The 57671-nt window shown below is 46.5% G+C and carries 57 protein-coding genes and 3 pseudogenes (1 of these 60 running past the window's edge); 7 read left to right on the top strand and 53 right to left on the bottom strand.

Annotated features, from left to right (window positions below; all coding sequences use genetic code 11):
- Window positions 1-200: 200 nt before the first annotated feature.
- Window positions 201-905: a GntR family transcriptional regulator gene (locus DXA13_RS13015; protein ID WP_118244952.1), complete on the top strand. Its 705-nt coding sequence runs from the start codon at window positions 201-203 to the stop codon at window positions 903-905.
- 150 nt (window positions 906-1055) lie between these two features.
- Here DXA13_RS13015 and DXA13_RS13020 read toward each other — a convergent pair whose 3' ends face one another.
- From DXA13_RS13020 to ruvA, 20 genes and pseudogenes are all read right to left on the bottom strand, one after another.
- The gene (locus tag DXA13_RS13020; RefSeq protein WP_118244953.1) at window positions 1056-2441 is read right to left on the bottom strand and encodes a cytosine permease; all 1386 of its coding nucleotides are present in this window, start codon (window positions 2439-2441) and stop codon (window positions 1056-1058) included.
- A 210-nt stretch (window positions 2442-2651) separates the two neighbouring features.
- The gene (locus DXA13_RS13025) at window positions 2652-3140 is read right to left on the bottom strand and encodes a hypothetical protein (RefSeq protein WP_147348031.1); all 489 of its coding nucleotides are present in this window, start codon (window positions 3138-3140) and stop codon (window positions 2652-2654) included.
- Window positions 3140-3694, bottom strand: a complete 555-nt coding sequence (locus DXA13_RS13030; protein WP_118244955.1) for a LacI family DNA-binding transcriptional regulator — start codon at window positions 3692-3694, stop codon at window positions 3140-3142. Before DXA13_RS13030 ends, DXA13_RS13025 begins: the two co-directional genes overlap by 1 nt.
- 200 nt (window positions 3695-3894) lie before the next feature.
- Window positions 3895-4884 (bottom strand): beta-methylgalactoside transporter, encoded by a 990-nt coding sequence (locus DXA13_RS13035; protein ID WP_118244956.1) that lies wholly within the window; start codon window positions 4882-4884, stop codon window positions 3895-3897.
- An 18-nt stretch (window positions 4885-4902) separates the two neighbouring features.
- A complete protein-coding gene (locus tag DXA13_RS13040) occupies window positions 4903-6411 on the bottom strand; it encodes a sugar ABC transporter ATP-binding protein (RefSeq protein ID WP_118244957.1) in 1509 nt (502 codons plus the stop codon).
- Between the two features lie 80 nt (window positions 6412-6491).
- Window positions 6492-7631, bottom strand: coding sequence for a substrate-binding domain-containing protein (locus DXA13_RS13045; RefSeq protein ID WP_118244958.1), 1140 nt, complete (start codon window positions 7629-7631; stop codon window positions 6492-6494).
- A gap of 204 nt (window positions 7632-7835) precedes the next feature.
- Complete coding sequence (gene cysK / locus DXA13_RS13050; RefSeq protein WP_118244959.1) at window positions 7836-8765, bottom strand: cysteine synthase A; 930 nt, start codon at window positions 8763-8765, stop codon at window positions 7836-7838.
- 99 nt (window positions 8766-8864) lie between these two features.
- A complete protein-coding gene (locus DXA13_RS13055) occupies window positions 8865-10370 on the bottom strand; it encodes a carboxypeptidase M32 (RefSeq protein WP_118244960.1) in 1506 nt (501 codons plus the stop codon).
- A gap of 216 nt (window positions 10371-10586) precedes the next feature.
- A complete protein-coding gene (locus DXA13_RS13060; RefSeq protein WP_118244961.1) occupies window positions 10587-10808 on the bottom strand; it encodes a hypothetical protein in 222 nt (73 codons plus the stop codon).
- 195 nt (window positions 10809-11003) lie between these two features.
- The gene (locus tag DXA13_RS13065) at window positions 11004-11519 is read right to left on the bottom strand and encodes a hypothetical protein (protein WP_118244962.1); all 516 of its coding nucleotides are present in this window, start codon (window positions 11517-11519) and stop codon (window positions 11004-11006) included.
- Between the two features lie 33 nt (window positions 11520-11552).
- Window positions 11553-12005 carry an NUDIX domain-containing protein gene (locus DXA13_RS13070; protein WP_118244963.1) on the bottom strand — a complete coding sequence of 151 codons (453 nt, stop codon included), beginning with the start codon at window positions 12003-12005 and terminating at the stop codon, window positions 11553-11555.
- Between the two features lie 173 nt (window positions 12006-12178).
- Window positions 12179-14478 (bottom strand): annotated as a pseudogene (locus DXA13_RS13075) (molybdopterin cofactor-binding domain-containing protein).
- A 1-nt stretch (window position 14479) separates the two neighbouring features.
- Window positions 14480-14938, bottom strand: coding sequence for a 2Fe-2S iron-sulfur cluster-binding protein (locus DXA13_RS13080; RefSeq protein WP_118244964.1), 459 nt, complete (start codon window positions 14936-14938; stop codon window positions 14480-14482).
- 1 nt (window position 14939) lies between these two features.
- Entirely contained in the window at window positions 14940-15698 is a 759-nt protein-coding gene (locus tag DXA13_RS13085) for an FAD binding domain-containing protein (RefSeq protein WP_118244965.1), read from the bottom strand.
- An 83-nt stretch (window positions 15699-15781) separates the two neighbouring features.
- Window positions 15782-17218: a penicillin-binding transpeptidase domain-containing protein gene (locus DXA13_RS13090; RefSeq protein ID WP_118244966.1), complete on the bottom strand. Its 1437-nt coding sequence runs from the start codon at window positions 17216-17218 to the stop codon at window positions 15782-15784.
- Complete coding sequence (locus DXA13_RS13095; RefSeq protein WP_118244967.1) at window positions 17215-18528, bottom strand: FtsW/RodA/SpoVE family cell cycle protein; 1314 nt, start codon at window positions 18526-18528, stop codon at window positions 17215-17217. The genes DXA13_RS13090 and DXA13_RS13095 overlap by 4 nt, the downstream gene beginning before the upstream one ends.
- A gap of 11 nt (window positions 18529-18539) precedes the next feature.
- Window positions 18540-20732, bottom strand: a complete 2193-nt coding sequence (locus tag DXA13_RS13100; RefSeq protein WP_181995669.1) for a DUF3656 domain-containing protein — start codon at window positions 20730-20732, stop codon at window positions 18540-18542.
- Window positions 20733-20840: 108 nt separating this feature from the next.
- Complete coding sequence (locus DXA13_RS13105) at window positions 20841-21128, bottom strand: cell division protein ZapA (protein ID WP_347559854.1); 288 nt, start codon at window positions 21126-21128, stop codon at window positions 20841-20843.
- 157 nt (window positions 21129-21285) lie between these two features.
- On the bottom strand, window positions 21286-22281 hold the full coding sequence (gene ruvB, locus DXA13_RS13110) for a Holliday junction branch migration DNA helicase RuvB (RefSeq protein WP_118244968.1): 996 nt from the start codon (window positions 22279-22281) through the stop codon (window positions 21286-21288).
- A 95-nt stretch (window positions 22282-22376) separates the two neighbouring features.
- Window positions 22377-22988 (bottom strand): Holliday junction branch migration protein RuvA, encoded by a 612-nt coding sequence (ruvA, locus tag DXA13_RS13115; protein WP_118244969.1) that lies wholly within the window; start codon window positions 22986-22988, stop codon window positions 22377-22379.
- Between the two features lie 336 nt (window positions 22989-23324).
- On the opposite strand from ruvA, the gene DXA13_RS13120 reads away from it, so the two are divergent.
- The gene (locus DXA13_RS13120; RefSeq protein WP_118244970.1) at window positions 23325-24434 is read left to right on the top strand and encodes a ribonuclease H-like domain-containing protein; all 1110 of its coding nucleotides are present in this window, start codon (window positions 23325-23327) and stop codon (window positions 24432-24434) included.
- Between the two features lie 39 nt (window positions 24435-24473).
- Here DXA13_RS13120 and DXA13_RS13125 read toward each other — a convergent pair whose 3' ends face one another.
- On the bottom strand, window positions 24474-25019 hold the full coding sequence (locus DXA13_RS13125; RefSeq protein WP_118244971.1) for a DUF5662 family protein: 546 nt from the start codon (window positions 25017-25019) through the stop codon (window positions 24474-24476).
- A gap of 86 nt (window positions 25020-25105) precedes the next feature.
- Window positions 25106-25240, bottom strand: a complete 135-nt coding sequence (locus DXA13_RS22490; protein WP_278287057.1) for a hypothetical protein — start codon at window positions 25238-25240, stop codon at window positions 25106-25108.
- Window positions 25241-25404: 164 nt separating this feature from the next.
- Here DXA13_RS22490 and DXA13_RS13130 point away from each other — a divergent pair.
- From DXA13_RS13130 to DXA13_RS13140, 3 genes and pseudogenes are all read left to right on the top strand, one after another.
- Window positions 25405-25603 (top strand): annotated as a pseudogene (locus tag DXA13_RS13130) (cold shock domain-containing protein).
- A 296-nt stretch (window positions 25604-25899) separates the two neighbouring features.
- The gene (locus DXA13_RS13135) at window positions 25900-26427 is read left to right on the top strand and encodes a hypothetical protein (protein ID WP_243009122.1); all 528 of its coding nucleotides are present in this window, start codon (window positions 25900-25902) and stop codon (window positions 26425-26427) included.
- Between the two features lie 4 nt (window positions 26428-26431).
- Window positions 26432-27172 carry a M15 family metallopeptidase gene (locus tag DXA13_RS13140; RefSeq protein WP_118244972.1) on the top strand — a complete coding sequence of 247 codons (741 nt, stop codon included), beginning with the start codon at window positions 26432-26434 and terminating at the stop codon, window positions 27170-27172.
- A gap of 140 nt (window positions 27173-27312) precedes the next feature.
- On the opposite strand, the pseudogene hslO reads toward DXA13_RS13140, so the two are convergent.
- The 16 genes and pseudogenes from hslO to DXA13_RS13200 form a co-directional block, all read right to left on the bottom strand.
- Window positions 27313-28192 (bottom strand): annotated as a pseudogene (gene hslO, locus DXA13_RS13145) (Hsp33 family molecular chaperone HslO).
- A gap of 53 nt (window positions 28193-28245) precedes the next feature.
- Window positions 28246-29058 carry a class I SAM-dependent methyltransferase gene (locus tag DXA13_RS13150; protein WP_118244973.1) on the bottom strand — a complete coding sequence of 271 codons (813 nt, stop codon included), beginning with the start codon at window positions 29056-29058 and terminating at the stop codon, window positions 28246-28248.
- A 60-nt stretch (window positions 29059-29118) separates the two neighbouring features.
- Window positions 29119-29772 carry an HAD family hydrolase gene (locus DXA13_RS13155; RefSeq protein ID WP_118244974.1) on the bottom strand — a complete coding sequence of 218 codons (654 nt, stop codon included), beginning with the start codon at window positions 29770-29772 and terminating at the stop codon, window positions 29119-29121.
- Between the two features lie 35 nt (window positions 29773-29807).
- Window positions 29808-29954 (bottom strand): hypothetical protein, encoded by a 147-nt coding sequence (locus tag DXA13_RS21045; protein WP_181995670.1) that lies wholly within the window; start codon window positions 29952-29954, stop codon window positions 29808-29810.
- Window positions 29955-30089: 135 nt separating this feature from the next.
- Window positions 30090-30242, bottom strand: coding sequence for a hypothetical protein (locus DXA13_RS23145; RefSeq protein WP_347559855.1), 153 nt, complete (start codon window positions 30240-30242; stop codon window positions 30090-30092).
- The gene (locus DXA13_RS13160; protein WP_347559856.1) at window positions 30239-31759 is read right to left on the bottom strand and encodes a phosphoenolpyruvate carboxykinase (ATP); all 1521 of its coding nucleotides are present in this window, start codon (window positions 31757-31759) and stop codon (window positions 30239-30241) included. The genes DXA13_RS23145 and DXA13_RS13160 overlap by 4 nt, the downstream gene beginning before the upstream one ends.
- A gap of 109 nt (window positions 31760-31868) precedes the next feature.
- Window positions 31869-33614, bottom strand: a complete 1746-nt coding sequence (locus tag DXA13_RS13165; RefSeq protein WP_147348032.1) for a sensor domain-containing diguanylate cyclase — start codon at window positions 33612-33614, stop codon at window positions 31869-31871.
- A gap of 403 nt (window positions 33615-34017) precedes the next feature.
- Window positions 34018-34878 carry a cell wall hydrolase gene (locus DXA13_RS13170; protein ID WP_347559857.1) on the bottom strand — a complete coding sequence of 287 codons (861 nt, stop codon included), beginning with the start codon at window positions 34876-34878 and terminating at the stop codon, window positions 34018-34020.
- A gap of 255 nt (window positions 34879-35133) precedes the next feature.
- Complete coding sequence (gene ybaK / locus DXA13_RS13175) at window positions 35134-35607, bottom strand: Cys-tRNA(Pro) deacylase (RefSeq protein ID WP_118244976.1); 474 nt, start codon at window positions 35605-35607, stop codon at window positions 35134-35136.
- Between the two features lie 12 nt (window positions 35608-35619).
- On the bottom strand, window positions 35620-36384 hold the full coding sequence (locus DXA13_RS13180; RefSeq protein ID WP_243009123.1) for an HAD hydrolase-like protein: 765 nt from the start codon (window positions 36382-36384) through the stop codon (window positions 35620-35622).
- Between the two features lie 107 nt (window positions 36385-36491).
- Window positions 36492-37634 carry a DHHW family protein gene (locus tag DXA13_RS13185; RefSeq protein ID WP_118244978.1) on the bottom strand — a complete coding sequence of 381 codons (1143 nt, stop codon included), beginning with the start codon at window positions 37632-37634 and terminating at the stop codon, window positions 36492-36494.
- Window positions 37635-37647: 13 nt separating this feature from the next.
- A complete protein-coding gene (locus tag DXA13_RS23150; RefSeq protein WP_347559858.1) occupies window positions 37648-38418 on the bottom strand; it encodes an MBOAT family O-acyltransferase in 771 nt (256 codons plus the stop codon).
- Window positions 38394-39062, bottom strand: a complete 669-nt coding sequence (locus DXA13_RS23155; RefSeq protein WP_347559859.1) for an MBOAT family O-acyltransferase — start codon at window positions 39060-39062, stop codon at window positions 38394-38396. Before DXA13_RS23155 ends, DXA13_RS23150 begins: the two co-directional genes overlap by 25 nt.
- Before the next feature lie 12 nt (window positions 39063-39074).
- Window positions 39075-39677, bottom strand: coding sequence for a DUF4358 domain-containing protein (locus DXA13_RS13195; protein WP_118244980.1), 603 nt, complete (start codon window positions 39675-39677; stop codon window positions 39075-39077).
- On the bottom strand, window positions 39601-39783 hold the full coding sequence (locus DXA13_RS20760) for a hypothetical protein (protein ID WP_147348033.1): 183 nt from the start codon (window positions 39781-39783) through the stop codon (window positions 39601-39603). Before DXA13_RS20760 ends, DXA13_RS13195 begins: the two co-directional genes overlap by 77 nt.
- A 134-nt stretch (window positions 39784-39917) precedes the next feature.
- Window positions 39918-40892 carry a GDSL-type esterase/lipase family protein gene (locus DXA13_RS13200; protein WP_181995671.1) on the bottom strand — a complete coding sequence of 325 codons (975 nt, stop codon included), beginning with the start codon at window positions 40890-40892 and terminating at the stop codon, window positions 39918-39920.
- A gap of 338 nt (window positions 40893-41230) precedes the next feature.
- Between DXA13_RS13200 and DXA13_RS13205 the strand changes: the two genes are divergently transcribed.
- Window positions 41231-42664 carry an alanine/glycine:cation symporter family protein gene (locus DXA13_RS13205; protein ID WP_118244984.1) on the top strand — a complete coding sequence of 478 codons (1434 nt, stop codon included), beginning with the start codon at window positions 41231-41233 and terminating at the stop codon, window positions 42662-42664.
- Window positions 42665-42732: 68 nt separating this feature from the next.
- Window positions 42733-43611: a hypothetical protein gene (locus tag DXA13_RS13210; protein WP_118244986.1), complete on the top strand. Its 879-nt coding sequence runs from the start codon at window positions 42733-42735 to the stop codon at window positions 43609-43611.
- Window positions 43612-43682: 71 nt separating this feature from the next.
- On the opposite strand, the gene DXA13_RS13215 is transcribed toward DXA13_RS13210, so the two are convergent.
- From DXA13_RS13215 to DXA13_RS13275, 15 genes are all read right to left on the bottom strand, one after another.
- On the bottom strand, window positions 43683-44171 hold the full coding sequence (locus tag DXA13_RS13215; protein WP_118244988.1) for a hypothetical protein: 489 nt from the start codon (window positions 44169-44171) through the stop codon (window positions 43683-43685).
- 2 nt (window positions 44172-44173) lie between these two features.
- A complete protein-coding gene (locus tag DXA13_RS13220; RefSeq protein WP_118244990.1) occupies window positions 44174-44374 on the bottom strand; it encodes a helix-turn-helix transcriptional regulator in 201 nt (66 codons plus the stop codon).
- A gap of 230 nt (window positions 44375-44604) precedes the next feature.
- Complete coding sequence (locus DXA13_RS13225) at window positions 44605-45006, bottom strand: ectoine synthase (RefSeq protein ID WP_118244992.1); 402 nt, start codon at window positions 45004-45006, stop codon at window positions 44605-44607.
- Window positions 45007-45024: 18 nt separating this feature from the next.
- Entirely contained in the window at window positions 45025-46422 is a 1398-nt protein-coding gene (locus tag DXA13_RS13230) for a tripartite tricarboxylate transporter permease (protein ID WP_243009124.1), read from the bottom strand.
- Window positions 46410-46538, bottom strand: a complete 129-nt coding sequence (locus tag DXA13_RS22495) for a hypothetical protein (RefSeq protein ID WP_278287058.1) — start codon at window positions 46536-46538, stop codon at window positions 46410-46412. Before DXA13_RS22495 ends, DXA13_RS13230 begins: the two co-directional genes overlap by 13 nt.
- Before the next feature lie 68 nt (window positions 46539-46606).
- The gene (locus DXA13_RS13235) at window positions 46607-47038 is read right to left on the bottom strand and encodes a tripartite tricarboxylate transporter TctB family protein (RefSeq protein ID WP_118244994.1); all 432 of its coding nucleotides are present in this window, start codon (window positions 47036-47038) and stop codon (window positions 46607-46609) included.
- An 11-nt stretch (window positions 47039-47049) separates the two neighbouring features.
- Window positions 47050-48153: a tripartite tricarboxylate transporter substrate binding protein gene (locus DXA13_RS13240; RefSeq protein ID WP_181995672.1), complete on the bottom strand. Its 1104-nt coding sequence runs from the start codon at window positions 48151-48153 to the stop codon at window positions 47050-47052.
- A gap of 68 nt (window positions 48154-48221) precedes the next feature.
- The gene (locus tag DXA13_RS13245) at window positions 48222-49628 is read right to left on the bottom strand and encodes a flagellar biosynthesis protein FlgA (protein ID WP_118244998.1); all 1407 of its coding nucleotides are present in this window, start codon (window positions 49626-49628) and stop codon (window positions 48222-48224) included.
- A 277-nt stretch (window positions 49629-49905) separates the two neighbouring features.
- Window positions 49906-51846: a sigma 54-interacting transcriptional regulator gene (locus tag DXA13_RS13250; RefSeq protein ID WP_118245000.1), complete on the bottom strand. Its 1941-nt coding sequence runs from the start codon at window positions 51844-51846 to the stop codon at window positions 49906-49908.
- 257 nt (window positions 51847-52103) lie between these two features.
- Window positions 52104-53339: a M20 family metallo-hydrolase gene (locus DXA13_RS13255; RefSeq protein WP_147348034.1), complete on the bottom strand. Its 1236-nt coding sequence runs from the start codon at window positions 53337-53339 to the stop codon at window positions 52104-52106.
- A 232-nt stretch (window positions 53340-53571) separates the two neighbouring features.
- The gene (locus DXA13_RS21050; RefSeq protein WP_181995673.1) at window positions 53572-53718 is read right to left on the bottom strand and encodes a hypothetical protein; all 147 of its coding nucleotides are present in this window, start codon (window positions 53716-53718) and stop codon (window positions 53572-53574) included.
- Between the two features lie 94 nt (window positions 53719-53812).
- Window positions 53813-54769: a hypothetical protein gene (locus DXA13_RS13260; RefSeq protein ID WP_118245004.1), complete on the bottom strand. Its 957-nt coding sequence runs from the start codon at window positions 54767-54769 to the stop codon at window positions 53813-53815.
- A gap of 290 nt (window positions 54770-55059) precedes the next feature.
- Complete coding sequence (locus tag DXA13_RS13265) at window positions 55060-55917, bottom strand: VanW family protein (protein WP_243009125.1); 858 nt, start codon at window positions 55915-55917, stop codon at window positions 55060-55062.
- A gap of 509 nt (window positions 55918-56426) precedes the next feature.
- Window positions 56427-56642 (bottom strand): doubled motif LPXTG anchor domain-containing protein, encoded by a 216-nt coding sequence (locus DXA13_RS13270; RefSeq protein WP_181995674.1) that lies wholly within the window; start codon window positions 56640-56642, stop codon window positions 56427-56429.
- Window positions 56643-56665: 23 nt separating this feature from the next.
- Window positions 56666-57671, bottom strand: the end of a protein-coding gene (locus tag DXA13_RS13275; RefSeq protein WP_147348035.1) for a Cna B-type domain-containing protein. 1766 nt of this gene lie beyond the right edge of the window; the window shows 1006 of its 2772 coding nt (coding positions 1767-2772); its start codon lies off the right edge, out of view — the gene reads right to left on this strand; its stop codon occupies window positions 56666-56668.

Below are 57671 nucleotides of genomic sequence, written 5' to 3' on the forward strand. Positions count from 1 at the left end.
ATTGTATATTTTTTTCTTTTTTTATTTTTAATTTTAGTTATTGTGACTTTTCCTCTTTTTCCACATCCCCATCACACATTTTTTTACTTATTACATCCTGATCTTCACATTTTTCTAATACGTTTTTATAAAATACATGGTATAATGTTATACATATAGCGAATGGTTACTAGATAAAATTACACCCCTGGAGATTGCGTATGCACGAAAAGAAGCCCTTAAATATGTATGCTTATGAAAAGCTGAAAGAAATGATACTGAACAATGAATTTAAAGCCGGAAGCCATCTGGAAGAAAAAGATCTGTGTGAATTACTGAGTATAAGCCGGACCCCGCTCCGAGAGGCAATCAACCGCCTCGCTTACGAAAATCTTGTACAGACAATTCCCAAAAAGGGGATTTTTGTAACGGAACTGTCGATTCAGTTCATCACCGAACTTTTTCAGGCCAGAAAGCTGATCGAACCGATTGTTGTCGTATTAAGCGCTAAAAATCTGAATAAAGACCGGCTTATGGATCTGAGAAGAAAAAATATCAGCCTCATCAATTCGGAAGATATTATGGGGCTTCATAAACTGGATTACGAGCTGCATGAATATTTAAACAGCCGTTGTGACAACCAGCATTTGCTGAAGTCGATCACTTATATCAGCGATCAGTTCCAGCGGGTCAGGACCCAGGATTTTTATCCAAGAGAACGTGCTTTAAAAGGTGCAAATGAACATATTACGATCATTGATTCTTTAGTAAATGAGGATTTTGATTCTCTCCCTCAGTTAATACAGACACATATTACCAGCACTGAGTCTTTTTATTTTAAAAATCTCTTACGGCCAAATCCTATAGAAGATCGTATTACCAATGCTCTGAACCATATGGACAGCGCGGGGGAAACGACCGCCTGATTCAGCCGCACAAAAAAGAGTGATGCAAAAATAAAATCATACATGCTCCTGATCTCAGATTCCGTTCCAAGGCAGCCGCCGAATTCCTTCATCTGAGATCGGGAGCAATGCTTTTTGCAGCACCCTCTGATCCCCTATCATATTTTCCGTTTATCCGATTTCCCGTTCTCTTTCCCGTTCTCTTTCCTGTTCTTCATATCTTCGTTCCAGTCCGCATTTTTTCAAAATAATGTAGAGGACGAATGCCAGCGGAAATCCTACCGCCCAGGCATAGCTGAGGAAGAAGAAGGATACGGCCGCGCTGATAATCAGAGCAATCATACCCGCACAGCTGAATCCGTTCCAATATGTATATACTCCCTTTACGTCGTACAGCAGTTCCAGATTCAATTTTCTTTTTCTCATCACATAATAATCGGCTACCATTACGCCCAGAGCCGGGCCTAAAAAGCTGGAATATACGTTTTGAAATACAAAAAAGTAATTGCTGGAATACAGAATCCACGGACAGACTGCAACGGACAAAATCCCTACCACGAATACTCCTTTTTTCCAGTCTATTTTGAAGATATCCTGGAAAGCCAGGGCCGGAGGAAGGATGTTCAGGGACAGATTGGACGTAACCTGTGCCAGAATAATAAATACCAGAAGAATAATTCCAAAAGCCGGATTCGGAGACAGTGTTACCAACCCGGCAATCGGATCGTCCGCTCCGGTAGCGATCGCAATAATTACCCCTGACAATACCATAAACATCCACGGTGGAATGATTCCGAAGGAATTCATGAATGCGTTAACTCTGCTGATTGCACCGCTTCCCCCGTTCACCTTTACATGTCTCGTCAGATCAGAGCTGTTCAGCATAACCGTTGTCCAGTTTGCCACTGCTCCGAAAATTCCCGCCACAAAAGGCCAGCTCCACGATCCTTCCGCTTTCATAGCCGAAGAAATATCTACCTTACCTGTGGAAAATACGATGTAGAAAAAGTAAAACAGCATGCAGAATATGACGACTGACATGATCGAATTAAAGCTTTTTATGGAATCCACACCTTTATAGGCCAGCCATGATTCAATAATCAGGATTGCAATAAAAGAAACCCAGATATTGCTTATGCCAAACAGCTGGTCGGTGACGACAACAATGGACTGTGCGCCGATCCATGTGCCGATCCCGTTCCAGCAGATAGCCGGTATGCTTCGGATCAGCGCCACAATTTTCGCTCCCTGAATGCCGAAGCCTGATCTGGCCTGTATGATGAATGGAATTCCGTACCTCATACCTGCATCACCGTTGATAGCAATACAGGAAGTGCAAATCAGCGCTGATATGATGCCGACCATGACAACCTGCTGAAAATTAAGTCCCCCGGACGGCGGCATTAAGTACAATCCAATAACCATGATTTGTATGATAATCCCTGATGACCAGAATGTCATGACATAATCCATGGGTTTCATCGTTTTCTGCTGTTCTGTTATCGGACTGAGGCCATCAATGTTCCCTGAACCGTTTTCTGTTCCTGTCTTTGCCATAAATCTACCTCCCCTTCTTATGATATCTTCTCTTACACTCTGAGCTCCTGCACCTAACGTTCCTGGTTATTCCGAATTCAGTGTAAACCCGTTTATATCCTCCTTTCTCGTATTGTTCTCGTGAACAATAGCATCCTAAATTCAAGGATATGATATACAGAAGTAAAAATATGTCTTTTTATTTTTACTTGTATCAAATATCCCTTTTACTCAAAAGATCTTGTCATATCTGTTGTAGTTTTCTTTTATGTAAATATCGCAGGCGACATCAATTGTTCCTCTGAGCATCTCCTTTTTACGGTAAAAATATTTAAAGAAATTGCTGGCAGCCACTGCTCCCAGAAAATAAGGACGCGCAGATACGATTCCGTCGATTGTACCGTCAAACAGATAATGTTCGATCTTCTCATTGATACCGTTGCTGATTATGATGACACTCTGGTCCAGCCCCCTCATTTTCAGGAAATCTCCGATATAATCCACATGATAGGGAGCATAGACAGCCACCGGAACTCTTCTGTCAAATTCCTGCTTCAGCACATCGTAATAGCTGCTTTTGGATATCCCGTCCAGTTTCACATCATGACATTCGATCTCTGGATATTCCTTCAGTTTATAATGAAATCCTTCCATCCTCATACTGCTGATTTCATATCCCTCATCATAACTCAGGGTCAGAATATATCCCTTTTTCATCATCAGCCGGCCATATAGGCGGCTGAATAAGTGCCGAGATTAAAATAATCCGGTCCGACGTGGCAGAGGGCATCTACTTTGTAAATCATGTCCAGGGTCATCAGAGGAATATGTTTCGTCCTACATACATCCTCTACCCAATCCATGTTATCTTTGGACAGAGCGCTGAAGATAACTCCGTCCACCTTTTCCCGGTTCATCACCTCGAAGAACTGCTCCATCTGTACTCTGCACTGGCCGCGTCCTGCCGTTATATCCGTAAATATTACATGGATCTCAAAATTATATCCCTTCCACATCCTGGCAGCTTCCATAATCCCCTCTTTCGTCTGCTGCCCATATCCCTCGTCAATCGTCGCAATAATAAATGCATAAATATTCTTTGTATTTTTAAGCGCCAGGCTCGTAGCAGCTCCGTTCGGCTCATAGCCGAGACGTTTTGCCTCTTCAAGCACTTTAATTCTCGTCTCCTCGCTGACCAGTTTTCCGCTGAAAGCTCTCGCAACCGTTGTTCTTGAAATTTTCAGGTTTTTTGCAATATCCTCCTGTGTAACCACCGTTTTCTTCCCCCAATCTATCTCTCTCAGGAACCTGTACAGTCCCTCTGCTTTTCTGCATATTTATTATCATATCACGAAGCCGCATTTCTTTCAATGTGTCTGTTTGAAGCAAAAGGAACCGCTATCTGCCGGCTGAACAAGCAGCCGATCGATAGCGGTTCCAAATATATGGGAGAAAAAGACTCTTCCGAACATTTTTATTTCTTGGCAATATATTTACGAATATCAAGTGCAATTGCAACGATAATTACAATACCCTGTGCGATGTACTGGTAGTTGGGGTCGATGCCAAGGAACTGAAGACATGTCTTCAAAAGCTCGAATACGAGAACGCCGATGACTACGCCTGACACGCGTCCGATACCACCGTTAACAGATACTCCACCGATAGTACATGCGGCGATTGCCTCCAGCTCGTATCCCTGGCCCATGTTAACTCCGGCGCCTCCTGATTTCGCTCCCAGAAGGAATCCTGCAATTGCATAAAGCGCTGTTGCTGCAACGTAAATGATGATTTTTGTCTTCTTAACGTTTACGCCTGCAACCTCTGCCGCTGCTTCGTTGCCGCCAATCGCATACATGTATTTGCCGTGGCGTGTATAGTTATAAATAAACCACATAATCAGGCCAATGATAATTGCGATAATAAACAGATAAGGTACTCCCAGGAATTTACCATTTGCGATGATGGTATAGTCCTGACGATAGCCGCCGATTGGGGTAGCCTTTGTGTAAACGAGGCAGATACCATATACGATCAGCTGCATGCCCAGTGTTCCGATAAAAGCAGGTACGCTCAGGTATGAAACGACAACGCCGTTGATCAAACCGAAAATACAGCAGATTGCGATACAGATTAAAAGGATCAGCCATACATTCAATTCCGGCATATTCTTTGTCAGCTCAAAACGTCCGCTGTAATCTGCCTTCTGAAGCATGGTTCCTGCCAGACAGGCGGCCAGACCAACGACACGTCCTGCGGAAAGGTCGGTACCTTTTGTAATCAGACATCCGGAAACGCCGACTGCGATAATGAAACGGCAGGCAACGTTGATGGATACGTTGTTGAAGTTGCCCATCGTAAAGAAGTTGTCTTTTGTAAAGCCAACATAGATTACCATTAGGGCCAGTACGATAATAATACCATTATTAATCAATATGTCTTTAACACTTATTTTCTTATTCATTCTCTCATCCTCCTCCTGCTAAAACTGTGTAGCAAAGCTCATGATACGTTCCTGAGTAGCTTCATCGCCTGATACTTCACCGGTGATTTTGCCGTTACACATAACGAGAATCCTGTTGGACATACCGATTAATTCCGGCATTTCTGAGGAAATCATGATAATTCCTTTTCCCTGCTTCGCAAGGTCGATCATGATCTGATAAATCTCGTATTTTGCACCCACGTCAATACCACGTGTCGGCTCATCCATAATGAGGATATCCGGATTATTTGCAAGCCAGCGGGAAATCAGCACCTTCTGCTGGTTGCCGCCTGACAGGGACTGAATCAGCGTCCTGCTGCTGGGAGTCTTAATGCTTAACTTGGCTACATTTTCTTTTACCAGCTGTTCAATTTTTCTTTTATTCAGCTTGACTCCTAATTCCAGATACTGGCTGAGAGAGGAAATTGATACGTTATCCGCAATGGAAAGGCAGCCTAAAATACCTGTTCCTCGGCGATCTTCCGTAATCATTCCGATACCGCCCCTGATTGCATCCTGAGGGCGTCTGATGTTTACCTTTTTGCCTTCGATATAAACTTCACCTTTCGATATATGGCGCATTCCAAATATCGCTTCCATAAGCTCTGTTCTCTGTGCACCTACCAGGCCGCCGAAACCTAAGATTTCTCCGCGGCGCAAAGTGAAGCTGCAGTCCTGGAACGAGCGTTCATGAATACTGCTGAAACCTCTTACATCCAGAAGAACTTCCCCTACATGGGCATCGTTCTTTGGAGGATAGATATTGGTCAGTTCACGTCCTACCATCTGTTTTACAATCTCGTCATCGGTGATGTCGTTCATCGCCCATGAACCTACGTATGTACCGTCTCGCATGATTGTGATATCATCTGCGATCTCACGAATTTCCGCCATCTTGTGAGAAATATAGATCAGGGAAACTCCCCTGCCCTTCAAATCTCTGATGATTCTGAAAAGAGCCTGCACTTCATTGTCTGTAAGAGAGGATGTCGGCTCGTCGAGGATTACAACTCTCGCCTGCATGGATACAGCCTTTGCAATTTCTACGGACTGCATCTGAGCGATGGACATTGTTCCCAGCTTCGCCTTGGGGTTAAACGGCATCTTAACATCATTCAGCCACTTTTCCGTCTCTTCAAACATTTTCTTATGGTCGATAATTTTTAACGGCCCAAACTTTTTTACCGGATAGCGGCCCGTATACATATTCTCTCCGACCGTTCTTTCAGGTATCGGCTGCAGTTCCTGATGCACCATTGCAAGTCCCTTATGTAAAGCCTCATCTGGATCGCCCACATTTTCCTTTTTACCATCCAGATAGATCTCGCCTTCGTCCATATGGTAAATTCCAAACAGGCATTTCATAAGGGTTGATTTTCCAGCACCGTTCTCTCCCATGAGCGCATGTACGGTCCCCGGGCGTACTTTTAAGTTGATACCGTCCAGAGCCTTAACGCCGGGAAAGCTTTTCGACACCCCGCGCATCTCCAATCTGTACTCTGCCATCCCATTCTCTCCTTTCATAAAATCGGGTGTGTCAAGATCGACACACCCGACGCTTTTACTTCATAATCTGCTAAACAGGATTATTTGATTTTTTCCAGGATTTCTTCTGCGTTTTCCTTGGTAACTTTTACGTAGTCTACCATGTTAACGTTTGGAACGTCCTTGCCGTTTACGAAGTCAAGAGCAATGTCAGCTGCTGAGTGAGCCTGACCAAAGTAATCGTTAAATACGGTACCTGTCATCTTGTCGTTCATAACGTTCTCAACGCACTCAACCAGAGCGTCAACGCCTACTAAGTAGATGTCTTTATTCACAGTTCTGCCTGCTGCTTCAATTGCCTGTAATGCACCAAGTGCCATTGCATCGTTGTTGCAGAATACAACATCGATCTTGTCGCCGAACTGAGATAATGCATTAGCTGTGATTTCCTGGCCTCTTGTCTGATCCCAGTCACCACGCATCTTAACGAGTTCTTCTGTCTCAACGCCTGCTGCTTCTAATGCCTCGATGGATTTCTCTGTTCTGTACTGAGCGTCAACGTTCTCCGGATCGCCCTGTACCATTACGTATCTTACAACGCCGTCGCCGTCTGCATCGCCCTTATTTTCAAGTTCTGCAATCTCTTCGCCCTGGAATGTACCGGACTGTCTGGCGTCTGCGCCTACATATGTAGCCTTAATTCCTTCATCTACCCAAGCCTGCTCTCTTTCCGGCTCCGGTTCACGGTTAATATAAACAACCGGGATTCCTGCTTCAGCACAAAGCTCTGTTACGGAAGGTTCGGAAGAAGCCTGTACCAGGTTGATAATCATTACATCAACACCTGTTGTAATGAAGTTCTTGATCTGGTTCATCTGCTCGCCCTGGTCGTTCTTGCCGTCCATGATGCTGATGTTTTCTTTCTTTACGCCTAATTCTTCAACAAGGTATCTCTCTAATTCCTGACGATACAGTGTCATGAAGTTATCTGCGAACTGATAAATGGAAATACCTACTTTTAATTCAGCAGGATCTTTTGCTGTTGCGTCTGCTGCATCCTTAGCTGCCTCAGTTGCATCCTTAGCTGCTTCTGTAGATTCTGCAGCGTCTTCTTTCGCTGCTTCTGTCTTAGCCTCTGTTGGAGCTGCTGTAGTCTCTGTCTTGGATCCGCCGCATGCTGCCATGGATAATACCATACCAGATGCTAATGCAACTGCTGCTGCCTTCTTTAATAATCTCATTGTAAAAATCCTCCCTTATAAGAATTATTTCGTCATTTGGATACTTTGTTCTCCTGACGAGTATAATATAGCATGTTTTTATGCAGTTTTTCTATATGATTTTTTTTAAACTATTATTGAATTTTTTCGAATTCACCAGAAAGGGAGATTTTCATCCGTCGGATTATGCAAAATAACGGAGAAGGCCGCAAAAGGACGGTATATCTACCGGAACAGAGGCGTAGAGAGGTACCGGTCTCCTGTGTCCGGCAGGAATACTGCAATCAGTTTCCCTTCAAATTCCGGGCGTTTTGCCAGTTCCCCGGCCGCCCATACAGCAGCTGCGGAAGTGATCCCCACCAGAATCCCTTCGCACGCCGCAATTTCCTTTCCCGTCCTGTACGCATCTTCTTCAGTGACCGTAATGATTTCATCGTAGATGTCCGTGTTCAGAACAGAAGGAATAAAACCGGCTCCAATTCCCTGAAGTCCGTGAGCTCCAGACTTTCCCTGAGAGAGATATGGAGAAGAAGCCGGCTCTACGGCAAAGATTTTAATCTCAGAATTCTTCCCTTTCAGATATTCTCCCGTTCCAGTAATCGTACCGCCGCTTCCGATTCCAGCTACAAATGCGGCAATCTGGCCGTCCGTGTCCCTCCATAGCTCCGGCCCTGTCGTCTCCCGGTGAGCGTTCGCATTGGCCGGGTTGTCAAACTGGCCCATAATCACAGAACCAGGTATCGTTTTCTTTAATTCTTCTGCCTTTTTAACGGCACCACCCATGCCCTCTTTTCCATCAGTCAGCACGATTTCAGCCCCATATGCTTTCAGGAGATCGCGCCGCTCCTGACTCATGGTATCCGGCATGGTAAGCAGAACTTTATATCCTTTCATAGCTGCTATACTGGCCAGGCCGATTCCCGTATTCCCGGATGTCGGCTCTATGATTGTCGCACCTGGCTTCAGTCTTCCACTCTTTTCCGCATCCTCAATCATAAACAGAGCAGCCCTGTCTTTTGCGCTTCCCGCAGGATTAAAACCGTCCAGTTTGGCTGCAATCCTGCATTTTAACCCGTGAAGCCTTTCATAATTGCACAATTCCAGGAGCGGTGTATTTCCAATTAGCTCCATAGCGCTTTTTCTGATGTTTTCCATTTTTATTCCTCTTTTCTTTTGTCGTATCGCGCATAAGTCATTCTACTTATACGTAAAGCCTGTTATGAATTACTGTGTAGGAAAGTTATGGATCATTCGTCAATAATCAATTCCATAAAGCTTTCCATATTTTTCTTTCAGGTATCTGATATAATAATTTGGACTGAAATCTTCGCCTGTCGTATCTTTCAAAATTTCCCTGCTCGTCTTCATCCTGCCGAAACGGTGGATATTCTCTCTCAAATATTCCGTAACCGTCCGCACATCGCCTGCTCTCAACAATTCCTCCACGTTGATCTTTTCTTTCATTTTTTCATAGATCTGCGCCGCAAAGGCGCTTCCCAAAGCATAGGACGGAAAATACCCAAAAGATCCTTGCGACCAGTGAATATCCTGAAGCACACCGGACGACGCATTCTTCGGCCGGATTCCCAGGTATTCCTCATATTTATCGGCCCACGCCTGTTCCAGGTCTTCTGTTTTTATCTCACCTTTCATCAGAGCCTTTTCCAGATCATACCGCACCATAATATGAAGGCTGTAAGTCAGCTCATCGGCACTCGTACGGATCAATCCAGGTTCCACGCGGTTAATTGCCTTTACAAAATCATCCAGAGGCACATTTCCAAGATGGTCCGGGAAGAGCTCCTGAACCTTTCCATAGATCGGTTCCCAGAACGCCTCACTTCTTCCAATCACATTTTCAAGAAATCGGGACTGAGATTCGTGCATTGCCATAGAAGCTCCCTGTCCCAGTATCGTCTGAGTCAGACTGTCGTCAATTCCAAGTTCATAAAGCGCGTGTCCGCCCTCATGAATAACCGAAAAAAGCGAATGATCCAGCCAGTCATCATAATGGGTTGTAATCCTCACATCTTTATTATGAAAGCTCGTTGTAAAAGGATGGGCACTGACTGCCAAAACTCCTTTATTAAAATCAAATCCGATATATTCTGCCATCATTCTTGCAAGCTTTTCCTGCTGTTCTTTTGAGAAATCACCATGGAGAAAACTGTTGTCTATTTTTACTCCGCTCCTTTTGATCTTCTCCAGAAACGGTACCAGTTCTTCTCTGATCGCACCAAAAAACTCATCCAGTTTTTCTTCCGGAAAGCTCTCTTCAAATTCATCCAGCATGGCGTCGTACAGCGTCCTGCCATCTTTCCTGCGATACTCTGCCATCTTTTTCCTGTAGTTTATAATTTTTTCCAGAACAGGCGCAAATTTAGAAAAATCATCTTCTTCCTTGGCTTCTGCCCATACTCTGCCCGCAACGCTGGTCATCCGTGTAAACTCCTCATACTCTTCCCTCGGCACACATATGAGGAGGTCTCGTTCCTTTTCCCCTTCCTCCGCCATTTTTTTCATCATTGCGGAAGGGGCCTTTTCGTTTTCTTTATGGCGGCGTTCCAGAAATCCGCCCAGTTCATCTCCCGTCATGACCCCATAGTAAAGGCCGGAAAGCGTTCCTACCGTTCTGGAGGTCTGTTCCCCCGCCTCTTTCGGTGCCAGTGTTTCGTTGTCCCATTCCATTACGGCCAGCGCTGACTGCAAAGCGCTGGCTCTATCGAGTACCTGTTTCAAATCTTCATATAATTCTCCCATAATCGGAATTCCTTTCCCATTGAAAATTATTAGTAACTTTTCAGGATGACGTCCTGAACGCTAATCAGCGTAGATGGTTTTATTTTATCCGCAAGAAGATTATTTATTCTGCATTTCATTCTGCTGAAAATTTAAAGAAGCTGCCACGGACAGCCGGCCGTCACCGGCCTGTCTGCTTATGGCAGCCTCTATATGCAAGCTGTTCTTTTCACTTATTCATTCATACGGTATCTGACTGTCTAGTCTCTTTGCCAAATCTGTTACTTTTGATATCAACTCTTCTTTTTCTTTGCCAAAGCTATCATAATTTCCATATGGATTTTTTGCCAGATCCGAAAATTCATAATAGGCACTTTCCAAAGATAGAGCAGTCTGATAACATTTTTCCAGACCTTTTGGCGTATTCTGCAATTCTTTCATATATTTGATCATTGCCATATGAGTCCCCCCTTATCTTACGTATACCTATAAATCCATTAGATCCGTTACACAGAAATAAGTAAATATTATACCCAGCTAAGTGCTCATAGGATAATTGAGCCTGTAAACCGTAACACAAACTGATCTGGATACAGCAATGGAGGGAATTCTGACGAATCTCCCTCCACGGACTAGCATAGCATCTCTAATAAATTACGCCAGTTTCTTTTCCAGAATTGCAACTCTTTCCTGAAGACTGTTGATAAGCTGCAATAACAGTGCATTATTATCTGCCTGTAAAAACAATGTGTTGTATTTATCATTTAACTCTTCTGTCGATTCGCGAACCTTGTCAATTTCCTTTTCCGCCCTGACGATTTCATCATACAGTTCAAATTTAGAATTCTGAATCTCAGCACGCACTGAGGCAATGTCGTCTTTGGTTGCCATTACTGCCTTCATGCCTTTTATTTCATCATACAGTTCCAACTTAGTATCTTGAATCTCGGCACGCACGGAAGCTATGTCATCTTTTGTTGCCATTACCGCTTTCATGCCCTGCATGTCGCCTTTCATGCCCTGCATGTCGCTTTTTATACCCTGCATGTCACTTTTCATGACCAGCATGTCGCCTTTCATGCCCTGCATGTCACTTTTCATGACCTGCATGTCGCTTTTCATGCCTTTTATTTCATCAAGTATCAACGCAAACAGTTCATTATCAGTCATATCCGTTCACCTCCCCGATCATGAGATGCTAAATCAAAAGTACTTTTTATTTCCCCATAAATTGCTCTTCTTCAAATCCAGGTATTCATTATAGGCTTTCTCCAATATCTGCTTTTCGTTGGAAAACTTAAGCAGATGATATGCCTCATAAAATTTATAATATCCGGAATCCATAAAATATTCTTCCCGTTGTGGTTTACTGTAGTAGCTGTCCGCCATCATGAGGTACCAGTGCACGTCCTTCTCGACCATATCTTGAGGAGTATTAAAGGAATACTGGCTTTTTCCAATATATTTAATGATTGACGCCGTAACGCCTGTCTCTTCCTTAACCTCCCGGAGAGCCGTCTCCTTATATTCTTCCCCTTGTTCTACAGTTCCCTTCGGCAAAACCCATCCTTCATATTTGTTCTTATAATTCTTATACAAAACCAGAATCTTACCTCGAAAAATAACCACACCGCCACAGCTCGTTGCTTCAATCATTGCAATTCCTCCTGATTGGGACCGCTGTCAGATCTGTTCATGCTGTTTTACCTATTATTCCCAAACAGAATGCACACCGATTCAGCCTCCCTTGGTGTGTCAACTTAGACTGGTTTTAGTATACATCTTTTTTATTGCCGATGCAACAGAGAGTTTTTATCGTTTATGGGTTTCTAACGTTCCTCTTCCATTTTTTTCATGCCAAAATAAACTTTCTCCGCAGTGATCGGAAGCTCCCTGATATGCACGCCGACCGCATGGGCTACCGCACTTGCTATGGCCGGAGACGGCGTGTTAATAACTACCTCGCCTATGGATTTTGCACCAAATGGCCCTGTCTTTTCATAGCTGCTCTCAAATTCCACACGAATCGTTCCCACATCCTGACGAGTTGGAATCTTATATTGCATAAAAGAATTTTCATACATCTGTCCCGTCGGCGAATAGGTAATGTCTTCATAAAGAGCCATGCCGATTCCCTGTGCCAGTCCGCCTTCCGTCTGTATGCGGACGATATTTGGATTAATCGGCGTGCCGCAGTCAACTACCGCTGCATAATCAATCAATTCGACGTGTCCTGTCTCCTGATCGACTTCTACCTCTGCCATTCCTACCATAAACGGAGGCGGAGAAACAGGAGACGAATTGGACTCCGTGGCCTCCAGCGCCGTTCTGTTGTTACACATGACCCGGTTGCCGATCTCTTTCAGACTGATTTCTCCCGTTCCGTCCAGCCGGTATACCCGCTTTCCGTCAAAATCCACGTCTTCTGCTGCTGCTTCCAGATATTCTGCTCCCTTTAACAGTATTTTTTCGATCAGACTGTCGCACGTCTTTATAACGGCACCGCCTGTCAGATAAGCCGTACTAGAAGCATAGGAACCGGAATCGTAGGGAGAAACATCGGTATCCACGCCATGGACAATGATGTCATCCACAGAACATCCCAGGCAGTCTGCCGCCACCTGTGCAAGTGTCGTGTCACATCCTGTTCCCATATCAGCCGCACCAATCATCAGACTGTAAAATCCGTCGTCATTGACCTTAATCGTAACAGAGCCAACGTCTACACCGGAAATTGCGGACCCCTGCATGGACATGGCAACGCCTACACCGCGCACTTTCCCATTGCCCATATCCCTTGACGGGAATTTTTCATCCCAGCAGATCATTTCTCTGGCACGTGAAAGACAGCGGTCCAACGCACAGCTGCCTGCAGTCTCTCCGTAATACGCCGCCATATAGTCCCCTTCCCGAACCATATTCTTCTCTCTGAGTACTACCGGATCCATATGGAGCTTTTCTGCCAGTTCATTCACAGCCGATTCTACTGCAAAGAGCCCCTGGGTTGCGCCATACCCCCTGTACGCTCCTGCGGACATGCGTTCGTATAAACGACATCATAAGCAAAGCGAAATGCCTCTGCCGATGTATAAAGGGGGATTGACTTATGGCCGGACAATCCCACCGTAGTCGGTCCATGCTCTCCATAGGCTCCAGTATTCGACAATGTATAGAGATCGATTGCCCTGATCGTTCCGTCCTGATCTGCTCCAAGGCGCACTTTCATCTCCATCTCATGACGGGGGGAAGAGGCAATCTGTGTTTCATAACGGCTGTAAATCATCTTTGCCGGGCGGCCTGTCCTGACGGTAACAATCGCAGGATATACTTCTGTGACGACGGTCTGTTTTGCTCCGAATCCTCCTCCGATACGCGGTTTTATTACTCTAACTTTTGACTTCGGCACGTCCAGTGCATGAGCGATAATACGGCGCACATGAAATGGAATCTGAGTGGATGCCGTAACTATAATTCTTCCATAGGCATCCATCGCTGTAAACGCGCGGAACGTCTCCATCATGGCCTGCTGATTCGCTTTCGTATGATACGTCTGTTCAATCACATAGTCGCATTCTTTAAGGACTGCGTCCACATCTCCGCTTTCTTCACAGCCTGATGCACAGAGATTCCTCTTGTTATCTGCTCCCACAGGGCAAAGGCTCTTCCAATCGTCTTCCGGATGGACCAGCGTTTCATTATCAATGGAATCTCTGAAGTCCAAAACAGCGGGGAGCACCTGGTATGTTATCCTGATCAGCTTCAGCGCCCTGTCCACTGCTTCTTCCGTCTCACCTGCTACAATTGCGGCCGCATCTCCCACAAACCGGACTCTTCTGTCCAGAATCAGACGGTCATACGGGCTTGGTTCCGGATACGTCTGTCCCGCCATCGTAAACCGCTTCTGAGGGACGTCTTTCCATGTCAGCACTAAAGCAATACCAGGAACCTTCATGGCCGCTTCTGTGTTAATCTCTTCGATCAACGCATGTGCGTGAGGGCTTCTTAATACTTTGACGATCAGACAGTCCTTCGGTGCGATATCGTCCGTATAAACCGGCTTTCCTGTTACCAGAGCCATCGCATCCTTTTTCATTACCGAACTGCCTACAGCTTTCATCTTTCTCTCCATCTCACCGTCCCCCTTCCCTGTTCAGATACTTTACAATCGCCCGCATCTGCCCCATGTATCCCGTACAGCGGCATAAATTGCCTGCAAGGTATTCCTTTACGGCTTCTTCATCAGGATTGTGCAGCTCTTTTTCCATGGAAAGAACATTCATAATCAGGCCGGGACTGCAGAAACCGCACTGCTCCGCACCTTCTCCAGCTAGGTATCTTCCGAAGCCTTCCGCCTCTTTCTGCAGACCTTCCAGAGTAAATACTTCTGCTCCATCGGCTCTTACAGCCAATGTAGAGCAGGAAAGCACTGGCCGTCCGTTCATCAACACGGTGCACAGGCCGCAATTAGAGGTTTCACATCCCCGCTTCACACTGTAGCAGCCGAATTCTCTCAAAAGATCCAAAAGCAGCACATCTGCCTTAACGGACGTATGTATTTTTTTACCATTCAAGGTGAACTGAATTTCCATCTTATGCCTCCATTTCTAATTTCCTGACCAGGCGGGAAAGGTATATTTCTGCCACATCCCGGCGATATTCACCGCTGCCTCTCATGTTATCACCGTACCGGAACTGTCCGGCAGCTGCCGCAGCATTCACATGATCACCTTGCATTTTCACAAGAGCGGCTTTCGCCGGCCTTGCCCCTACGCTGAAATACCATGTATCACCCAGTCTGGAAGCGGCACAGGCAATCAATGGAAAATCGGTTTTTGTCCTTCTCTGCGTCACATACGCCGCCTTCCGTCCATCTTTTCTGATCACAATTCTGACCAGAATATCCCTGTCATACGGCATTTTGGCAAATGTCTCCAGAGATACGAAGCCGGCCTTGTAAAGCTCCACCTTCGTATCCAGAGCCATGAGGCACGTCAGGATGTCAGAGAATCCATACCTTCCGAAAACGCTGCCCCCAACGGTAGCCCCATTTCGGAACTGTACCCCAACAATATGTTTTGTACATTCCTTGAAAATTCCGTTGAAATACTCGTTCAGTCCCTCATGAAGCTCCAGATCACGGAGCGTACACATACAGCCGATTCTGAATTCTTCTTCCGTCTCTTCGATTGTATCAAGGCCGAGCCCTGACAGATCAATTATGGTTCCCTTATTCAGACTGCTCATTTTGAGCCACATCATCCCGCCGACAACCACGCTGCTTTTCTTCTGATTCAGCTGCCATGCTTCTTCAAGATTCGCAGCCTTTACGTATTCCTTTGCCTTAAACACTGGTCTCCTCCTAACTTTCTCTTCTCTGTTCTTATCGCGTTTATCTTCTTCGTCTTTTTCCCCGTGCTGTATTCATCCGTAAATTATTTTCCTCGTACAGAAAAATAAGTGTCGAAAATTCCTCTAGCTATAGGGGCCGCCGCTTTACCGCCTGAACCGCCTTCCTCTACGAGAATACTCACCGCAATCTCCGGAGATTCGGCCGGAGCAAATCCGACAAACCATGCATGGGTTTCTTTATTTTTATCGAATTCAGCCGATCCTGTCTTGCCTGCTGCCGTATAGGCATCCGTTCTCAAGGCAGAAGCCGTCCCTTCATTTACGACGCCGCGCATAAAATCTGTTAGCATTTCCGCCTCTTCCGCGCTCATCAGCGTTCCATAGGAACCAGGCATGAACTTTTTAACCGTTTCTCCCGCCGCATTTTCCACACGGTCTATCATATACGGTTTCATCAGCATGCCCCCGTTGGCAACCGACGAAACAATCATCGCATTATGCATCGGCGTAATCTGTGTCTTTCCCTGTCCAATGGATGTCTGAAGCGTCTCCCACGTATCGGCCTCCTCATTCATTTCATAAGAACTCTTGCTGTACGCAATGGAAAGCGGCAGTTCCTGGTTAAAAAGCAGTTCTTCTGACAGGCCTTTCAGCCTTTTCTTATCCAGAGACAGGCCCAGCTTGGCAAACGCTCCGTTACAGGAATTGGCAAATGCAGATTTTAAATTCTGATGGCCGTGCACATTGCTGTGATAACATTTAATTGTATATTCACCGTTCTGGTAAACGCCTGCACAGTCAAACGTAAATGACTGGTAATCATCGGGATGTTCCCTCAAGTATTCCATGGCAGTAACGATCTTGAATGTGGAGCCGGGCGGATAAAGTCCCTGTGATGCCCTGTTTAAAAGTCTTGCTTCTCCGCCTTCGTCTGCCACCAGACTGTCCCAGTCTTCCGAGAGCCGGTTGGGATCAAATCCCGGTTTGGATATCATGGCAAGAATCTTCCCTGTATTCGGTTCCATTACCACGACAGCGCCCTTCCTGTCTCCAAGAAGATCGGAGGCCGCCTTCTGCAGGCTGGTATCCAGCGTTGTCACAATGCTGTCTCCCGGATTTTTCACATCGGCCAGCTGGTTCGTCACCTGCTCTACCAGATTCACATGGGAAGACAGCAGATAGAAATTAGCCAAGGCTTCCAGCCCCGTTTTCCCATTATCCGAGTAGCCGACAGCATGTGCAAACAGGCTGCCAAAGGGATATTCTCTTTTTTCTTCTCCATCCTCACCGACCACCGTCTGTGCCAGAACCTGGCCGTCGCTGCTCATGATACTCCCTCTTACCATGCGGTCTGAAAAGAGATTGAGCCTGGCGTTATACGTGTTATTGATAACGGATTCACTTCTTACCTGCACAAAATAAGCCATATAGGCAATTACGCAGATGAATAATCCCACCACGATATATGCAAAACGAAGAATATTCCTGTTCGTTTTCAAATTAGGATTATTTTTTTTCATGCTTCTTCCTCTTCATTTTTCTTAAGAACATAAAGCCCCTGAATTACCTGAAACAGTATAAACGTGCTCATGATTGAACTGCCCCCGTAGCTGACCAGAGGCAGAGTCACCCCCGTCAGCGGGATGAATTTGACCACGCCGCCTATTGTAAGAAACACCTGAATAATGTACACACATCCCAGCCCTGCCGCAATCAGCTTGTAAAAAACCGCCTGCATCCGGACCGCGATCATCATGAACTGCAGGAAACATCCAAGGCAGATAAACACAAGGCAAATGGCAAAAATACCTCCAAACTCCTCCGATATTGCTGCAAAAATAAAATCTTTTTCTACAACGGGAATTTTATCAGGAAGGCCCTGATTAAGGCCCATCCCAAACCAGCCGCCCGTTCCGATTGCAAACAGTGACTGGGCAATCTGATACCCTTTGTTGCCTACGTCAGACCACGGATCCAGCCACGCCGTTACACGCACCTGCACATGCGGAAAGAGTTTATAGGCCAGAAAGGCCGCCGCACTCCCGCCTGCTGCCCCTGAAATCAGGTAAATAAAGTTAGATGTGGCGATGAACAGCATAAACACATATGTGGTAAAGAAAATCAGAGCGCTGCCCAGGTCCTTGGAAGCAACCAGAATCAGGACATGGACCGCAGCTACAATCGTCGTAACACATACTGTCCTGAAATCCGTTGAACGATAAAACATCGTCGCAATAAAGAAGACGAAACTGATCTTAACGAACTCGGACGGCTGAAATCCGATTCCTCCGATATCAATCGACAACTGCGCTCCGTAGCTTGTAATTCCCCTTACACATACAACGAGCAGCAGCAGAAGGCCGATAATTCCGTAGACCCACGGAATCTTGGAAAGCTGCCACACCCTGTCGATGATAAACGGGATGATCCACGTAACGACAGCCGCAACAAAAACAATGGTAAACTGTTTTGCCGCTTTTTCCATATTGAGCCTCGTCAGCATAATAAAGCCGACGCACAGCAGCATACACATATTGTTCAGCAAGAGCCTTGATATGTTCCTGTAAATCACCTTAGACAGAATCAGATAGGCCAGGAAGAAGAATACCTGCAGCCAGTAAAAAAGCAGAATTTTCTCATCTTCCATTTTCAGATAAAGGGTCAGGTACGCCAGAAAATGAATAACAAACATCAAAAAATTCTGACCGCTGCAAAGCCTGTTCTGTCTGTCTTCATCCTTTAATCCGAAGTACCTGAAGTTCAGGAAGGCATATATAATCATCAGGAATATCATCATGTATTTTGATATTTCTACAATTAAATTTGTCAATTTTTCACCTACTATTCCACGCCTCTTTTAAAGTGGCCTCTTGTAAATTCTCTTACAGGAAGGCGGATCTCACTTCCCTGTTCATATCCTCTCACAAACGCCTCAGCGATTTCAGCCGATTCTTCCTCCGTCTCGATCGTAAACGACAGCCTGATACTGTCCGGTCCGAGAGCTCTTATGCGGCTTTCCTGTCCATGCAGAGAGAGCGGATTCATGTTATAAATTGTATTATAGCAGAAACGGCAATGGTTTCTAACAGGGAATTCTTTCCCCATCCTGTCTTTCATATACAGTATCTCTGGCTTTTTGCTGCATCCGTCCACCGTCTTTTTCACGCACTGAGCAGAAACCATCAGCGGCAGGTATCCATATGCGATGAGCTCTTTTCCTGAGCAGTCCAGATTTTTCAGTTCTTTTTCATTCAGCTCGGCAGGGAGAGTCAGGGCAGACGCTCCGATGTCTCTCATCACCATTTCTGCCTTTCTGTTAAAAATATAAAGACAGCTGTCAAACATCATCGGCAGTCTCACTTCCTGGTTATTCAAAAATCCCACTTCCTCCATGGAACGCAGGAGTACTCCGTCAAATCCCGCCTCTTTTAATGTACTTTTATGTTTTATAAAATACGATTCTGCCTCGGTCCGGAAAATCTGGGGAAGCATTAAATAACATTCTTTTTTATTCTTATGACAGAGTCCGCAGAGTTCTTTCCATTGATCCGCGTCAATCGTATTGGAATCCAGATAGATTCGGCTGATTCCATCCGTCCCGGCCAGACGCTCCGCTGTCTTTTTCTGTTCTGCAGAAGCCGTAATCTTGACGGTCCCCGGCCCCGCTCCATTTTTCCAATCGCTGCTGGTAAAATCATCTTTTAACGGTTTCCTGCCATCTTCCCGATGAAATGGTTTTAGAATCTCTTTTTCCAGATATTCAAATCCTCTCCGCCTCAATTCATTCAGTTCTTGCACCGGAACAAAGGGACGGCCGGCGACCTCCCCCTCCAGACGCTCAAAGGCAAACTGCGTTCCTCCTGTCTTTTTCATCTGACGCAGAAGTTTTTCCTCCGTAATCGGCTGATTCTGTGCCGTCTCTGAAACCTTCCCATACACGGTAACCGACGTACTGCCGGATGAAAGCGTCAAGCTGGAAGGCTCCCCCTCCTTTAATACGGCCTTTCCAAATACCATCCTCTGAACGTGGGAATTTACGTATTTCTCGTCCAGTTCATCAAACAGTTTTTGATTTATTTCACGAAACTGTGGTTTTTCGTGCAGGGCAACCATATCTCTTCCGTTGTGCTTTCTGTAGTATCCTTCCGTAAACCCGCCCCTGTCGAACAGGTCGAGCAAACATTTTTTATCTGCCGGATCAACCCTGTACCCGTCTCTTCCATCTTTCAGATAGCTGTCCACATACTTCCTGTAAATGCTGACTACGCCCGCCGTATATCTTGGACTCTTCATCCGTCCTTCGATCTTCATGGAATCAATCCCAGCCTCTATCATATCCGGTATCAGATCAAGGGTACACAAATCCTTCAGGCTCATCACATAGCGTTCGTCCCGTTTACCAATCTCTTTCCCGCCCCTTTTCACGTCATAAGGCAGACGGCACGGCTGAGCGCACCTGCCCCTGTTGCCGCTCCTGCCTCCGATGACACTGCTCAAAAGGCACTGCCCGGAATAGCAGTAACAAAGCGCTCCATGAACGAAGCTTTCAATCTCCACATCCACATTCCGCCTGATTCTGGAAATCTCTTCAAGTGACAGTTCTCTCGCAGTAACTACCCGCTCTGCTCCAAGATCTTTCAAAAGCCTTGCTCCGTAGACTCCCGTTACAGTCATCTGAGTGCTGGCATGGAGGTGGAGTCCTGGAAAATGCTCTCTCAAGAACGAAAATACTCCCAGATCCTGAACAATCGCCGCGTCCAGTCCCTGTCTGTAGTATGGATTCAGATAATCATACAGCTCATCCATTTCCCCGTCCTTCATAAGCGTATTGACCGTCATGTAAAGCCTTCCGCCATGCAGGTGCATATATTCAATTGCTTCGAGCATTTTCTCCTCGTCCAGATTGTCAGCATAAGCCCTTGCGCCGAACCGGTTTCCCCCTATATAAACGGCATCTGCTCCTGCTGCTACAGCCGCCGTCATACTCTCAAAGGATCCTGCCGGTGCAAGGATCTCTACCTGTCTTCTATCCACGTCATTCCTCTCTTTCCACAAACAGATCTCTCACTTTTCCTATAATATCGGAGAACTTTCCCATGTAATGAAAAAATGTCTCATTCAGCCATGAGACATTCCCAATTCTTACTTTTTCTTCGCCTCTTCCAGTTCCCGCACGGCCTTGTCCAGCTTCATCTGGATCGTCACCAGCTCATGCCTCAGACTGTAGGCTTCTTTTTCCAGTTCCGCTTTCTGGCTTTCCAGGCTTTCCACCTGCTCCATAGCTTTGAAATAATCGTCTGCAATATTCAGCTGTGTCATCACACTCTGATAATCAGCACTCTGTTTGAGGAAACCGTTCTGTTTCTTCATGCAGGAAATCTTCTCATTGATATAACTGGCTACTTTCTGTAAGTATGCCTCTTCTTCCATGCCCCCAAGGTATATATTTTTCCATCTATTAAAACTTCCGTATAATTCTTCGAACTCATCTCTATCACTCCCGCTTGTTGAAAATGCTGTATCCCTGCTTATCATACCACACATCGGTAATATATTCCAGCCTCTTTTTCTACATATTGTGCCCCATTTAACGAGACAGTCCAAGATGATGATAAGCCAGATCCGTAGCCGTTCTCCCTCTCGGCGTTCTGTTCAAAAGTCCGTTCATAAGAAGATACGGCTCATACACTTCTTCCAGTGTACCAGCATCTTCTCCCAGCGCGGCCGCCAGTGTGTCAAGTCCTACGGGACCGCCTGAAAACTTCTGTATAATTGTCAAAAGAATCGTCCTGTCGTTGTGGTCCAGGCCGATCTTGTCTACATCCAAAATATCCAATGCAAAATCAGCTACTTCCTTTGTAATTACGCCGTCATATTTTACCTGAGCGAAATCCCGCACTCTCTTCAACAACCGGTTAGCCAGTCTCGGCGTCCCTCTGGACCTCTTTGCAATTTCCATCGCTCCATCTTCATCTATGACTACATTCAGAACTCTCGCCGAGCGTATAATAATCGTCATAAGCTCCTTTGGCGTATAGAAATCCAGCTTCTGTACGACGCCGAACCTGTCTCGTAAGGGCGCTGTCAGCAGTCCTGCTCTTGTAGTTGCTCCAACCAATGTAAAATGAGGCAGTTCCAGTCGGATCGACCGTGCAGATGAATCTTTTCCAAGCATAATGTCGATCGCATAGTCCTCCATCGCCGGATAGAGTACCTCTTCTACCTGTCGATTCAGCCTGTGAATCTCATCTACAAACAGCACATCTCCTTCCTGAAGATTATTCAGAATAGCTGCCATTTCACCTGGTTTTTCAATTGCCGGGCCGGAGGTAATCTTCATGTTCACTCCCATTTCATTGGCAATAATCCCAGAAAGCGTAGTTTTTCCCAAGCCTGGAGGCCCATAAAACAACACATGATCCAGAGATTCCTCCCTGGATTTAGCAGCTTCGATAAACACCTTCAGCGTGGATTTAATTTTTTCCTGGCCGATATAATCAGAAAGAAGCTGCGGCCTCAAGTTCATCTCTATCTTCTTTTCTTCCTCTGTCGTTACGTCTGTCGTTATTACTCTGCGTTCCATTCTGTACTCCTGCTTCTGTCAAAAGGCCGCGTTCCCGCCTAAAGGCGATCCGCAGCCCGAACAAACTGTTTTACTGCTACCGACAGCGATGTCAGTTAAAATGCCAGATATTTAAGAGACGCCTTCAGCACATCTTCAGCCGTCATATCTTCCCCGATCTCTACCCGTTTTACAGCTCTGGCCGCTTCCATGCTGGAATATCCAAGGGCTACAAGGGCATCCACGGCCTCTTTTCCGGCTCTTCCTACAGCGCTCATCCCGGCCTCCGGAATCTCTTCTGCAAACACTTCGTTTAGAATGTCTTCTGATTTCACCTTGTCCTTCAGATCAAGGATAATTCGCTGGGCTGTCTTGTTTCCAACCCCAGGTGCCCTGGAAATTGATTTTGCATCCCCGGAAATAATCGCCAGCCTCAGGCTGTCCGGACTGAGCGCCGACAAAATTCCCAGCGCTCCTTTCGGTCCGATTCCACTTACGCCGATCAGCTGCTTAAACATGTCCATATCCTGTTTGTGAAGAAAACCAAACAGGCTGATGCCGTCTTCCCGTACCTGCATATATGTATGAATCTTCATCTCACTTCCAATCGGAGGAAGCTTTTCCATAACGGAGAGGGGGACCGAAATCTCATATCCGATATATCCCGCTTCTATAATAATTCTGTCTCCAGATACCTCTGCCAAACTCCCTCTAACATAAGAAATCACAGTCCATTACTCCCTTTCATTGCTGGCTTTATCATATCATAGAGTAGTTTTCAATGCAAGAAAAAAACCGAACAAATATTCTACTCTCCATTGGCTGTTCCTGGCCGCTTCATGCCCAACAGTACGCTTCGCGCAAAGCCTCCTTACGAAATCCCGCCTGCAAACGCCATCATTGACTTCCCAAAGCCCGTCAATTATAATAAAATAGCTGAGCATATTATATATGCGAAGCTATTTTATACGCAAACGAAGCGGCAGCGCAGTTCGCGGTTCCCCTTTCGTGGAGTGAGGTTCGAACGAAGGAAAAATGCTGCCCATACACATCAGGAGGCTTTTATGATCACTGTAGAAAAAATTCTGGATCTGCCGGATACATACCCTTTGGAACGCATCGGCAGACTGAAAGATCTGCTTTTTTTTGATATTGAAACTACCGGATTCTCCGGATTATCATCCAACCTGTATCTGATTGGCTGCACCTATTTTTCCTGTGGTCAGTGGCACCTGATTCAATGGTTTGCAGATACAAAAGAGGCGGAACCTGATCTTCTTCATGCGTTTTTCCGTTTTCTGAAAAATTTCCGGACAGTTGTCCATTTTAACGGAGACGGCTTTGATATTCCATATTTGACGAAACGCTGCGAGGCCCTTTCCCTGCCATATGGATTTTCTGATGTGGAAAGCTTTGATATTTATAAAAAAATACGGCCATACCGCCGTCTTCTGGGGCTGGATAGCCTAAAGCAGAAAGCAATCGAAGGCTTTTTAGGAATCTCCAGAACCGATCAGTATAACGGCGGTCAGCTCATAGAAGTATACAAAGATTATCTCATGACCCATGAGGATTTTCTGTACCGGCTTCTTATGCTCCACAATGAAGACGATCTGAAGGGAATGCCTGTTATTCTTCCCATCCTCAATTATCCGGATTTTCTGGAGCATCCATTCGATCTGCGTTCCTGCAACTCAACTGAATGCTGCGATATCTTCGGGCGAAAAGAGGCTTCCATAGTTCTCACCTGTGAAAGCACTTATGATATTCCAATCCCGTTTTCCAGAGAGGACGACCGTTTTCCAGGTCTTAACCTGGAAGGAGACGGCAGAATGCTGACCATAACCATTCCCATGTATACCGGCGCTCTCCGCCACTTTTTCTCTGAGTATAAAGACTACTATTACTTGATTTTTGAAGACACCGCAGTACATAAAAGTGTTGGTGAATATGTGGACAAGTCTGCACGCAGACAGGCCACTGCTTCCACCTGCTATACAAAAAGGGAAGGCAGCTTCCTTCCCCAGTTTGATCGCATCTTTACTCCCGAACTTAGGAGAGAAAAGAAGGATAAAATTTCATATTTTGAATTTAACGACCAGCTTTTTCATAATGCGGATGATCTAAACAGATATATCGGCCATCTCATCTCCCATTTTCAGAGCTGCCGTTAAGGCAGCCCTCCTCACCGTTCGGAAAATACGTTTTTCGAATCAGTATGTGCCCCGGCGCAACAGTCTGCGGATATAAGCGAATGTATCGCCCTCACCCTTCACTTTCAGCATGAGAAGCAGCTTTTCCAAAAGCTTTCTCGTTTCCGGGTGGATCACAATATAATCCTTGGCCCTGCTGTAATACTCCCAGGCCGAACCGTCATTGTAATCTTTGCCCTTATAGACCTTAGAAGCGGCAATTCTGTCCATAACCATTTCAATCACATATTTCAGCGGCATTTTATTCCCGATCAATCCCTTGGTCTTATCCGGCGCAAAGTCAATCCAGTATTCAAAATGATGTTTATTTCTTCCCTTGTGATGCAGCCAGGCGCCGGAATACCCCATAACGTCCTTTTCGGCCGCATTGGGACTCCTGTTCCCCTGAAAATAAAGAACTCCCGTCTTAAATTCCTCCCAGCTGTACTTGGAAAGATCGTGTAGAAGTCCCTGTTTGTAAAGTCCTACCTGAAAACATCCTCTCATAACAAGGAGCTTATGTTCTGTAATCGTCCGAAAATGACGCCATGCATTCAGAATTTTCATTACTCAGCCTCTCATTCCTCTTCGTTTCTGTTTGATGCTCTTCGTTTTGTTCCTTTGTTTCGTTCCTTTGTTTCATTTTTTATTTCTTACGCTGCCTTTATGCTGTTTTCCATATACGTCCTGCGCTGATATTTTAAGCCGCAGTTTTCATCTGATTTGTCCGGCTGGCCGGCCGCTGCATAAGCCGATTTTCCGACGCCGTCTAAAGCAGCTGTTTCCATTCTACCGCATTTTCTCAGTTTGTCAATTTCGCTGTTTTATTCGATGGAAAATCACTGTTTATTCTGCTGAAATAATTTGACATGGATATAAAACTATGTTATGCTTAGGTCAGCTGCAAATGACTGCAGTATAATGTTTTTTTCATATTTTTGGAGGTATCGCAATGAGCAAAGGTACAGTAAAATGGTTCAACAACCAAAAGGGTTACGGATTCATTTCTGACGAGAACGGAAATGATGTATTCGTACATTATTCAGCTGAATATGGACGGCTTCAAATCCCTGGAAGAGGGCGCAGCAGTAGAATTCGACGTAGTGAACGGCGCAAAGGGACCTCAGGCAACTAACGTTACTAAGTTATAATCCTTTCATTAATCATTTAACCATTGGTACCTGTTTCAATATAGTTAGAAAAGATTTCGTTTTTAATTTTTTGGAATAAGTAATTTGGAATTAACATGATTAAAAAACAGGACCGCCAGTGAATAGCTGGCGGTCCTGTTTTTTTTGACCATCCCTATCTCCTATTCGCAAATATGGTCTTATCGTTCGTTCTGCTGCCTGTGATCCGTGCCTTCATTCACAGTACCTGTCCCCACGGCATAGGATATACTATCAGTCCTGATAAAAGGATTAAAGTCATTTTTTATGGAAAGCTGGTGATTCACTTGAAATGGCTGCACAGAAAATGGAAGCGTCTATATAAGGAATATAAAAACATTCATCTGGTGGACCGGTTCCTAATAATCTTCATGGCCATTCTGCTGATACAATCGGCATACACTCTGATTATACAGCCGGCGGCGACAGCACGTTTAAATGAGATTGACGTCATTGTCCGTACCTCTGCCGCCAGTATTTTCGGATATTTTCTCAGCGCCAACTTTATCCGCCGCGATTCTCATCCGCCGGATGTTAACGGCGAATCTCTCGAAACCGCACAGATGGATGAATATCCGTCAATTGGAAATCACGTCAGTGAAGGAAATTCCCTTCAGATCACGGCAGCGGCGGCAGTGGGTTTATTCTGCTTACTGACGCTGATTCTGCTGAGAGATACGCGCGCCCTGGAAACCGCCAGCCCATATGCTTCGTCTACCATCACCCAGTTTCGGGATTTTGTATCAGGATGCGTGGGCTTCTTAATCGGCTGTCCTACATCCGCTAAAAATGATGAAAGGAGATAAGTCAATGAAAGATATTACGTTATGCCATCCCCGCCTGCAGCTTCTGGCCGGAAAAATGGTGGAAGAATGCAGCCGGCAGGGGCTTCTGGTTAAAATAGGGGAAACATTGAGAACTACGGCCGAGCAAAATGCCCTGTACGCCCAGGGCCGTACCAAGCCCGGCGCCATCGTCACAAACGCACCAGGCAACAGCTACAGTTCCTACCATCAATGGGGCACGGCTTTCGATATTTACCGTAACGATGGACGAGGCGCATATAATGAGGCCGGTAATTTCTTTGACCGCGTCGGCGTTATAGGCAAAGCAGCCGGTCTGGAATGGGGCGGCGACTGGAAATCCATCGTGGATAAACCGCACTTTCAGCTGCCCGATTGGGGAAGCAGCACCGCTGGAATCAAGAAATTGTACAGCAGTCCTGAAGAGTTCATGAAAACATGGACGCCTGAAAACAGAACCGGATGGATCAACGACCCTGCCGGTTACTGGTACCGCCGGGCCGACGGCAGCTATCCTTCCAATCAATGGTGTATCATCAACCATCACTGGTATCTGTTTAACAAGGACGGTTATATATGCACCGGCTGGCATCGATGGGACGGTACTTCATGTGACCCGTCCGACGGCAGCGGCAGCTGGTTCTATTTTGATCCTACGGTTGACGGCCCGCTGGAAGGAGCTTGCTGGCACACCAAAGACAAAGGAGCGCAGGAAATATGGTATGTAGATGCTCCCGACCAAATATAAACAGAATCGTTTGTATCGTTATACAAAAGGATTTTTCTTTTTAAACACTTTTTAACAAATAGAATCCCGCGAGCGGGATTCTCCGCCTACGGCGGGTCGTTTTGGCGACATCAATCCAGATATCCGCCGCCGCCAAAAGGTTATCCTGCCGCTTTCTCAAGCAGCCGCTTCAGTTCTTCCACAGTTATGGCATAATTTTTATTGCAGAAATGACAGTTCACTTCTATTGTCTTTCCTTCATCAATCATATCCTGAATTTCCTTCTTGCCAATACTGATCAAAGCCTTTTCCACACGCTCTTTCGTACAATTGCAGTCAAATTTTGTTTCGATACGGCTGGTAATTTCCAATCCGAATTCACCCAGAATATGTTCCAGTATCATTTCCGGTGAATTTCCTTCATCCAGAAGCTTCGTAATGGATTGTACTTCCCCCAGTTTTTCCTCCAGTGCAGATATCATGTCTTCCGACGCACCTGGAAGCAGCTGAAGAATGAATCCTCCAGCCTGCCGGACCGTATTATCCTTGTTCATCAGCACACCGAGGGCAACAGAAGACGGCGTCTGCTCCGAAGTCGCATAGTAATATGTCAAATCTTCCGCAATCTCTCCAGTAACAAGAATTGTCTGGCCGATATACGGTTCCTTCAAACCTACGTCACGAATAACGCTTAAAACGCCGACGCCAAGGGCTCCTCCCACATCCAGCTTTCCCTTGTCATTTGGAGGCAACATGACGGAAGGATTAAAAACATACCCCTTCACATCCCCTTTGGCATCTGCCGTTACCGTAAGGCCCTCGATCGGACCGTCTCCTTCTATTTTAAGAGTCAGAAGGTCATTTTCTCCCTTCATCATCACTCCCATCATCCCGCCCGCTGTCAAAAGCCGTCCAAGGGCTGCCGTTGCCACCGGCTGGTGTTATGGGCTGCTCTTGCATATTCCACCAGCTCTCTCGTCGTCGCGGCAAACGCCTGATCTGTCCCTCTGCGGCCGTTGCCCGAATGATATAATCTGCCATATCGTCTGTTTTCCTTTCCATAATATCTATATAAATTTCTACGCAATTTCCCACTACCGGCCGTTCTTATGTTCTGTATGATCTTCTCTCCAATGTTCTGCATACTCTTTTGGCCGCTTTTCACACTCGCGTGCGATCACGTAAAGCCGTTCACTGTTCTCCTGCGGAGGTTTCGTTGTAAACGCATCATATGCGGTCATAAATTTCAGACCGGCTTCCTGAAGCGCCTGTCTGACTGTTTCCAACGTATACGCCTTCTGGTAATGGGTTTCCGTATACTTTCTGTACCGATTTCCCTCTTCTCTGATAAAAAGATTCAGGTCATATTCATTGATCTGCTCCTCTTCATCATAAAAATTATCCCATATAAAGCTGCTCTCTTCCCTGTCCTCCGCAATCGTCTGGTCCCCCAGCAGATGTTCATATTTGTAAACCGTGTTCAGATCAAATATAAAAATACCCTCTGGATCCAGATAGTTATTCACAAGGGAAAACACATGTACCAGGTCCTCGTAATCCATGATATAATTCAGGGAATCGCAGATGCTCACCACTGCCCTGACTGTACCGTAAAGTTCGAATTCTCTCATATCCTGCAGAAGATACAGAATATCATGTCCGGACAATGCACGCTTGTCCATGGCGATCTGAAGCATCTCTTCCGATACATCAACGCCGATCATGTCATACCCTTTTTCAGCCAAGAGCTCCGTCAATGTACCGGTACCGCAGCCCAGGTCCAGAACAAGCCCATCCTCTATCCCATATTTTCTCAGTAATCCTGAAAGGTATTCACACCATTCCTCATAGGGAATATTATCCATAAATAAGTCATAAACTGCCGCAAAACCAGAATACGCTTCCATACGTCCTTCTCCTTTTTTAATCATGCACAGCGGAAATCATATCAGATTTCAAGGCAAAAATCAACTGTGCAAAAGGAAATCCCTTAATTCCTCCACGCTCGAGGCCAGATAGCAGGACTTGACGCCTTCCATTTCTTCTCTGCTTCCATATCCGTACAAAACGCCTACACATTCTACTCCGGCTTCCTCTGCTCCTATGCAGTCATGTTTTCTGTCCCCAACCATTAGGACACTTTCTTTGTCTTCGATTTTCGCCTGTTCCAGAACATAACGGATGACATCTCCCTTTTTCACCCTCGTTTCTTCCAAGTCAGCTCCTCCGATCAATTCAAAGTACTGGCTCAATTCAAAATAATCAAGGATGCGCACGGCAAACACTTCCGGTTTTGAGGTCGCTACCATCAGCCGGTAGCCCGCCTCTTTCAGCTCTCTCAGCATCTCTGGAATCCCTGGATATACCTTATTTTCCTTCCAACCGCGGCTGCTGAAATATTCTCTGTATTTTTTAATTCCTTCCCCCGCCTGTTCCCAGGAGAAATCGTAATATTCCATAAAACTGTCTTTCAGAGGCGGTCCGATAAACGGGGTCAGCTTGCTCCTGTCGCTGACCTCAATTCCAAACCCATGAAGCGCATACTGAACGGATTTGGTAATTCCCTCTTCAGGATCTGTTAAAGTACCGTCTAAATCAAAAAGCAAATACTTTTTCTTCATCTTTTCTCCTTCATAGCCAAAAATGTGAATGCACGTCAGATCTCATAGCCGTTTTCTTTTAAAATCTGTCGTATTTCCTTCATTGACATAAGATAGATTCTTTTCAGTTCCTTCACTGCATGGCCGCTTTCATAATCGGCCAATAACAATTGGACCGTATCACCTTCAACCGGTTTATTCATTTGTTGCATTCACTTCCTACCTCACTTTTTTTACTCTCTAAATTATGGCTGCCATATAGGCATAATAAGGAAAAGGCGGTCGGTCAGAACTATGCCTGACCGGCCGCCTGTATTCTATTTAAGCAGCAGTACTGCTTATTTTAATTCCTCAACTACTTTCTTGATTGCTGCTAAAGCATCCTCAGGAAGCTTGTCGAATCCGCCCTTTTCAGTCTCTCTGCTCTGAACGAAATCAACACGATCCTGCATTCTTGCCTTTAACTGGCCAACATACTCCGGATCATTCATATCCGGAACGAAGCTTCCCAATCCATGATTTCGATATCGGAGAATGGTCCCCACTGATGGAAGGAAGCTGTTCCTTCTACAATTGCCTCCAGAATACCTAATGTATCCTTAGGCTGAACCTTCTTGCCCATGAAATCACCTGTATTAACGATGTAGCAGTCTACATTCTTCTCAGCAACGAGCTTTTTGAACTTCTCATAGTCGTTAACCAGAGGATATGTTCTGAATGGGTTTGCATATGGCTCAACAACCAGCTTGTTCGGATCTACGCCAGGAGCAAGTCTCTCTGCGTTGGATCTCTTTGTTGCCAGAGTAGCGCCCATAACGGATGCGAGCTCTGCACCTTTCAGCTTAACTACTGGCGGGATGGTTGGGTCTTTCATAATCCAGAAGATTGCGTTAACCGGAGAAGCAATTCTGTCTACACGGTTTGGAGACCATAATTTAGACTTGATTGCACGTCCGTTACCATTACGGATATCTTCTGTAACGAGAACGATCTTTCCGTCTTCATCCAGAGTTGCGGAACAGTTCTGTGCTGTTAACAGATACTTGTTGTCCGGGCAGCCTGTAGGATAATCAGCTGTCTTATCAAAATATGTAGGCTCCATAGCTACGGAAGCACATGTGTCTGTATTGATAACGAAAGCGTCGTCATGAAGAACCGTAACGCCGTACTTGCCGTCATGTTTAGCATGTGTAAGAGTAGACTTACCTGAACCTGAAAGACCGAATACGGAAGCAACATACTTTCTGCCGTCTGCCAGAGTATATTCTTTCTGTCCGCCGTGGCAGGAAGCATAACCGTTACGGTTTGCGATTGCCCAGCCGATTGTAAGCGTGCCCTTCTTGTGCTCTCCGAAGTATCTCATACCAAGGATTGCTGCACAGTTGGTAGCTGTATTGAAGTAAGATAAGCACTTGCCGTCACAGATATCTGTCTGATCTGTGCCCTTCCACTGAGGATCAGAGAAGATATAAACGTCTGGCTCATCACCGATCTGACGGGATTCTTTGTACATCTTAACGTACTGATCAGACATGTACTGGAAGTTCAGCATCCAGTTGTAAAGAATGTTTTCTTCGCCCTGCGGAATCATGAGGTGTGCCTTTACCATAAATTCAGGATCAAGGCCGATGAATACTTCTGCATGATACATCTTTTTCCATCTAGTATCATAGATTGCGTCCATAACGACTTTGTCAAGTCTCTCGCAGTCTACACCTGGCTCTCCTGCAATTCTTCTTGCAGCAGCATAACGGCCGGTAATGGCTCCGTCATTGAATAAAAGAACTCTTGCGTCCTTCTCAAGACCGAATTCCTCTCCTCTGTATACAGGCATGTCTGTAACAACAGTACCCGGAGCGTTCTTTGCTAAGTTATAAGCCTCTTTTAAAGTATTTACCTTTACTACGTTGTTGCCATAGAAAGCAGCTTCAATAATAGATCTGGTTTTTGCAAAACCTGGTTTACCTTTACCAATTTCACTAAGTGGATAATAAGCTTTTGTTGCCATTGGATAATTCCTCCTTTTAATCGAAATTTGTCCCTATTATCTCATCTATGTATAAAAAAGTCAATATATTGTTCTGAGAAAAAAACAAAGTATACAATATGCAGTATTTCTATACAATTTCAGAATAAAATACAAACTGGTTTTTTCCGTTCCTTTTTGCTTCATATGTCGCCTGATCCGCCTTTTCCAGCAGGGTTCTGACGTCCTTGCCGTCCCTGGGATACATGGCGATTCCAATGCTGCATGAAACAGGCAGTTCTTCCTGAAGACTGTCTGAAATCAGTTCGCAGACGGCATTGCACAGACGGCGGGCACACAGCTTCACTCCAGCTCTGGAATCGGCCGGAGACAGGCAGATGACGAATTCGTCTCCTCCGATTCTGCCGCTCAGATCTGTTGAACGCAGCACCTTGTGAAAGATATCGGAAATTCCCTGAAGCAGTTCGTCCCCTTTCGTATGTCCAAAAGTATCATTGACCAGTTTAAAGTTGTCAAGGTCCATAAACAGTACTGCAGCCGGCGAGCTGTTCCTGGCAATCCTGTCTGAGATCAGATCCTTTACCGACTGGTTGTACAGACCGGTCAGAGGATCCGTCTGGGCACGGACGAGTGCTGACTGCAGCAGCTCATTCTGCACTTTCTGTTCCATGTAAATTTGTGTAATATCAGTTCTGGAAAGCAGTATCATCTGCTTTTCTCTATCATAATACAGATATTGATGTCTTTTATGGGTATACCCCCGGATCGGATCCATAACTCCGCAGTAGACCGTGTATTCCCCATACTTATCCAGCATCTCCAGAACTCTGTTTATTTCCATTTCGTGAATTACCCGCTCCTGATCCTCCGGCACTACGAACTTTCTGGCATAGCTGGCCATGGATGCTCCATAGTTATCGCAATCCTCCGGCGGGAGAGGCGTTCCGCTGTCACTGCCGCTGAACATGGTATAGCTGTTGTTCCCTGCATCCAGATAAATAAAGTAATCGCAGTTGCGGTAGACATACAGATCTACAATGCTCTTCATCAAATGATGTTCGCTGATATCTTTCACCGTAATATATATCTTTTCAGGCATACGGCCGTCTTCCGAGTTTCCCCGAAGCATGGCCGTGACCTCCACCCAGCCGAAGCTTCCGGCCCCGGCTCTGCACTGAAGGGAAAGGCTGACCGCATCTTTGCCCCTCTTCCACATTTCTTTTAGATGATCGATGGAAAATGTCCTCACAAACCGGTTGCGGTCGCACTCATATAACACTCTGACACAGAAAATATCCAGCAGCTCTTTCCATGGACCGCAGTAAGAATTCATGTATGGAGCCGGTGTATACTGAATAACAACTGCCCGTTCTTTCTCCACATCCAGTTCCACGATTCCCAGGTGGCTGTTCATAAAGGCGCCCAATATGCCCGCATTCTGCTGCTGGAGGCTCAGGGCACTGATTTCATTTCCCATATCGGCAATTAAAAACAGGAGAACATCCCTCTCCTTGTCTTTGACTGCAAACAGGATACCCCTCGTCCAAATGCAGGTGCCGTCTTTTCTCATCTTGCGGAATTCCAGAACTTTTCTGTACTTCCTGTTGATGATCAGAAACATGCTCTCCGGGCGGAAAGCTTCCAGAAACTGTTCTCTGTCTTCTTCCAGTACACATTTGGAAGCCGATTCGATTCCTCTGACACTCTCTTCTCTCAGAGGGAGTCCCTCATCAGGCACATAAAAGATCGTACGGAGCACTCTCTCCTTAGGATCCACTTCGTAAAACCCGTCATACTTCTCGCAGAGCACAGACGCATATTTTTTCATTCTGTCTTCATCAATGATCACATGCTCCATACCATTCCCCTCTTTCACCTGTCATCTCTTCTCCTATCATATCATACCGAACCAGGCAATTGGTAATAAATTCCTATAAAATTCCTGATTTTCATCGTAAAATAAGCATTCAGAACACTCCTTATACTCTGTGGAATGCCCTTCCATTGACCCTGAAAAAGAAAAGCCTGCCGGCAGATGGTTTCCTACCGGCAGGCTGCTTATTCTCGTGAAGGCAGTGATCCAAAGTCAGGCTCGCCTGACCCTGGCGGCTGCCCGCGGGGTCAACTCCCACAGTTTGCTGTGCCTTCCAATTTTATGCCTCGCAGCTCGCTGCGGGGTATTTCATTTTATTTAAAAAATTCATGGCCGCCATGTTCAAACAGATATGTAAGATGGCCGTCAAACCACCTCACGGCACCTCTCTCTGATTTTCCCCGGTTCATAAAAACAGGGCGCCCTGAGAATAATCTTCTCCTGCCAAAGCACGGCTGACACACTCTTTCGTTTTTTCTGATACGCTTACACGGTCAATAAATCCGTTGGATACAGGTGAAAACTGAGACTGCTGGTACACAACAGCCTTAACGCTGTCTGGAAACTGTCCGCTTTTTACACGGTTTAGGATGACGTTTGCAACAAGAATCCGTCCTTTGTCATCACAAATCCCGGCTTCTGCTTCTACAATCTTCAGCAGCACACGATAATCTTCATCCGATAATGATACGGAGCCAGCCTTCTTTCTGGCTTCTTCCTCCGCTTTCCTTCTGGCTTTTTCTTCTGCAATCCTCTCTTTTTCTCTTTCCCTGCGCCAAAACTCCTGCTTTGTCTCTTCTGCCTTTGTTTTCAGAAGTTCATCATTGACCTGTCTTTTTCTGACATCCTCCTCAAGAAGGCTGCCTGTTAAAAGCTGTACGTCTCTCCTTGATTCGGAATCTGTAAGATTAACTTGTATTTTTGCTTCTGTGATAAATGTCGTTTCTTCCGGCATTCTCTCTTCTTCTCCGTCGGCTTCCCCGCCTCCGGAAGATACGCGGACCGTCTCCGCCATGGCGACTGAACTTCTGCCGCCTGCGCCAAATCCGCCTGATGTAAGAGTCATCACCGTAATAACTGCTGCAGCCGATACAAACACGGCAGCCATCCGGTGCAGTCTTTTTGTTACTTTCACCGACAGTGATTTCACAAAACGAAAAACGCCCTGAAGAAATGAGTAAAAAGTCAGCATACATACTCCTCTTTTCTTATATTCTTCACATGCACAAAGTCCGAAACCGTCTTCATCGATTCTCTCTTTCTGCATTTTTAGGGGTGACGCCGGTAATTATATGGGACATCCGGAAAAGAAGTCAATGCTTTTTTTACATCTTTGTCACATATTTCTTTTCCCCTTCCTTAATTTTCTTTCTTAATTAGTTAATCCTCACCGAAACCCATTCTAATTATCCCTTAATTTTATCACTTTATGACAGTCATATTTTACAAATTTGTTACGCAATTGTTAAATACAACGACGTAAAAATAGTGTCGGCTTTCGTCGGCACTATTTTATGTAAACCTATTCTTTTATTAACGGAACAAATTCGGCCTCTACATATGAGGCAAGCATTTCCGGATTAACCACGATCTGCTTTCCTCTCATCCCTGCACTCACCGCAATCGTATCGAAAATAACGGCTGTTTCTTCAATATAAGTAGGAAACTTCTTTTTCATTCCAACGGGAGAACACCCGCCACGAATATATCCTGTTACGGAAAGCAGGTCCTTCATGGGGAGCATTTCTGCCTTTTTATCTCCTGCTGCCTTCGCCGCTTTCTTTAGATCCAGTTCTTCGTCCACTGGGATACAGCAGACCATATATCCCGTCCGCTCGCCCTTCAAAACAAGGGTTTTAAACACATTTTCGTGGCTGATTCCCATAACTTCTGCCGCATGAGAACCGGACAGATCATTCTCATCTACTTCATATTCCTTCTCTTCATACGGAATTCCAGCCTTGTCAAGGAGTCTGCAAACATTCGTTTTTTCCATAATAAATACTTCCTATTTTAAAGCATCGTGAAACTCTTTTAACAGCTCTTCCTGATACGCGCCCTTATATGTTCCATTCAGAAAATGACCGAAAGCTTCTTCTCTCAAACGCCTCCAGCACTCTGCCTCACGCCTGATCACCATCGGGTAAAACAGAACGCCGTTTCTATCAGCAGCGCTGCCGTCTCCCGGAGCATCTCCGATCATGATCACATGATCTTTGTCATACCCTTCTTCCAGAAGCCTGGCGATACATGCTGTCTTGGAACCGGAGTCCTGAGCCAGAACTTCCTTCACGAGTCCGATCATGCCGTGGCGCGTCCATTCTTTTTCCACAGCCTCTCTGTTGGCAGAAGAGACGACGGCCAGATCCGCATATTCCCTCATATATTCCAGAGTTTCCTTAACGCCTTCAAAAGGCAGGCTCTCCGGAAGTTCAGCAATCGCTTTATTTACATGATCCGACCATTCCAGCACCCGTCTCAGCACAGGGCTGTCCCATTCCTCAAGGGCCTTCTTCAGCGCCCCGCTGGAGTAACCGGCAGTCGATTCCAGCCATTTCATCAAATCGCGAAAGTCCTCTGTTACAATTCCACGTTCTGAACATTCGTTTAAAGTCAGTCCGAGACCTGGAAAACGGTTGATTCCTCTCGTTTCAGAATAGAGGCTGATTTTGTTCCAGATATCCAGCACTTCCTTCTCATTCGCTTCCAGTCCCCAGGATTTCACCATCTGCGGACCAAAGCAGCGTTTATGTTTGATATCCATGGTATCCATGGCGCAGCGTCAGAATCCACACACACTAAAAATTCCTTATTTCCCATACGAACTCCTTTCTGAATCCTTAGCGATAACCTGCACGCTCTGCGCACAGATCATCGTCTTTAATAAATTCCGCCTACGCCAAGGTCTGTATCCAGCGTATTCATATTGTAAACCAGAAGTACATCTGTAACCTCCGGGTGTTCACGTATGAAGGAACTCGGCCCCTTCTTATAATATCTGGTGTCGAAGACATAGATTTTCTTATAGTGGTTCACGAGAAACGGCACCATAGAATTTGCATAACTGTCTTTAATCAGCACCATCTCCTTGTCCGAATCCGCCGTCTCATTTGTAATTTCAATCAGCGGATGGATATTATTAAGAAACATAGAGTACTTGTCTTTCTTATCCAGATAGTCAAAATTATACAGGGAATCCGTGATCTCTTTTGTATCCAGGTAGGAAACCGTCAGGCTGTTCTTCGGATTTTCAAAGATGGTAATCGTATCGCTCCCGATCCGCCCGTCATTCAGTTTGGAATAGATCGTTCCTTTAAAGTCCGTGGCAACCTCTTTTTTATCGAGCTGTTCCATCTCCACAGGAACAATTCCCTTTGCCTCGCAGTAGGCCCTGTACGCCGTGTAGGCGCCGTAACTCGTCCAATGGTGGTCCGTCCGGTAATACAGCTCCATTTCATCTTTTGCACTCATGAGTGCATCATAACAGTCGATGGGAGGCACGCCCGATTTTTCATATATTTCTTTTCTCGTTTCCAGCTGGCTTCTCACAGGTGCGAAAGCCGGAAGCTTGTCCGCATATATGGTAACCGCCGTAGGTACCAGCATAAGCGATACGTCGGCAGAATCGACGGCTTTAAAGAATTTCCCGAAGTTTCCCGTTATCTTCTCCGTATTCTTCGGCGCTTTATATTCCTCAATCAGGTAACCGTCATCGGCAATATAAATACCATTGATTTCTCTCTTTCCCAGCGCGATCTCCGTTTCCGCCTTTACCCCCATAAACACATCTCTCAGAGGAAAATGATCTGCCAGATAGCTTTGAAGATCGGAAGTAAATTTCCCTTCTTTCAAATCTTTGAAGCTCAGTTGTGGAAACTTCTCCAGATATCTGTTTTCGCTTTCCGAAAACGCCTGTTTTTTCATCAGGAAAAAAGCACCGGAAAATGACAGTATCAGAATGGAAAGCAGGATTACGGCCACCGACTGTATCTTCATCGTATTCGTCAAATGTTTTTCTCTCATATCAGTCAGCCTCCTAGAAACGGAAATACAGGAACGGGTTGTAAGTATCATTCACCAGATACGCCGTCGTGAGCAGAAACAGAACGATATAACCGGCAGCCGCACAGACAGACACTGCTGTCTGTACCTTTGGGGCAAGCCGTTCTGTTCTCTCCTTCAAATACGGATAGAGCGGGAATGAAAGCAGGACCGCCGCCGCCAATAGAGGCGCATAATTTTTAACATACCATAAAAATTCCGTTCCAAACAGCGCATTCCCTCCCGTTCCGAACATGGAAGCCAGATATAGACCGAGCTGTCCCATATCATCGAATACAAAAATGACAAATCCGAAAACTACGATAAATACCGCGTAAAAATGGCATATGATTTTAGGAAGTCCGGCAAGCTTCTCTCCCCATACATACTTCTCCAGTGCCAGCAGAATTCCGTAATACAGGCCCCATAATACAAAATTCCAGGCTGCGCCGTGCCAAAGTCCCGTAAGGAACCAGACGATAAACATATTTCTCAGATGTCTGGCTACGCCGACTCTGTTTCCTCCCAATGGAATATACACATAGTCGCGGAACCAGGTGGAAAGCGATATATGCCACCTGCGCCAGAAATCAGTTACCGATACGGAAGAAAGAGGGTAGCGGAAATTCTCCAGGTAATGAAATCCCAGCATCCGCCCCATTCCAATCGCCATATCGCTGTATGCGCTGAAGTCGAAATACAACTGCAGAGTAAAGCAGACCGCTCCCAGCCATGCAGTAGCTACAGAAGCTGATCCAGGCTGCATAGCCTGATGGTTTCCCACAGCGCCCCTACATTATTCGCAATCAGAACCTTCTTAAAAAGGCCCTGCATGAACCTCAGCGTTCCCTGTACAAATCCCTTCCAGTTGATCGTTCTCTCGTGCAGCTCCTCATTCACAGTGGAAAAGCGCACAATTGGTCCTGCAATCAGCTGAGGGAACATGGAAACGTAAGTCAGATAGGTAAAATAATTCTTCTCCACCTTCACCTGTCTGCGGTATAGATCGATGCTGTAGCTCATGGTCTGGAAGGTAAAAAAGCTGATTCCAACAGGAAGTCCCAGTCCCAATGGCTTCACTGACAGATGAAGCATCGCATTCACCGTCTCTATGATAAAATCGGCATATTTAAAAAAGCCCAGCATGGACAGGTTGATGATAACGGACAGACATAAAAAAAACTTTCTCCTCCTGTCGTCCGTACCAAACTTCTCCATCAGCCGTCCGTTTGTATAGTCAACTGCTGATGCAAAAATCATCAGGATAATATAAACCGGCTCGCCCCAAGCATAAAAAACAAGGCTGAAGGCGAGCAGGATATAATTTTTCAGTTGAAACGGCACAGCATAGTAAAGAATCAGACACGCAGGGAGAAAGAAAAACAAAAACGGTATGCTGCTGAAAACCATGATTTCCTCCCGCTATTTAAGTGCGGACTGAATCACGGATTCAATATCGCCTGCATCTTTGGATATTACCAGATATACGTAAGAGCCCTCTGTCTTGACCGAGCTCTTGGCAACGATGTCGTACTGCTCCGGCAGGTAATTTTCCATTTCCGCCGACTTCTGTTCTATAATCGTATTCAGTGATCCCACAATAGCCGACACGGAATCTTCACTCTTGGCCTTCATAATAATAATAGAATCTGCCAGTGTTGCATCCTCTGCACTGGCAAAGACATATCCATCCAGATCGGCCGGATTGATCCCGTAATAATTGGAAATAAAGCTGTCATCTCCCTCCATCATGGAAGGCAGAGCTACCTTTTCTCCGATCGTCTTATAGATTGACGCAGGAGTCACGCCGCTTACGGCCTCCGCTGCTGCAGGTTCCGCTTCTTCAGCTGCTACTTCAGCAGCCGGTTCGGATTCCTCCGTTTTTTCTGCTGCTGCCTCTGTACTTTCTTCTGATTCTTCTGCAGTCTCTTCGCTCTCAGCCGCTGTTTCAGCTTTCGTTGTCTCTTCTGCCGATGACTCCTCCGCACTCTCGCTCCACTGTAGTCTCAGCCGCCGTGGTTTCATCTTTGGCCTGTCCGCCGCAGCCGCCCAGTATCAGAGCTGCCGCCAGTATCATCGCGCCTCTCTTTGCCCCATTTATTTTTCCGTTTGTCACACATCTTTTTTTCATAATTAATCCCCTTTATTTATATTTCAGCAACTGTACAGACCGGCAGAATTTCCACTCATGCAACAAGGAATGCCGTCCCGAACTGCTGCTGTTTCATGTATAAATCTAATGATTACAGAATCATCATTTTCCAATTAAGCTTCAGGAGCAGGCGTAAATTTCAGCTGATCTCTAGCGTACTGTCTCAGAACATTCGTCCATACCTGATAAGCCGCTGCAGACTGATGAACATAATTGTCACTGCAGTATGCCGGTGCGAGGTCACCGTTGGCGTCAGCCAGCGCTGTTGCCAAATCGACAAATCCCCATCCATTCGCCGCCGCCATCTGCTGCATCTGGGCATTAAAGACTCTGATATTATTATTATTCAGCTTTCCCCTTCCTTTGCCCCTGAGAGTATATGTCATACTTATAATATAAAACTGTGCATCCGGTGAAAGCTGTTTGATATTATTAATCACTTCCTGGTACCGTTCACACGTATCATCGCCCATATTGAGATCATTCAAACCAAAAAACATGAACACTTTATCCTTCTGCATCAGAGCAATGGACTCCCATACGGGACGCTGCGCTCCCTGATAGATCGGATGTACGCTCTTTTTACTCACCGGCCACAGCGCATTATGAACGGAATAGCTTCCCGATGCAAGAAAGTTCAGAGATTTTAAAAATCCATCCCCGCTTTTCATACAATAGTTGCGGTATCCCATCATAACGGAATCACCTACCAAGACGCTGTCCGCAAAAAATGCATCGATTTCGCTCTCCGCCACTTCTCTTTCTGTCGGTTCCTCTGCTGCGGTCGTTTCCTCCGAAGCCGCTGTCTCTTCCGAAGATGATGTTTCGGCCTGTGACGCCGATTCTTCCTGTGATTCTGCCGCTTCCGTCTGCCCTGCGCCTGTCACTTCCTGAGCCGTTCCGCTTTCTGCAACCGTTTCACTCTCCTGAGCCTGTGAAGTTTCGGCAGCTGTACTTTCAGCTACAGACGTCTCTTCTGCCCCTTTTCCCTGCACGCCTGCCAGTACCGGGAATCCGACTGCTCCCAGGAGCAGAGCCGCACTTAAGCCTACAACTACCGCCTTTTTCCATATTAATTCTTTTTCCATATTGCAATCCCCCTTGTTTTCTTCCCTTATTTTCCTGTCCGGGAAGACATTCCGGCCGCTTTCTGCTAAACAGCCGCTAAGGATACCTTTTCCAGTCATTTTCGATTACATATATATAGTGGTACCTCTGTTTATTATCTACAATTTGTCTGTTTCTGTCAATATAATTATCCAATTTTGTCATTTTTTGACGATATTGAAACGAGCGTTCAAAAGAAGGACGAAATCGTCATTTTTCGTCTGATTCCAGCTTATTATTTAATAGGAAACGAAGCTTTCTATTGATTTTTATTCTTCACCGTGCTAAATTGAATAAAACCGATAAGGGAGATATGCTTATGGAACTTGTAACGAAAATCATTGAAACCGTCAACAACGTCCTTTGGGGTGTTCCTATGATTCTGCTGCTGTTCGGCACCCATTTGTTTCTCACCGTACGCACCGGATTTATTCAAAAGAAGACTTTTACGGCTATCCGTCTTTCCGTCACAAAGGACCCTGATTCTCAGGGGGACATCAGCCAGTTTGGAGCCCTGACCACTGCCCTGGCTTCTACGATCGGCACAGGCAATATTGTGGGAGTCGGTACGGCCATTGCCCTGGGCGGCCCCGGCGCTGTCCTCTGGTGCTGGCTGACCGGCGTATTCGGCATTGCCACAAAATATTCCGAATCACTGATCGCCGTCAAATACCGTGTGAAAACGAAAGACGGCACCATGCTGGGAGGCGCCATGTATGCGCTGGAACGCGGCCTTCATATGAAATGGCTTGGCATCATCTTTGCCGCACTCGCTTCCCTGACCGCATTCGGCATTGGCTGCGGAGTACAGGTAAATGCCATTTCCAGCATCATTGACAGCAATTTAAAAGCCGTATCCAGAGGAAATCCTTCACTCAGCGCCTTTCTGTCAGACCATCCGCAGGCTCTGAGCCTGGCGGTCGGCATAGTCGTGGCTTCTGTAACCGGTCTTGTTATCTTCGGCGGCGTAAAGGTGATTGCCCGGGTGTGTGAACGGCTCGTACCTTTCATGGCCTTTTTCTATGTCATCGGATGTCTTGTGATCCTTTTTATAAACAGGGCTTACGTCGGCGAAGCATTTGCCGTTATTGTCAAAAGTGCTTTTACACGGGTGGATTCCATTGCCGGGGGGCTGGCCGGCTCCGGTATCATGATGGCTTCCCGCTATGGAATCGCCCGCGGCCTTTTTTCCAATGAATCCGGTATGGGATCCGCTCCTATTGTAGCGGCCGCCGCCCAGACCAGAAATCCCGTGCGCCAGGCTCTCGTTTCTTCTACGGGCACGTTCTGGGACACGGTTGTCGTCTGTCTCCTGACCGGTCTTGTCCTCGTCAGCAGCATTATAGGCAATGATGCGATATCTGTTGCTGAACTGTCCGGCGGCGAACTTACAACGGCAGCATTTTCCCAGATTCCTTACATAGGCAGCCCTATTTTGATTTTTGGCATCATTACCTTCGCTTATTCCACCATTCTCGGCTGGTCATACTATGGAGAGCGCTGTCTGGAGTATCTCTTAGGCAAGAAGGCACTGTTTCCCTACCGGATCGTCTGGACCTGCGTTCTTATCATTTCGCCCCTGATCCAGCTGGAGCTGGTCTGGAGCATCGCCGATACCTTAAACGCTCTGATGGCAATTCCCAATATCATCGCCGTCCTCCTTCTCTCCGGAGTGGTGGCAAGGGATACGAAACACTACCTCAATCATCTGGACGAAAAGGACGATACGCCGATTCCCGTTATCAGTAAATAATTGTCAGTCATATACAAATAAGGCGCGGAATGGCTGGTTCCGCGCCTGTTATATCAGGAGATACCATTATGAATGAATTCTTATATATCAAATCACCATCAAGAAAAGATCGATCGGCTTTTAACAATGCCGCAGGCAACCAGAGCCGCCTGTCCGAACAAAGGGACGGCAATATGAACGTCATCCAGGCAAAGTTTGATCATACAGACCTTGCCACCCTGCTGAAGTTAAATCTGGAGCGCTATGGCAGCGAGGACGGGATTGCTATCTTCGATGCCATTTGGAAAGATGAACAGACGGTTAAAATCGACTGTAATTCTCCTACCAGACAATGTTTCTACAATTTTTCAACCAAAACGCTGTCTTTAAACGGAACTCTCGTTAAAAATCTGAATCAGGCAGATATGGATCAAATAATAATACCGCCCATCGTCCATGAGCTCACCCATGCATATGACGATATTGTAAAAAACAGATTCACGGAAAAAACGGGCGATCCTCTGATCACGGCCCGGTTATTGAGCGAATTCAATGCTCATTACCATCAGGCCTTAAATTTCTGCCGGAAAATCTCTGTTTCAAATCCCTGTACGGATTCGAAATATGCGTCAGATATCGATCTTATTGCCGGTTTTAACGCTCTTGAACACGATATGGTTCCTCACATCGGTAAGTTTGCACAAATAAAGGCTCCGACCGGCAACAGCGTTTTGGATATGCTGATCCGTTATAACAGGGAATATAAAGGCGGAGAAGATACGCTCAGGCTGCTATTCAGCGAGAATGACCGATACAACTCTATGATTAAAATCAGCAGCAATATTCCTTTACTAAGTACCTTAAGATCCAGAACCATTTCAGCTGCGTCATCCATGTCATCCGCTCCGTCTGCTTCATCGTCTTCTACACCTTCATCATCTTCTACACCTTCATCGTCTGTACCGTAATAACTTTCTCAGCCATCGCTCCATGCATGGCAGACGAGTCACGATTTTGCATCGCCTTATTGGTCATGGGATCACATTGCCCTCTGCAGAAGAAATCTGAAAATCAAAAGCAGCACCGCATAAAACGCAGCCACGGTCATCAGTACGGTCAATACGGTCAGGCTGATAAAACCGCTCACCAGAATACCGATATAAAGAGTGATCATCATCGTGTATCCCGTATAAGCCCAGCACCGAAGCCCCAGCATGCGGTTCCTCTCATCCGTCTCATAAATTTTACGTTTCTTGTTTAATTCAGGGTCTTTCAGATAACGGATATTCCGCAGAACCGTAATTACACCGGCAGCGATCAGGCCCACGCCCGTTCCGCTGTAAAAGCCTGGGATTGCATCCCGGTATCCAGGTTCCAGATAGAGAACCGGCATGCGTTCCCCTGCCACGAACGAAAGAGCTACTGCCACAAGACCAAGAAGTGCAAATAAAATTCCTATAATAATTCTGCTTCTACATCGTCTCTCAAAATTGATTGGGTTTTCAATAAACAGCTGATTCAGCCACATAATCATTCCTCCTCTTCAAATAGAAATATTTCCTCTATGCTCTTCCCAAAAAACCTGGCTATTTTAAAGGCCAGCTGCAGTGACGCATTATATTTGCCGTTTTCAAGGGAGATGATAGTCTGCCTCGTTACGCCCATAGCCGCTGCCAGTTCCTCCTGCGTCACTTTATTCTTTTTTCTGAGTTCCTGTATCTTCGTCTTCACTAACACCACCCTTTCGCTGTTACCGGTATCTTTCTCTAAATGTAATGTTTACTTTACATTTTTAGTATAGTTTGCTTTACGTAAAATGTCAAGTCAATTTTACATTTTTTCATTTAATTTTTCTTTATAAAGACGCCGCCCGTTACAATTAAGCAAAAAGCGGCGGACTGCCGTTACGCAGTTCCGCCGCCCGTTCAGGCTCCATGGATCGATTTAAATGTAATTTATAACTATAAAATATCCTGCCCGTTTATTGCTTCTATCGCTCTCTTTCCCAGATCTTTTCCCGTCACAGGCGGCATGGATATGCAGAGGACACGGAGCATTTCCTCTCCCGTATTAATAATCTGATGTTTTTCATGCTCAGCAGCAATGATCACCGTATCCGGCCGGAATTCATGAATTTTACCGTCTACTGCGGCAATTCCCCGTCCCGACAGGCAGTACATTGCTTCTAAGCCGCCGTCGTGGGAATGATAATCCACTTTACATCCCGGCTCCCATTCTGTCAGATGAATCGAAAATCCGGAATCCTGAATCTCGCCATTGTCCTTCATGAAAATCGGCGTAATATACCTCTTAAACGGTTCAGGGACCGCAATCGTTTTCTTTCTGTCATAACAGCAGTACATATACCTTCTCCTTTTCCGCTATTTATCTGTACGATTTCTCTTCTGCCCCGCAAACAGCTTCTTAATCAGCGGGGAGAGACACATGATTACGGTCAAAACGATAAATGTACGCGATATTCCGCTCTGCCAGAAAATGGACGGATTGCCGTGGGTCATATCAAATGACTGACGCACGTATTTTTCCAGCATTGGGCTAAGCACAAAGGCCAGCAGCAACGGAGCCGACGGAATTTTAGCCAGCCTCATGCCATATCCCAGCATTCCGGCGAATACCATCAGCCATACATCAAACATGGTGTTATTGGCCGCATAAGCACCCATCACACAGACGGCGGTGATAATCGGCACCATCAGAGAAGCAGGTACAGAGATCGCCCTTACCAGAACCGGAATGCATAAAAATGATATCAGCAGGCAGATGATATTTCCCAGGTACATAGAGGAGATCAAGGGCCATACGAAATCGGGATTATCCGTAAATAAAAGAGGTCCCGGCCTGAGCCCCCACATCATCAGGCCTCCCAGCAGAATCGCCGTCGTTGAACTGCCTGGTATTCCAAGGGTAAGAAGAGGTGCAAATGCGCCTGCCGCAGCGGCATTGTTGGCACTCTCCGGTGCTGAAATCCCTTCAATCGCCCCTTTTCCCATCTGATCCCTGTTTTTATTCACCCGCTTTTCCATGATATAGGCCAGGAAGGAAGCCGTCGTCGCTCCAGCGCCCGGCATGACGCCTACAAAGGTTCCGATAAAGCCCTGTCTCAGGGAAATTGGAAGAATCCGTTTCATTTCTTCTTTGTTAAGACAGCAATCTCTGATTTTAATTGAAATGTCTTTCTTTTCCTTCTCTTTTCCTCTCTCCGTCACCATCTCAATCACCTGGCTGAAGCCGAAAATTCCGATGACAAGAGGCACGAACGACACCCCGGAAAGAAGGTTGACCATTTTAAAATTGTACCGGGACATCCCAACCGCCTGATCAACTCCGATTGTTGCCAGCATTAGTCCAAGTCCGGTTGCCAGCAGCCCGCTGAGGACGTCATCACCCAGCATCCAGCCAATGGATGTCATGGCGAAAATCACCAGAAGGGCCAGCTCCGGAGAGCTGAACTTCAATCCTACTTCCGCCAGCATAGGTCCTGAAACCGTCAAAATCAGGATGCCGATCGTTCCTCCGATAAACGAAGAAATCGTTGCAGTTGCAAGAGCCTTCCCAGCTTTTCCTTTCCGCGCAAGACAGTTTCCGTCGATTGCAGTCATGACGGCCGGAGAATCGCCGGGTATATTCAGAAGAATAGCGCTGAAGCTCCCTCCGTACATCGTAGAATAGTAAAGTGCAGCTAGAGCGATAATGGCGGTGGTCGGCTTCATGCTGAATGTAATCGGCAAAAGGAGGGATACTCCCGTCACTCCTCCCATCCCCGGAACAGCCCGATAATCAGCCCCAGAACGGCTCCACTGACAGCGGCTATTAAATTTTCCAGGCTGAATGCAATGGAAAAACCATGCATTAAGAGTCCCAGATTTTCTACCATATGATTTCCTCCCGTATATATTTGTGATGATACCGGTTTCCCGCCGGATCAAAGGGGAACCCTTCTGTTTAATATAGCAGCTGTTCAAAAATGCCGATTGGAACCGGTACTTTCAGCCAGTATGAGAAAATCAAAAACAGTGCGACCCCTGTCACGGCCCCTGTGAACAGAGAATTCGCCCATGTTTTCTTCTCATATCCTTTCAGCCAGAGTACAACATAGAGGGCAAGTGCCGGGATCAGGCCGATCGCATAGCTGGCTGCGATCGAAAAAATAACTGCTGCAAAAGGATAAGCCGCATCCCTGTTCAATGGGACCTCTGTATGGTTTCTGATCTGTTTATAAATACTCATTCCTCCGCATGGAATCAGTATCACGCCTGCCGCCAGGGGAAAGACCCCGCCGCCAGGCCCGTGGTTTACCCACAGGCCGTAGCCAAAGGCCGCAATCGTCCAATAAATTCCTGCGACCACAGAGAATATCGGAACCAGTTTTGCCATAGATGTCCCCCCTATTCTCCTGTATATCCGATCTCTTTAAAAACAGCCATCGCTTCCTCCACATCCTTCTTTGCAAAATCCTGCGCTTCTTTTCCGCCCATAAATACAGGTGTCAGATAATATTTCTCCAGATATCCTTCCTGCCAGTCCTTGGTTTCCGTAATCTTTTTTGCCATGTCAATATAAAATGCCATCGCTTCCTCTGAAATACCTTTTGCGGCGGACAGACCGCGGTACTCTCGTACGACGACCTTATCATAGCCCAGTTCTTTAAATGTCGGAGCATCTGCAAACAGGCCGCCCAGACGTTCTTCCGCATATGTTACAATCGGCTTGAATTTTTTAGCTTCCACCTGTCCGATGCATTCGGATGGATTCAGGATCGCTACATCTACATGGCCCCCCAGAAGCGCCGTTGCAGCATCACCTGAGCTGTCATATGTCACGTAGTTCATTTCCACATCCGCATATTTTTTAAGCAGCTCATATCCCAGCTGGTCGCTGTTTCCCTTGTTGGAACCGCCGAATTTCAACGTATTCGGATTCTCCTTTGCCGCTTTCACCAGAGATTCCAGATCCTGATAAGGGCCGTCGGCATTTACGCACAGAGTCAGGTCGTCATATGCCATTATTGCTACAATATCCGCCAGTTCATCTGATTTCAGATCCCAGTTGTTAACATAGGATACGAGAACGTTTCCGGAATGAAGTGTAAGAAGCGTATAATCGTCTCCTTTTTTCCCTCCCACGTAGTTATATCCAACTGCGCACGCTCCGCCCGGCTTATTGACAACCACCAGATTCTTCGGTGAAAGGTTATTTTTCTGTACGACATCAGCGATCATTCTGCCGCAGATGTCGGATCCCCCTCCAGCCGAAGCGGCCACGATCAGCTCCGATTCTTTCTTCATATCGAATGCAGGCGCAGCGTCCGCCTCTTTTTCTGTTTCCGCCTTCTCCGCCTGCGTATCCTCTGCCTCTGTTCCTTCTTCTTTCTTTTCTTCTGCTGATATGCTCTCCTGAGCCTGTGCCTTCTGATCCGCCTTTCCTCCGCAGCCTGTTATCAGAGCCGCCGCTGTTAAACCTGCTGCCAACAAAACGAGTGTTCTTTTCATATACATCCTCCAATCATCTTTGTAATCGTTTCTGCATTTTCCTTTTACCTGTTATCCATACTTAATAATTACCGTTCCATTAAATCCTGCTTCTTTCTCAGCGCCCAGAGCACCGACTGCTCCGGCTCTTCAATCATTTCGTATGTGATCATTTCCCCCTTTTTCACATCCCGTATGAGCCTTTTCCCGCTCAGCATATGAGCCGGAACCGGATTTTCCGCCCCCACTAAAGATGCCGGAATAATTTTCGCTTTCAACTTTCTGTCGTGGTCATTTCCAAGTATCTCTCCTGCCGAAAGGTCGGTGTCTGCCGTCTGCACCAGATCGTAGTCCTGGAAATACCGGCGGGAACCGGTGGCCACTTCCAGCAGTCCTGCACAGAGGAGCGTGGTTGGAGCTTCTACTCCGCAGAGATGATACGGTCGGTATATGAGGGATACGGAGCCGTCAGAGTTGGAGAGGCATCCTTTTGTAGAAATAATCATCTGAGAATACTCGTTCTCGCACCGCACGACCATGAAAACGCCCCCGCCCATGCCCGCTTCATGTTCTTCTCTCAGGCATGTCACTACATCTACGATTCCGCTTTCCTTTAAGATTCCTCCGTTTTTTTTCTCACATAAAACCTTTGGAATCTCCGGTATGCGAAGGATTTCATCGTTCATTTCCGGCACATCCGGCTTCAATCCGACGGCATTAGCTGCGATTACCATCTCGCAGAGGTCAAATCCACCGCAGCCGTCCAGTTTCTCTGCGATCTCCTTTCTCCTCTTTAAATACTCCAACTGCTTTCTATCCGGCAGCTCCTCGATATATGGAATGTCCTCATCCTTCAGCTGGACCGTCACCGTCTCAGAGATGGTGATTCCGCCGTCTGATTCCACTCTCAGCGTTCTGTCCTTCCGGTTATAGATGAATTCTGCATCCCTTGTCTTTCCTGCGCAGATGACTTCCAGTCCCGTATCTCTGGCCCATTCCACCATTTGCATGAGAAGGCCGTGCTGGTCGCCGTCAATCGGCGTATAGACAACGCCCTTTTCTTTTGCAAGAGCATTCAAAATCGGACCTACGCAGGAATCTGTCTCTTTGTTAACCATAACAAGATGCTTGCCGCTCTGAATGGCTGCCAGCCCATGAACCGCACCGGCTTCCGCATTCCCTGTGGATTCCACGATTACGTCAACGGGTAGTTCCATCATCATCATGACATTCGAGGTGATCACGTATCTGCCTTCCTTCAGCGCTGTTGCCGCCTGTAGAGCCGTAGTGCATTCTACAATTTTTTCATCTGGTATGTGCGCTCTCTGAAATGCCAGCCTGGCGGCCTCCAGATTTTTATCCGCCAGAATCGGAACGTTCAGCATTCGGTTATTCAATGCCTGAATGATCACCGCCGTTCCAAAGTGCCCCGTTCCGATAATCCCCGCCGTCACTGTTTTTCCTTTGCAGCGGTCATATAGATTGTGATAAATCATGTCCTTATCCCTCCTCTTATATATAATTAAAAGCAAAGTTCGTGCCAATTCTGCAATTACTCTTTAAAATAATTATTTCAAAAGCAATTGATCGGTCATTCCTCTTTTTTCCGCATGATTCATGAGAAATCAGGATTTCTGCAAAGAAAAAGGGAAATGCGGACGACAGCAGTTAAAGCCTACTCTCGTCCGTACCTCCCAATATATTCCTTTCATTCTTCCTATCCGACCGTATGTTGCATTCTGTTTTGCATTTTGCACGATGTATTATGCAATATTACGATTCTTTTATTTCGATCTGATAACGCTTCATTTTTCTCCAGAGTGTGCTCCTGTCCATCCGCAGGATTCTGGCTGCTTCTCCACGATTTCCACCTGCCTTTTCCAGCGCCTCCTGAATCTCCATCCGTTCAATTTCAGCTTTTGACCATTCCATATCCAGTTTTCGAACATCCAGGGCAACCATTTTTCTACCGTTCATTCCATTTCCGGTTCCCTTCTCTGGTTCTGCAAATTCCAGCAGTTTCCTGACGCTTTCCTCCTCTGCCGTTTCCGTCTCACAGAGCACGCAGATCCGATGGACAAAATTGCGCAGCTCTCTGACATTGCCGTACCACGGATAGGAAATGAGAAGTTTTTCTGCGTCTTGTGAAAATCGCTTCAGCGTCCGGACGGAATCCAGTTCTGCCCTCTCGATGTAATACTTCAGCAGAGGTATGATATCCTCCTTACGCTCTCTCAGGGGAGGCAGTTTCAGCTGGAGAACGTCCAGCCTGTACAGCAGATCGCTTCGGAATTTGCCTTCCTCTACCTCTTTTCTCAGGTTCTTATTCGTCGCTGCAATGACGCGGACGTTGACCGGAATCACCTTGTCATGACCAAGACGCATGATCTCTTTTTCCTGCAGGACCCGCAGGAGCCTTCCCTGAAGCTTGGCAGAGAGATCGCCGATTTCATCTAAAAAGATCGTTCCGTTGTGAGCCACCTCGAAAAGTCCCATTTTCCCACCTTTTGCAGCCCCTGTAAAAGCGCCTTCTACATATCCGAACAGCTCACTCTCTAAAAGCTGCTCTGGAAGGGCAGCGCAGTTGATCGCTACAAAAGCATAATTTTTTCTGGAACTGACATTGTGAATGCTTTGGGCAAACAGCTCCTTTCCTGTCCCCGTCTCCCCGTAGATCAGCACATTGGACTGATCTCTGCTGAATTTTTGGGCAATCCGAATGACTTCTTCCATTCCTTTATCCCGATAAATGATATTTTCAAACCTGTATTTTGCCACAAACCCGTTTCCGGAAATTTTCTTTCTGATCTTGGCCTCCAGCTCCTGAAGATCCGTAACGTCCTGGCAAGTGACCACCATTCCACTGTTTTCGTTTTCTCCGGAAATCGGCACGCAGTTGAGCGTGATCGTCCTGCTGCGGACCCTTTTCAGTTCATTCAGCATGTTCTCTCCGTAAATAACGACCCTGTCGATATCGATCTCAGGTATTAAGGCTGCTATATGGCTTCCTACCGCCGATTCCTCTTTAATATGGAACATGGAACATGCGCCTTTGTTGATGCTGGTAATCACTCCGTTTTTTTCCGTAGAGATAATTCCTTCAAAGGAATAATCCATGATTTTTTTCAGCCTGTCCCTTTTCTCCCGTTCTTTTCTCGTTGCCGCTACAAAGCGTACCGCTTCCTCCACCGCCTCACAGATGGCTTCCCGCCCCGTCCTGATCAGCGTATAAGGGATTCCCAGACTCTGAGCAATGTCGCAGGAAGCCCGGCCTCCGATGATCGCTTCCGCTCCCTCTTCACACGCCCGTTCAATATTGCTTTGCAGCAGTCTCCTGTCATCCGTCAGATAGTGGATGACTTCTGCTTCTTCAAAGATATCGCGGATATTCTGTATGCCGTAAATCATATTGGCCGTCCCGATCAAGGCCATTTTTCTGCACCTGTATGTCTCCCTGCATCTCTTCACTGCCATCAGAATATCGTATCCCGTCGTCTTGAGCTCCACATTCAATATATCTTTGGAACGCATATACAGCGATGTAAATCCTCTGGAAATCACCACATCGCAGTCCAGCTGAAGCTGCATTTCTTCCTTCGGTTTTACGACGATGGTCTCATGAACGATCTCCTCTTCAGAAGAAATCAGCTGAAACGCTTCTTCCACATCTCTATGCATATCATAGTACGGTACTATAAACACGATATGTATCATTTTCTCCCCTGTCCTTGTGTCGTCAGATTTTCTTTCCTGGTACATTTTCCGAAACAGTCATATACCTACTGTTTTAATTTAACCTTATCGGATCAGGCATATGTTGTCAATCCCGCATAAACGGGTATGCAAGCAGCGAAATGTGTTCCTATATTATGACATTAAAATGCCGGGAGTTGACAGCTGTCAGGCTGACCTCCCGGCGTAATTAGATTTCGCTTAGATTCATTGATCTCACTTCCACTGATTCCCACTGCTTATCTGGACGACAGTTCTTTCACGGACTGGCAGATCACTTCAATGCCCTTCTGAAGCAGCTCATAGTCCGTCCATTCCTGCGGACAATGGCTTCTGCCTTCCCGGCTCTGGGTAAATACCATGGCAACTCTGGCAATATCAGCCATGACCATGGCGTCGTGACCGGCGCCGGAAAGGATCTCTCTGTAAGAGAAGCCTGACTGTTCTGCACTCTTCTTCAGGACGTTCTTCAACTCCCCGTCCATCTGCACAGGTGCCACTTTCAACTTCTCATCCAGACGGTATGATATCCCTTCCACCTGGCGGCAGGACGCTTCCAGAGAATCCCTCACTGCCTGAAGGCAGCTCTCAATGCTCTCCGGATTCTTGCTTCTGCAGTCTATGGTGAATTCCGTCCTGCCCGGAACAATGTTAAATGCTCCCGGAGCCGTTTCCACTCGGCCTACCGTAAATACCGTTCCGTCTCCCAGCTCTTTCGCACGATCAGCGCCTGCCACCGCCGCTTTAGCCGCGGCCTGGAAGCTGTCTGCTCTCATGTTCATCGGCGTCGTTCCCGCATGGTCAGGACGTCCCTCGACCACAACAATGCAGGATTTGATTCCCACGATGCAGTCTACGATTCCGATATCGTATCCTTCCTTTTCGAGAATTGGCCCCTGCTCGATATGCAGTTCCAAAAAGGCCTCGATCTCCCCCGGCTTCCTAATGCAGGAGGCGATATCTTCCGGATCCAGCCCATATGCCTTCATCGCCACGGCCATGGAAATCCCGTCTTTATCCTTTGCCTCATGTACTTCGTCTCCGTACAGCCTTCCGGCCATAGAACGGCTTCCGAACAGGCCTCCGTTAAACCGCGCCCCCTCTTCTTCTGGAAGAGCAACAAATTCAACCGTCCTTTCCGGCACATATCCTGTCTCCTTAAAAACTCTGGCTGTCTCCAGGGCCGCCGCGACACCGGCCTGACCGTCAAAATTACCTCCGCATTTCACCGAGTCGAAATGGCTTCCCGTCATGATCACCGGAGCAGAAGGATTCTTTCCCTCCAGTCTGCCGATAATCGTTCCGGCCGCGTTCTCTCTCACGTCAAGGCCGGCCTCTTTCATCTGAGATATTATATAATTTCTCGCCTTTTTAAACTCTTCCGTATAGGTAAAACGTGTGCAGCCTTCCTCTGAAGCCGTAAACTCCGCCAGCGCTTCAATATCCTTTTGAATTCTCTCTCTGTTAGTTTCCATCGTAAGTCCCCCGTTAGCTTTCTTCTTTCTTATCTCATTTCCAAAACTTCCACGCAAAGGCCGTCACCGACGCGGATCCAGTTATGGCCCTGCTTCATCTCTGCCGCGCCGAACTCTTCATATGCCCTCTTTAAGCATTCGTCTCTGTCCGATACGTTTACGCCCAGATGTCTGCAGCGGTCCTGTTCCGCAAACTTTTCGTCCGGTGATGCGATTAACTGAATTCCTCCGATCAGCCATACCTGCTTCGCTGGTCTTCCGGTCCGTCATACTCTCTTACCTTCATTCCAAACGCCCTGTCAAAAAAACGGATATACCAGTTGATATCTCCGACTGCGACTGCGCTGTGATCAATAGCTGATTTGATTTCCTTTTCCATACATATTCTCCCATCTTGTATTATTTTATTACATCATAAACGATTCAGGACGGTTTCTCTGCCCGCCATCCTGAACAGTTACGTATAACCACCATCAACGCTTTACATAATTTTGTGCCTCTTCTAATGTAAGGCTGAACTTCTCCTGCAGTTTCTGCAGAATCGTATCATCAGGTATATCCAAATCCTTCAGGGCAGAAACCATTCCTTCAATTCCCTTTTCTATTCCTTTTTCTATTCCTTTTTCTTCCACGCCTTTACTCAGGTTACACATCAACGACACCTCACTTTCTAACGTCTGCGTCATTTCTATCTGGAAATCTTCCTCTAATATCTGGCATTTTTCTGCCGGACCCGTCTCTGTGGAGAGAAGTACATCCAAAAGCTTTAAAACGCCTGCATATTCTTTATCCTCCGGCCTTCCAAGACAAATCATAACCGCTGCCATGAGATCATAGTCCGACTTCTTTTCCACCACGCTGCCCACCAGATTCTCTTCGGTTATATAATAACGGGTAATGCTGTTTTCCCTGTTCTTCGGCGGATTCATGCAAATCCAAATGCTGTATACCTTTTTTATATCCTCATAATGGGACTCCATAAACTCGGTTCCATACTGAGATGATAACATCCGGCTGCAGTAATAGATTCCACGTTTGATCAGCGGATAGCCTGGATAGAAATCATTCTGGGCCTCTACATTAATAATCAGACGTATTCTCTCTCCTGAAACCGGCGCAACTGCTGCAAAACGGATATCATATGTGACGGTTCCTTCTGTCATAGTTGTATCTTCGCCGCTCAGCCCATGAATCATGGGAGCCGCATTCGTTTCATCCGGGGCTACTGCCACCTCCGCCACCTGCGGTTTGTCCTCAATATACTGTTCTGCAATCTCTCTTACATCACAGTCCCGATATTCCTGGAGACAGTTCTTCATAATCCATGCCAATATGATTTTTTCGGATAACAGCCGTTTACAGGCCGCATCATAATTTGCCTTATCGTCCGCAATACGGATATTCTTTGCAATCGTCTTTTCTGTATTCACGGCACCACCTCCCGTATTGTGATGTTCTTCTGTTATTTCCTTACAATTACTATAAACGTATTATACACAATCCCGGGCTGAATTTCAATATGCCCTGAACCAACGACATATCTCTGATACCGCTTCCTCCCGCATGGCAAGCCGATTCTGGCAGCAGTCCGCACTGACATCCATTTCAATAGCAAAAAACCACCGAGCTCGTTTGTCTGCTCCGATGGAATTATTAATATAGCTCTTATATTTATCTGTTTTCATACACAATGCTCTTCAAAACGCCTGCATGATCTCTGTTATTCGGCGGATTCATGCATATTTCCGTCAGAAATAAATGGAGCATACATCATCATGGCGTGGTTGCTCAGCACAAATTCCTCTCCGATCATGGTTCCGTCTTTAAATATCTGTCTGTACAGCTCGTTGTGCCTGCTGTATCCGCCCCAGTACTCGCCTTTCATCATGTGGTTCCGCTCCACAATTTCATAGGTGACATCAGCCGGTTCGGACGATCGCAGTTCCCCGCGAAGATCGTCTCCGTCCAGCCAGACCATGATTTGAAAATCTCTGTCCGTATCATTGCGTATCATCAGATCGATGTGAAGATAGGAGCAGGTGGCCCCGCTGCCAAAAGGCTGCTTCCTGTTGGAATCCGGAAAAACGTCATAGCTGTGGCGGTGTCGCTCCGTTACGGTGAGCGGGGAATGGAGAACCATCCAGAAAATCAGATTTGACATCTGGCACAGGCCGCCTCCCGGTCCATAGCCGATTCTTCCTCCCTTGAGCACCATACCATCCAGATATCCCCTGCGATACGTTGGCTTACCGATCAGCTTCCAGTAGCTGAATATCTGGCCGGGATGGATCACAACTCCGTGAATCCGTGCAGAAGCCAATCTGAGATTCGTGATCTTATTATACTGATATTGCATATCCAAATCTTTCAGCCTGCGGAGCAGAGGTGTCCTGTGCTCAAAGCAGACATACGGAAGTTTATTTTCACATACATTTTGGGAACAGGAGGCGAACTTTCTGTTCATTACAAGCCAAACGGCCCGCCGTAGACAGCCATAATATATTTTTCCGCACTCCGCCCGCAGTCTGGACCGCTTTCTGCAGGGACGGACCTGCTCTGTCTTGCCTTCGTACATCATTTTCCTGTCTCCTGCCTTTCTGGAAATATTATCTATTCCCATTATAGCAGTACATGTTCCGGGGGGCAACTCTTTCGTTATTCTGCGGCAATCACATCATCAAGCCTTATTTTCGGCGCATCCTGAACAGGAGAAAACCTGTCGTCTGATATGATGGAAGCCATCCGGCAGAAGTCCCTGGAGGTAATTCCAGCAGAACATCTTCCTCAGCTTCATTATGAAAGCGATTATATGGATTCCTACATCTCCGGGCTTGCACAAATCGCTTTCAACCATCTGTTTTGAACAAAGAGTTCCGCTTGGAGGAACTCTCGCGGTGCCGCGCGGCTGCTTCAGCAGCCATTAACCTCTGCGCGGCATACGCCTCCCTGCGGAGCGCTTTTAATTCATAAGACGTAATTTTTCAAGAAAGAAACAACACGAGAGTGCTGCCTGGAGCAATTAGTCTTTCAATTGCTCCTGCAACACTCTCGTACTATGTTTTATGCCGTTCAATTCTGTATTTTATCTTATTCTTCTTCCGTCTCCTTCTTACGCCTCAATGCCATTGCTCCGATCAAAGCGCCTGCCATGATGGCCGTAAGCAGCGCATATGGAAGATTTCCTGTATCCCCTGTCTTTGGAAGTCCAAGCGGCACACCGCCGTCGTCAATCTGGAATGGAAAGCTGGCAAGCGGTACGCCGTTCTCATCGATCGTAGTCAGCGTATAGATGCCGGACTCCAACTCCAGATGAACGCTTCCGTTTTCTACAGGTCCGCGGTAAACCTCGCGATCGCTTCATCCTTTACCTCTACTTCAGAAACATCATCCCCAGGCACAGTAATATCGATTCCACCTCCTGGATTCTTTTCCATCTGAACAGGAGGTCTGCCCGGCTTGTCCGGCTCGATGACAGCCGGTCCTGCCGGCTGAACCGTATCCGGGTTCAATGGGTCTGCCGGATTCACCGGATCTGTCGGATTCAGTGGGTCTGTGGGGTTTACCGGGCCCGTCGGGCTCAGCGGATCTGCCGGATTCGTCTCTTGTTCAGTCTCAACTCCCGGCCCCGCCGAATTCGTGTCTCCGGCTCCCGGCTTTGTACCAGGCGTTGTGCTGCTTCCGCCGCCACCGCCACCGCCTCCGCTTCCGGAGGATTTCCGCTTAAATCCGATACCCAGATCAAGAGGAACCGGTACCTCATCCATCACAATCTCCACATTCGTTATCCTGGAACCGGAATACGTATATACTGCCTTTCCTGACACGGTAACCTTCGTCGGCACGCCGTAGATGTCCACCTCGATCTCTTCCGTAAATGTTCCGTCTTTCAATACTGTGATTGTAACTGGTTTCGAAAGACCAGGTCCTCCTACAAGAAGCTTTTCGACCTCAGCCGTATAGGCGCCTGCTGCTGTTCCCATTACCCGGGAGCCGTTATAACGAATATCTCCGCCCTCTCCGATACTTCCGGACACGCCCTGTTCATTTACGGAACCAGTCTCCGTGCCGGTCAGGAGATGGCCTTTGATCGTGGGGATAAATGTAACTTCTACAGCGGTCTGTTTCGGCATATTCTCCGCTTTGTCTGCCAGCGCCATGGTGATCGTTCCGTCTGAAGCCTGAGCGATATCAGTCTCCGGAAAACGTTCCAGAAGTTCCTTATAGCACGGGTCGGATAATGGTTTCATCCGGCCGCTTTCATCGCAGTAGTCTTTGACCGTAACCGTCTTCTCCAGTTCTGTCCCGTAATCCGTATATCTGATTACAAGGCTG

It is taken from the genome of Clostridium sp. AM58-1XD (genome assembly GCF_003464085.1).
Lineage (GTDB): Bacteria > Bacillota > Clostridia > Lachnospirales > Lachnospiraceae > Lachnoclostridium_A.

Coding starts and splice junctions, on each gene's coding strand:
- DXA13_RS13215 (WP_118244988.1), bottom strand. CDS start 44,171: ATGTGGCTGAATCAGCTGTTTATTGAAAACCCAATCAATTTTGAGAGA.
- DXA13_RS13080 (WP_118244964.1), bottom strand. CDS start 14,938: ATGGAAATTCAGTTCACCTTGAATGGTAAAAAAATACATACGTCCGTT.
- DXA13_RS13155 (WP_118244974.1), bottom strand. CDS start 29,772: ATGAAGAAAAAGTATTTGCTTTTTGATTTAGACGGTACTTTAACAGAT.
- DXA13_RS13245 (WP_118244998.1), bottom strand. CDS start 49,628: ATGATTTATCACAATCTATATGACCGCTGCAAAGGAAAAACAGTGACG.
- DXA13_RS23150 (WP_347559858.1), bottom strand. CDS start 38,418: ATGCAGCCTGGATCAGCTTCTGTAGCTACTGCATGGCTGGGAGCGGTC.
- DXA13_RS13255 (WP_147348034.1), bottom strand. CDS start 53,339: ATGGAAACTAACAGAGAGAGAATTCAAAAGGATATTGAAGCGCTGGCG.
- DXA13_RS23145 (WP_347559855.1), bottom strand. CDS start 30,242: ATGAATGATCCGGAGTATGTTGGCCAGTTAAAGGCAAGAATGCAGGAT.
- ruvB (WP_118244968.1), bottom strand. CDS start 22,281: ATGGAACGCAGAGTAATAACGACAGACGTAACGACAGAGGAAGAAAAG.
- DXA13_RS13150 (WP_118244973.1), bottom strand. CDS start 29,058: ATGGAAGCGTATTCTGGTTTTGCGGCAGTTTATGACTTATTTATGGAT.
- cysK (WP_118244959.1), bottom strand. CDS start 8,765: ATGGAAAACATCAGAAAAAGCGCTATGGAGCTAATTGGAAATACACCG.
- DXA13_RS21050 (WP_181995673.1), bottom strand. CDS start 53,718: ATGGAAAAGGAAATCAAATCAGCTATTGATCACAGCGCAGTCGCAGTC.
- DXA13_RS13235 (WP_118244994.1), bottom strand. CDS start 47,038: ATGGCAAAACTGGTTCCGATATTCTCTGTGGTCGCAGGAATTTATTGG.
- DXA13_RS13185 (WP_118244978.1), bottom strand. CDS start 37,634: ATGAGAGAAAAACATTTGACGAATACGATGAAGATACAGTCGGTGGCC.
- DXA13_RS13205 (WP_118244984.1), top strand. CDS start 41,231: ATGGAACTTGTAACGAAAATCATTGAAACCGTCAACAACGTCCTTTGG.
- DXA13_RS23155 (WP_347559859.1), bottom strand. CDS start 39,062: ATGGTTTTCAGCAGCATACCGTTTTTGTTTTTCTTTCTCCCTGCGTGT.
- DXA13_RS13035 (WP_118244956.1), bottom strand. CDS start 4,884: ATGAATAAGAAAATAAGTGTTAAAGACATATTGATTAATAATGGTATT.
- DXA13_RS13230 (WP_243009124.1), bottom strand. CDS start 46,422: ATGGGAGGAGTGACGGGAGTATCCCTCCTTTTGCCGATTACATTCAGC.
- DXA13_RS20760 (WP_147348033.1), bottom strand. CDS start 39,783: ATGAAAAAAAGATGTGTGACAAACGGAAAAATAAATGGGGCAAAGAGA.
- DXA13_RS13225 (WP_118244992.1), bottom strand. CDS start 45,006: ATGTACTGCTGTTATGACAGAAAGAAAACGATTGCGGTCCCTGAACCG.
- DXA13_RS13105 (WP_347559854.1), bottom strand. CDS start 21,128: ATGGAAGAAGAGGCATACTTACAGAAAGTAGCCAGTTATATCAATGAG.
- DXA13_RS13160 (WP_347559856.1), bottom strand. CDS start 31,759: ATGGCAACAAAAGCTTATTATCCACTTAGTGAAATTGGTAAAGGTAAA.
- DXA13_RS13200 (WP_181995671.1), bottom strand. CDS start 40,892: ATGGAAAAAGAATTAATATGGAAAAAGGCGGTAGTTGTAGGCTTAAGT.
- DXA13_RS13045 (WP_118244958.1), bottom strand. CDS start 7,631: ATGAGATTATTAAAGAAGGCAGCAGCAGTTGCATTAGCATCTGGTATG.
- DXA13_RS13170 (WP_347559857.1), bottom strand. CDS start 34,878: ATGCAGAAAGAGAGAATCGATGAAGACGGTTTCGGACTTTGTGCATGT.
- DXA13_RS13025 (WP_147348031.1), bottom strand. CDS start 3,140: ATGATGAAAAAGGGATATATTCTGACCCTGAGTTATGATGAGGGATAT.
- ybaK (WP_118244976.1), bottom strand. CDS start 35,607: ATGGAAAAAACGAATGTTTGCAGACTCCTTGACAAGGCTGGAATTCCG.
- DXA13_RS13265 (WP_243009125.1), bottom strand. CDS start 55,917: ATGATGTACGAAGGCAAGACAGAGCAGGTCCGTCCCTGCAGAAAGCGG.
- DXA13_RS13125 (WP_118244971.1), bottom strand. CDS start 25,019: ATGAAAATTCTGAATGCATGGCGTCATTTTCGGACGATTACAGAACAT.
- DXA13_RS13180 (WP_243009123.1), bottom strand. CDS start 36,384: ATGGATACCATGGATATCAAACATAAACGCTGCTTTGGTCCGCAGATG.
- DXA13_RS13195 (WP_118244980.1), bottom strand. CDS start 39,677: ATGAAACCACGGCGGCTGAGACTACAGTGGAGCGAGAGTGCGGAGGAG.
- DXA13_RS13210 (WP_118244986.1), top strand. CDS start 42,733: ATGAATGAATTCTTATATATCAAATCACCATCAAGAAAAGATCGATCG.
- DXA13_RS13015 (WP_118244952.1), top strand. CDS start 201: ATGCACGAAAAGAAGCCCTTAAATATGTATGCTTATGAAAAGCTGAAA.
- DXA13_RS13040 (WP_118244957.1), bottom strand. CDS start 6,411: ATGGCAGAGTACAGATTGGAGATGCGCGGGGTGTCGAAAAGCTTTCCC.
- DXA13_RS13240 (WP_181995672.1), bottom strand. CDS start 48,153: ATGAAAAGAACACTCGTTTTGTTGGCAGCAGGTTTAACAGCGGCGGCT.
- DXA13_RS13250 (WP_118245000.1), bottom strand. CDS start 51,846: ATGATACATATCGTGTTTATAGTACCGTACTATGATATGCATAGAGAT.
- DXA13_RS13120 (WP_118244970.1), top strand. CDS start 23,325: ATGATCACTGTAGAAAAAATTCTGGATCTGCCGGATACATACCCTTTG.
- DXA13_RS13070 (WP_118244963.1), bottom strand. CDS start 12,005: ATGATTGAAGCAACGAGCTGTGGCGGTGTGGTTATTTTTCGAGGTAAG.
- DXA13_RS13055 (WP_118244960.1), bottom strand. CDS start 10,370: ATGGGAGAATTATATGAAGATTTGAAACAGGTACTCGATAGAGCCAGC.
- DXA13_RS13065 (WP_118244962.1), bottom strand. CDS start 11,519: ATGACTGATAATGAACTGTTTGCGTTGATACTTGATGAAATAAAAGGC.
- DXA13_RS13140 (WP_118244972.1), top strand. CDS start 26,432: ATGAAAGATATTACGTTATGCCATCCCCGCCTGCAGCTTCTGGCCGGA.
- DXA13_RS13090 (WP_118244966.1), bottom strand. CDS start 17,218: ATGAAAAAAAATAATCCTAATTTGAAAACGAACAGGAATATTCTTCGT.
- DXA13_RS22495 (WP_278287058.1), bottom strand. CDS start 46,538: ATGGTAGAAAATCTGGGACTCTTAATGCATGGTTTTTCCATTGCATTC.
- DXA13_RS21045 (WP_181995670.1), bottom strand. CDS start 29,954: ATGAATAAACCGGTTGAAGGTGATACGGTCCAATTGTTATTGGCCGAT.
- DXA13_RS13060 (WP_118244961.1), bottom strand. CDS start 10,808: ATGGCAATGATCAAATATATGAAAGAATTGCAGAATACGCCAAAAGGT.
- DXA13_RS13020 (WP_118244953.1), bottom strand. CDS start 2,441: ATGGCAAAGACAGGAACAGAAAACGGTTCAGGGAACATTGATGGCCTC.
- DXA13_RS22490 (WP_278287057.1), bottom strand. CDS start 25,240: ATGGAAACAGCTGCTTTAGACGGCGTCGGAAAATCGGCTTATGCAGCG.